This is a genomic window from Nocardia rosealba, from assembly GCF_020216065.1.
In the GTDB taxonomy this organism is placed as follows: Bacteria; Actinomycetota; Actinomycetes; order Mycobacteriales; family Mycobacteriaceae; genus Nocardia; species Nocardia rosealba.
Genome location: NZ_JAIWNA010000002.1, coordinates 1,087,145 through 1,143,091, shown reverse-complemented (window position 1 = coordinate 1,143,091; position 55,947 = coordinate 1,087,145). Strand labels below are relative to the sequence as shown.

57 protein-coding genes (1 of these 57 running past the window's edge) are annotated in these 55,947 nt (G+C 69.0%); 38 read left to right on the top strand and 19 right to left on the bottom strand.

The genetic code is table 11. The features are described from left to right. From LDL21_RS12220 to LDL21_RS12185, 8 genes are all read left to right on the top strand, one after another. On the top strand, positions 1–1,009 hold the 3' portion of the coding sequence (locus LDL21_RS12220; protein WP_225280105.1) for an MCE family protein. Its footprint begins 2 nt before the window's first position; 1,009 of the gene's 1,011 nt are visible here — the last part of the coding sequence; the start codon is cut by the window's left edge — 1 of its three bases falls inside, at position 1; it ends in the stop codon at positions 1,007–1,009. Continuing rightward, complete coding sequence (locus LDL21_RS12215; RefSeq protein WP_225280104.1) at positions 1,006–2,103, top strand: MCE family protein; 1,098 nt, start codon at positions 1,006–1,008, stop codon at positions 2,101–2,103. The genes LDL21_RS12220 and LDL21_RS12215 overlap by 4 nt, the downstream gene beginning before the upstream one ends. Beyond that, positions 2,100–3,206 (top strand): MlaD family protein, encoded by a 1,107-nt coding sequence (locus LDL21_RS12210; protein ID WP_225280103.1) that lies wholly within the window; start codon positions 2,100–2,102, stop codon positions 3,204–3,206. The genes LDL21_RS12215 and LDL21_RS12210 overlap by 4 nt, the downstream gene beginning before the upstream one ends. Then, positions 3,203–4,483, top strand: coding sequence for an MlaD family protein (locus LDL21_RS12205; RefSeq protein ID WP_225280102.1), 1,281 nt, complete (start codon positions 3,203–3,205; stop codon positions 4,481–4,483). Before LDL21_RS12210 ends, LDL21_RS12205 begins: the two co-directional genes overlap by 4 nt. A gap of 45 nt (positions 4,484–4,528) precedes the next feature. Then, positions 4,529–5,143, top strand: a complete 615-nt coding sequence (locus tag LDL21_RS12200) for an Rv1363c family protein (RefSeq protein ID WP_181696133.1) — start codon at positions 4,529–4,531, stop codon at positions 5,141–5,143. A 125-nt stretch (positions 5,144–5,268) separates the two neighbouring features. After that, complete coding sequence (locus LDL21_RS12195) at positions 5,269–6,546, top strand: cytochrome P450 (protein ID WP_225280101.1); 1,278 nt, start codon at positions 5,269–5,271, stop codon at positions 6,544–6,546. Between the two features lie 25 nt (positions 6,547–6,571). Next, on the top strand, positions 6,572–7,408 hold the full coding sequence (locus LDL21_RS12190; protein WP_225280100.1) for a mycofactocin-coupled SDR family oxidoreductase: 837 nt from the start codon (positions 6,572–6,574) through the stop codon (positions 7,406–7,408). Positions 7,409–7,519: 111 nt separating this feature from the next. After that, entirely contained in the window at positions 7,520–7,714 is a 195-nt protein-coding gene (locus LDL21_RS12185) for a ferredoxin (protein ID WP_181696130.1), read from the top strand. Between the two features lie 6 nt (positions 7,715–7,720). Here LDL21_RS12185 and LDL21_RS12180 read toward each other — a convergent pair whose 3' ends face one another. Both LDL21_RS12180 and LDL21_RS12175 read right to left on the bottom strand, forming a co-directional pair. Continuing rightward, complete coding sequence (locus LDL21_RS12180) at positions 7,721–7,945, bottom strand: hypothetical protein (RefSeq protein ID WP_181696129.1); 225 nt, start codon at positions 7,943–7,945, stop codon at positions 7,721–7,723. A gap of 18 nt (positions 7,946–7,963) precedes the next feature. Beyond that, the gene (locus LDL21_RS12175; protein ID WP_225280099.1) at positions 7,964–8,794 is read right to left on the bottom strand and encodes an SDR family oxidoreductase; all 831 of its coding nucleotides are present in this window, start codon (positions 8,792–8,794) and stop codon (positions 7,964–7,966) included. 93 nt (positions 8,795–8,887) lie between these two features. Between LDL21_RS12175 and LDL21_RS12170 the strand changes: the two genes are divergently transcribed. From LDL21_RS12170 to LDL21_RS12155, 4 genes are all read left to right on the top strand, one after another. Next, positions 8,888–10,465 (top strand): methylmalonyl-CoA mutase family protein, encoded by a 1,578-nt coding sequence (locus LDL21_RS12170; RefSeq protein WP_225280098.1) that lies wholly within the window; start codon positions 8,888–8,890, stop codon positions 10,463–10,465. Then, on the top strand, positions 10,465–10,884 hold the full coding sequence (locus LDL21_RS12165; RefSeq protein WP_181696126.1) for a cobalamin B12-binding domain-containing protein: 420 nt from the start codon (positions 10,465–10,467) through the stop codon (positions 10,882–10,884). Before LDL21_RS12170 ends, LDL21_RS12165 begins: the two co-directional genes overlap by 1 nt. After that, a complete protein-coding gene (locus LDL21_RS12160; protein ID WP_225280097.1) occupies positions 10,869–11,825 on the top strand; it encodes an LLM class F420-dependent oxidoreductase in 957 nt (318 codons plus the stop codon). The genes LDL21_RS12165 and LDL21_RS12160 overlap by 16 nt, the downstream gene beginning before the upstream one ends. 98 nt (positions 11,826–11,923) lie before the next feature. Further along, positions 11,924–12,913 (top strand): CaiB/BaiF CoA transferase family protein, encoded by a 990-nt coding sequence (locus LDL21_RS12155; RefSeq protein WP_372462174.1) that lies wholly within the window; start codon positions 11,924–11,926, stop codon positions 12,911–12,913. A 41-nt stretch (positions 12,914–12,954) separates the two neighbouring features. On the opposite strand, the gene LDL21_RS12150 is transcribed toward LDL21_RS12155, so the two are convergent. Beyond that, positions 12,955–13,953, bottom strand: a complete 999-nt coding sequence (locus LDL21_RS12150; RefSeq protein WP_225280095.1) for a ferredoxin--NADP reductase — start codon at positions 13,951–13,953, stop codon at positions 12,955–12,957. 95 nt (positions 13,954–14,048) lie between these two features. Between LDL21_RS12150 and LDL21_RS12145 the strand changes: the two genes are divergently transcribed. The 5 genes from LDL21_RS12145 to meaB are packed head-to-tail and all read left to right on the top strand — an operon-like array spanning position 14,049 to position 19,071. Continuing rightward, on the top strand, positions 14,049–15,452 hold the full coding sequence (locus tag LDL21_RS12145; protein WP_225280094.1) for a class I adenylate-forming enzyme family protein: 1,404 nt from the start codon (positions 14,049–14,051) through the stop codon (positions 15,450–15,452). Then, a complete protein-coding gene (locus LDL21_RS12140) occupies positions 15,430–16,332 on the top strand; it encodes an acyl-CoA dehydrogenase family protein (protein ID WP_225280093.1) in 903 nt (300 codons plus the stop codon). The genes LDL21_RS12145 and LDL21_RS12140 overlap by 23 nt, the downstream gene beginning before the upstream one ends. Further along, a complete protein-coding gene (locus tag LDL21_RS12135; RefSeq protein ID WP_225280092.1) occupies positions 16,319–17,407 on the top strand; it encodes an acyl-CoA dehydrogenase family protein in 1,089 nt (362 codons plus the stop codon). The genes LDL21_RS12140 and LDL21_RS12135 overlap by 14 nt, the downstream gene beginning before the upstream one ends. Positions 17,408–17,409: 2 nt before the next feature. Continuing rightward, entirely contained in the window at positions 17,410–18,177 is a 768-nt protein-coding gene (locus LDL21_RS12130; protein WP_225280091.1) for an enoyl-CoA hydratase/isomerase family protein, read from the top strand. 9 nt (positions 18,178–18,186) lie between these two features. Next, the gene (gene meaB, locus LDL21_RS12125) at positions 18,187–19,071 is read left to right on the top strand and encodes a methylmalonyl Co-A mutase-associated GTPase MeaB (protein ID WP_225280090.1); all 885 of its coding nucleotides are present in this window, start codon (positions 18,187–18,189) and stop codon (positions 19,069–19,071) included. Between the two features lie 10 nt (positions 19,072–19,081). Here the strand turns inward: meaB and LDL21_RS12120 are convergent, their stop codons facing one another. From LDL21_RS12120 to LDL21_RS12080, 9 genes are read right to left on the bottom strand one after another with little or no spacing between them, the layout of a single operon-like run. After that, positions 19,082–19,951 carry an acyl-CoA thioesterase gene (locus LDL21_RS12120; protein WP_225280089.1) on the bottom strand — a complete coding sequence of 290 codons (870 nt, stop codon included), beginning with the start codon at positions 19,949–19,951 and terminating at the stop codon, positions 19,082–19,084. A 36-nt stretch (positions 19,952–19,987) separates the two neighbouring features. Further along, the gene (locus LDL21_RS12115; protein WP_225280088.1) at positions 19,988–20,563 is read right to left on the bottom strand and encodes a TetR/AcrR family transcriptional regulator; all 576 of its coding nucleotides are present in this window, start codon (positions 20,561–20,563) and stop codon (positions 19,988–19,990) included. Continuing rightward, positions 20,560–21,399 carry an acyl-CoA dehydrogenase family protein gene (locus LDL21_RS12110; protein ID WP_225280087.1) on the bottom strand — a complete coding sequence of 280 codons (840 nt, stop codon included), beginning with the start codon at positions 21,397–21,399 and terminating at the stop codon, positions 20,560–20,562. Before LDL21_RS12110 ends, LDL21_RS12115 begins: the two co-directional genes overlap by 4 nt. A gap of 3 nt (positions 21,400–21,402) precedes the next feature. Further along, positions 21,403–22,491, bottom strand: coding sequence for an acyl-CoA dehydrogenase family protein (locus tag LDL21_RS12105; protein ID WP_181696115.1), 1,089 nt, complete (start codon positions 22,489–22,491; stop codon positions 21,403–21,405). Continuing rightward, on the bottom strand, positions 22,488–22,904 hold the full coding sequence (locus tag LDL21_RS12100; protein WP_225280086.1) for a nuclear transport factor 2 family protein: 417 nt from the start codon (positions 22,902–22,904) through the stop codon (positions 22,488–22,490). The genes LDL21_RS12105 and LDL21_RS12100 overlap by 4 nt, the downstream gene beginning before the upstream one ends. Beyond that, on the bottom strand, positions 22,891–24,102 hold the full coding sequence (locus tag LDL21_RS12095; RefSeq protein WP_225280085.1) for a metal-dependent hydrolase family protein: 1,212 nt from the start codon (positions 24,100–24,102) through the stop codon (positions 22,891–22,893). Before LDL21_RS12095 ends, LDL21_RS12100 begins: the two co-directional genes overlap by 14 nt. 2 nt (positions 24,103–24,104) lie before the next feature. Continuing rightward, positions 24,105–24,431: a hypothetical protein gene (locus LDL21_RS12090; RefSeq protein ID WP_225280084.1), complete on the bottom strand. Its 327-nt coding sequence runs from the start codon at positions 24,429–24,431 to the stop codon at positions 24,105–24,107. Continuing rightward, positions 24,412–25,683 carry an aromatic ring-hydroxylating oxygenase subunit alpha gene (locus LDL21_RS12085; RefSeq protein ID WP_225280083.1) on the bottom strand — a complete coding sequence of 424 codons (1,272 nt, stop codon included), beginning with the start codon at positions 25,681–25,683 and terminating at the stop codon, positions 24,412–24,414. The genes LDL21_RS12090 and LDL21_RS12085 overlap by 20 nt, the downstream gene beginning before the upstream one ends. A gap of 4 nt (positions 25,684–25,687) precedes the next feature. Beyond that, complete coding sequence (locus LDL21_RS12080) at positions 25,688–26,221, bottom strand: carboxymuconolactone decarboxylase family protein (RefSeq protein WP_225280082.1); 534 nt, start codon at positions 26,219–26,221, stop codon at positions 25,688–25,690. Between the two features lie 156 nt (positions 26,222–26,377). Here LDL21_RS12080 and LDL21_RS12075 point away from each other — a divergent pair, with 156 nt between their 5' ends. From LDL21_RS12075 to LDL21_RS12045, 7 genes are read left to right on the top strand one after another with little or no spacing between them, the layout of a single operon-like run. Then, positions 26,378–26,692 (top strand): hypothetical protein, encoded by a 315-nt coding sequence (locus tag LDL21_RS12075; protein WP_225280081.1) that lies wholly within the window; start codon positions 26,378–26,380, stop codon positions 26,690–26,692. 11 nt (positions 26,693–26,703) lie between these two features. Continuing rightward, complete coding sequence (locus LDL21_RS12070; RefSeq protein WP_225280080.1) at positions 26,704–27,882, top strand: acyl-CoA dehydrogenase family protein; 1,179 nt, start codon at positions 26,704–26,706, stop codon at positions 27,880–27,882. Further along, the gene (locus LDL21_RS12065) at positions 27,883–28,650 is read left to right on the top strand and encodes an SDR family NAD(P)-dependent oxidoreductase (RefSeq protein WP_225280079.1); all 768 of its coding nucleotides are present in this window, start codon (positions 27,883–27,885) and stop codon (positions 28,648–28,650) included. After that, positions 28,650–29,873, top strand: coding sequence for a CaiB/BaiF CoA transferase family protein (locus LDL21_RS12060; RefSeq protein WP_225280078.1), 1,224 nt, complete (start codon positions 28,650–28,652; stop codon positions 29,871–29,873). Before LDL21_RS12065 ends, LDL21_RS12060 begins: the two co-directional genes overlap by 1 nt. Next, on the top strand, positions 29,870–30,682 hold the full coding sequence (locus LDL21_RS12055) for an enoyl-CoA hydratase/isomerase family protein (RefSeq protein ID WP_225280077.1): 813 nt from the start codon (positions 29,870–29,872) through the stop codon (positions 30,680–30,682). Before LDL21_RS12060 ends, LDL21_RS12055 begins: the two co-directional genes overlap by 4 nt. Positions 30,683–30,700: 18 nt before the next feature. Beyond that, positions 30,701–31,846, top strand: coding sequence for a thiolase family protein (locus LDL21_RS12050; RefSeq protein WP_225280076.1), 1,146 nt, complete (start codon positions 30,701–30,703; stop codon positions 31,844–31,846). A 16-nt stretch (positions 31,847–31,862) separates the two neighbouring features. Beyond that, a complete protein-coding gene (locus LDL21_RS12045; RefSeq protein WP_225280075.1) occupies positions 31,863–33,011 on the top strand; it encodes an acyl-CoA dehydrogenase family protein in 1,149 nt (382 codons plus the stop codon). Here the strand turns inward: LDL21_RS12045 and LDL21_RS12040 are convergent. Further along, on the bottom strand, positions 32,974–33,903 hold the full coding sequence (locus LDL21_RS12040; protein ID WP_225280074.1) for an alpha/beta fold hydrolase: 930 nt from the start codon (positions 33,901–33,903) through the stop codon (positions 32,974–32,976). The two genes, LDL21_RS12045 and LDL21_RS12040, sit on opposite strands and share 38 nt — an antisense overlap. A 101-nt stretch (positions 33,904–34,004) precedes the next feature. Between LDL21_RS12040 and LDL21_RS12035 the strand changes: the two genes are divergently transcribed. Continuing rightward, on the top strand, positions 34,005–35,195 hold the full coding sequence (locus tag LDL21_RS12035) for a Zn-ribbon domain-containing OB-fold protein (protein WP_225280073.1): 1,191 nt from the start codon (positions 34,005–34,007) through the stop codon (positions 35,193–35,195). Then, positions 35,192–36,355: a thiolase C-terminal domain-containing protein gene (locus LDL21_RS12030; RefSeq protein ID WP_225280072.1), complete on the top strand. Its 1,164-nt coding sequence runs from the start codon at positions 35,192–35,194 to the stop codon at positions 36,353–36,355. The genes LDL21_RS12035 and LDL21_RS12030 overlap by 4 nt, the downstream gene beginning before the upstream one ends. Here the strand turns inward: LDL21_RS12030 and LDL21_RS12025 are convergent. The 4 genes from LDL21_RS12025 to LDL21_RS12010 form a co-directional block, all read right to left on the bottom strand. After that, positions 36,352–37,752 carry an amidohydrolase family protein gene (locus LDL21_RS12025; protein WP_225280071.1) on the bottom strand — a complete coding sequence of 467 codons (1,401 nt, stop codon included), beginning with the start codon at positions 37,750–37,752 and terminating at the stop codon, positions 36,352–36,354. The genes LDL21_RS12030 and LDL21_RS12025 overlap by 4 nt on opposite strands. After that, entirely contained in the window at positions 37,749–39,293 is a 1,545-nt protein-coding gene (locus LDL21_RS12020) for a CoA transferase (protein WP_225280070.1), read from the bottom strand. The genes LDL21_RS12025 and LDL21_RS12020 overlap by 4 nt, the downstream gene beginning before the upstream one ends. A 155-nt stretch (positions 39,294–39,448) precedes the next feature. Beyond that, on the bottom strand, positions 39,449–40,510 hold the full coding sequence (locus LDL21_RS12015; RefSeq protein WP_225280069.1) for an enoyl-CoA hydratase/isomerase family protein: 1,062 nt from the start codon (positions 40,508–40,510) through the stop codon (positions 39,449–39,451). After that, the gene (locus tag LDL21_RS12010) at positions 40,510–42,063 is read right to left on the bottom strand and encodes an AMP-binding protein (protein ID WP_225280068.1); all 1,554 of its coding nucleotides are present in this window, start codon (positions 42,061–42,063) and stop codon (positions 40,510–40,512) included. Before LDL21_RS12010 ends, LDL21_RS12015 begins: the two co-directional genes overlap by 1 nt. Positions 42,064–42,152: 89 nt before the next feature. Here LDL21_RS12010 and LDL21_RS12005 point away from each other — a divergent pair, with 89 nt between their 5' ends. Continuing rightward, on the top strand, positions 42,153–42,872 hold the full coding sequence (locus LDL21_RS12005; RefSeq protein WP_181696096.1) for an enoyl-CoA hydratase/isomerase family protein: 720 nt from the start codon (positions 42,153–42,155) through the stop codon (positions 42,870–42,872). A gap of 24 nt (positions 42,873–42,896) precedes the next feature. Here LDL21_RS12005 and LDL21_RS12000 read toward each other — a convergent pair whose 3' ends face one another. Then, positions 42,897–43,661, bottom strand: coding sequence for an SDR family NAD(P)-dependent oxidoreductase (locus LDL21_RS12000; protein WP_225280344.1), 765 nt, complete (start codon positions 43,659–43,661; stop codon positions 42,897–42,899). Between the two features lie 53 nt (positions 43,662–43,714). On the opposite strand from LDL21_RS12000, the gene LDL21_RS11995 reads away from it, so the two are divergent. Continuing rightward, positions 43,715–45,148 (top strand): class I adenylate-forming enzyme family protein, encoded by a 1,434-nt coding sequence (locus tag LDL21_RS11995; RefSeq protein WP_225280067.1) that lies wholly within the window; start codon positions 43,715–43,717, stop codon positions 45,146–45,148. Continuing rightward, positions 45,141–46,286, top strand: coding sequence for a thiolase family protein (locus tag LDL21_RS11990; protein WP_225280066.1), 1,146 nt, complete (start codon positions 45,141–45,143; stop codon positions 46,284–46,286). The genes LDL21_RS11995 and LDL21_RS11990 overlap by 8 nt, the downstream gene beginning before the upstream one ends. 33 nt (positions 46,287–46,319) lie before the next feature. On the opposite strand, the gene LDL21_RS11985 is transcribed toward LDL21_RS11990, so the two are convergent. Beyond that, the gene (locus LDL21_RS11985) at positions 46,320–46,973 is read right to left on the bottom strand and encodes a TetR/AcrR family transcriptional regulator (RefSeq protein ID WP_225280065.1); all 654 of its coding nucleotides are present in this window, start codon (positions 46,971–46,973) and stop codon (positions 46,320–46,322) included. A gap of 175 nt (positions 46,974–47,148) precedes the next feature. Between LDL21_RS11985 and LDL21_RS11980 the strand changes: the two genes are divergently transcribed. From LDL21_RS11980 to LDL21_RS11940, 9 genes are read left to right on the top strand one after another with little or no spacing between them, the layout of a single operon-like run. After that, positions 47,149–48,147, top strand: coding sequence for an acyl-CoA dehydrogenase family protein (locus tag LDL21_RS11980; RefSeq protein WP_225280343.1), 999 nt, complete (start codon positions 47,149–47,151; stop codon positions 48,145–48,147). Next, complete coding sequence (locus tag LDL21_RS11975; protein ID WP_225280064.1) at positions 48,131–49,309, top strand: acyl-CoA dehydrogenase family protein; 1,179 nt, start codon at positions 48,131–48,133, stop codon at positions 49,307–49,309. Before LDL21_RS11980 ends, LDL21_RS11975 begins: the two co-directional genes overlap by 17 nt. A 10-nt stretch (positions 49,310–49,319) precedes the next feature. Beyond that, positions 49,320–50,102 (top strand): enoyl-CoA hydratase, encoded by a 783-nt coding sequence (locus LDL21_RS11970; protein WP_225280063.1) that lies wholly within the window; start codon positions 49,320–49,322, stop codon positions 50,100–50,102. Beyond that, entirely contained in the window at positions 50,102–50,602 is a 501-nt protein-coding gene (locus tag LDL21_RS11965) for an MTB12 C-terminal domain-containing protein (protein WP_225280062.1), read from the top strand. The genes LDL21_RS11970 and LDL21_RS11965 overlap by 1 nt, the downstream gene beginning before the upstream one ends. Positions 50,603–50,640: 38 nt before the next feature. Then, entirely contained in the window at positions 50,641–51,987 is a 1,347-nt protein-coding gene (locus LDL21_RS11960; protein WP_225280342.1) for an ABC transporter substrate-binding protein, read from the top strand. Further along, positions 51,988–54,108: a branched-chain amino acid ABC transporter permease gene (locus tag LDL21_RS11955; RefSeq protein ID WP_225280061.1), complete on the top strand. Its 2,121-nt coding sequence runs from the start codon at positions 51,988–51,990 to the stop codon at positions 54,106–54,108. Beyond that, positions 54,086–54,799, top strand: coding sequence for an ABC transporter ATP-binding protein (locus LDL21_RS11950; RefSeq protein ID WP_225280060.1), 714 nt, complete (start codon positions 54,086–54,088; stop codon positions 54,797–54,799). Before LDL21_RS11955 ends, LDL21_RS11950 begins: the two co-directional genes overlap by 23 nt. Beyond that, positions 54,796–55,503 carry an ABC transporter ATP-binding protein gene (locus LDL21_RS11945; protein ID WP_181696087.1) on the top strand — a complete coding sequence of 236 codons (708 nt, stop codon included), beginning with the start codon at positions 54,796–54,798 and terminating at the stop codon, positions 55,501–55,503. Before LDL21_RS11950 ends, LDL21_RS11945 begins: the two co-directional genes overlap by 4 nt. Next, positions 55,500–55,871: a ubiquitin family protein gene (locus LDL21_RS11940; protein ID WP_225280059.1), complete on the top strand. Its 372-nt coding sequence runs from the start codon at positions 55,500–55,502 to the stop codon at positions 55,869–55,871. The genes LDL21_RS11945 and LDL21_RS11940 overlap by 4 nt, the downstream gene beginning before the upstream one ends. The last annotated feature ends 76 nt before the right edge of the window (positions 55,872–55,947 follow it).

Sequence of the window (55,947 nt, the reverse complement as noted above, 5' to 3'; positions counted from 1 at the left end):
GACATCGAAGCATTTGTCCAAGAGCATGCTCGGGCTGCTGGCACTGGGCCTGCTGCTGGCCGTGGTCGCCGGGGCGGTGGGGTTCAACTCCCTGCATGTCGGGCAGCAGCGCTACGAGGTGGAATTCACGCAGGCCGCCGGTTTGCGCGTGGGTGACGGGGTCACCATCGCCGGAGTGCCGGTGGGCACCGTCGACCGGCAGCGGTTGGCAGGCGACCGGGTACTGGTGACCTTGAGCGTCGACCGGTCGGCCCAGCTCGGAGCCGAGACCCGCGCCGCCATCAAGCTCACCACGCTGCTCGGCGCCCGCTATGTGGAACTCAGCCCAGCAGGTGACGGCGAGGTCGCCGATCACCGGATCACGCTGTCCCACACCTCTGTTCCCTATGATCTGCAGGAGGCGCTCGACAATGCGACGACGACCTTCGAGCAGATCGATGCCGGCCGGATCGCCACGTCCCTGGACGCGCTGGCCAACCAACTCGACGGTGTGCCGACGGTCCTGCCCGGCCTGCTGGACAATCTGCGCTCGCTCGCCGCGATCCTCGGCGGTCGCCGCGACGAGCTCGGCAGCCTGCTCACCGGCGTGCGGCAGCTGACCACCGTGGTCGCCGAGCAACAGGGCGACCTGGCGGCGATCACGACACAAGGCCGCGACCTGGTCACCGAGATCCTCGCCCGGCGCGGCGCCCTCCAGACCCTGATGGACGCCACGCGGCGCCTGGCAGACGAGGTCAGAATTCTGGTGGTCGAGGACCGGCCTCGGATCGAGGAGCTGCTGCGCGGTTTCGACGGGCTGCTCGGCAGTCTTGCCCGGCACGACGACCTGCTGCGCAACATCCTGCACATCCTGCCCGTCCCCATCCGGAACTTCGCGAACGCCTCGGGCACCGCCAACGAGGTCGATTTCACTGCCCCCGCCGGGCCGCTGATCGACTCGTGGATGTGCGCCCTGAGCGGTCGCGCCGATCAGCTCGCGATGTCGCCCTACTTCCAGGACTGTCGATGAACGCACTCACCACCGTGGTCCGGTTCGCCCTGGTTCTCGCTCTCGGCGGGCTCGCCGGGTGCGCGGTCGATCCGGCGGACGAAGCGATCATCGTCACCGCCCACTTCGACAATGCCGCGGGTCTGTACGTCGGCAACGCGGTCGCCGTGCTCGGGATGCCGGTGGGTGAAGTCATCTCGGTGACCCCGCGCGGTTCCCACGTCGAGGTGGGTTTGCGCGTCGAGGGGGACGTGCCCATCCCCGCGGACGCGACCGCCGTGACCGTGTCGACCTCGGTGCTCACCGATCGGCACGTCGAGTTCACACCGGTGTACCGGGGTGGCGAAACCCTCGCCGACGGAGCACGACTCGGCCTGGAACGCACCCGAACACCAGTCGAATTCGACCGCCTGCTCGGTGCCGCCGACGGCATGGCCGCCGAGCTGTCCGGGGAAACACCCACCGACGGCCCGATCGCGCGGCTGCTCGCGGTGTCCGCCGAGATCGCGTCGGGTAGCGGCCCGCAACTGCGGACCACGCTGAACGAACTGTCCACCGCCCTTCGGCTCGGCGCGGACGGGGGATCGGAGACCAGGGCGGCGATCGCCGCGGTGGTCGACGAACTGTCGGTGCTGATGCGTTCCGCGGCCGACAACGACCGCGCGATCCGCAAATTCGGCGGGGCGACCGCGCAATTGGGCGACGTGCTGGCCGAGCTCGACATCGGCGCGGGCGACACGGGCGCGCAGATCGTGGAGATCATGCGGCAGAGCACCGAACTGCTCGAGCACAACAGCGCGAGCCTGCGCTCCACCGTGCAGCACGCGGACACGGTGACCCGTGCGCTCGCCGACTACCGCACCGAGGTCGCGGAGTTCCTGGACGTGACCCCGCTACTGCTCAACAACGCCTACAACGCCATCGACGTCGACTACCGGGGCGTACGCGTGCACGCGCTGCTGGACAAGGTGTTCTTCGACGGCCAGCTGGTGAAGGAGGTCTGCAATATTCTCGGCCTGCGCCAACTCGGTTGCAGCACTGGAACATTGCAGGACTTCGGCCCCGACTTCGGGATCACCGACATGCTCGAGGCGATGTCGAGGTTGCCGCGATGACCAGACGATGTCGCACAACCGCCGTCCTGGTGACGGGGTTCGTCCTGAGTTCGGCGACCGGCTGCTCGACCGGCCTCGGTGACCTGCCGCTGCCCGCACCCGGTGTCGGCGGGGCGAGTTACGAGATCCACGCCGGGTTCGCCAACGCCCTGAATCTGCCCGAGCGGGCCAAGGTGCGGGTACTCGGTGCCGACGTCGGTGAGGTCGCCGAGATGTCGGTGCGCGACTACACCGCCGTGGTCACCATGCGGATCCAGGACGGGGTCGTCCTACCGGTGGGCACCCGCGCCGAACTGCGCACCGCCACACCGCTCGGCGACGTCTTCGTGGCCCTCACGCCGCCGGAGACCGCCGCGCCCGGCGGGCCGCTGATGCGCGACGGTGACACCATTCCACTCGCCACCACCCAGGCCGCCGCCACCATCGAGGAACTGCTGACCACCGCGTCGTTGCTGGTCAACGGTGGTGTCATCCGCAACCTCACCGATATCGTCAACGGGCTCGGTCGCGCGGTGGGTGATCGCGGCGCGAATCTCGCCGCGCTGCTGGACAGGTCGACGAGGGTCGTGCAGGCGCTGGCCGCGCGATCGGCCGATATTCGCACCGCCCTGGTCGAAGTCGAGGCGCTGACCCGGCAGTTGCGCGAGCAGCGTCGTCCGCTCGGTGAACTGGTCGAGCTGGCAGGCCCGGCGCTGTCGGTGGTCACCGGCGGCTCCCAGCAGGCGCTCACGCTGATCCGGCAGATCGACGCGATCAGCAGAGAACTGGCCGAATTCCCCGCGATCGATGGCACCGCGGCGGTCGGCATGGTCGCCGACATCAACCGGATCTCCGCAGGCCTCGGCGCCGCCGCGACCGAGCCGAACGCGAGCCTGGCGGCGATGAACGCCATCCTCGGCCCGATCATCAATGTCACCAACGGCACCTCGGCCCACGTGAACGCCGATCTGCAGGACATCACGATCGGCTCGCTGCCCGACCCGGCACACCCGGGTGATCCGGGGAGCCGCGTGCCCGACGCGAGCGACTGGCAGAGTTTCGTCGGAACCCTCACCTACACCCTGCTCAGGTTGCAGCAGCGAGTGACGGGACCGGCCCGATGAGCGGGCGCCTGGCCGAATCTGTCGACGCACCTGCCCGGATGGTCCTCGCCTCGGTGCGGTGGGGGCACCGGCACCGATCCTTCCTGTCCGGAACCGCGCTGCTGGCGACACTCGTGCTCGGGACCGCCTATCTCGTCTTCGGTTCGCTCGGCGTCGATCCCACGGCAGCCACGATGACGGTCCGGGTGCACCTGGCCCAGTCCGGCGGCCTCTTACCCGGACAGCACGTGACGCTACGTGGGGTGCCGATCGGACGGGTCGAGTCGGTCGAATTCACCCCGACCGGTCTGCTCGCGACCGCGACCATCGACGCGGATATCGCCGTCCCCGCCGACGGTGCGGTGCGCGTCGCGAGCCTGTCGCCGGCGGGGGAGCAATACCTGGACTTCCGCCCGGCCGGGGACGGCGGGCCCGCTCTGCGCGACGGCGCCGAGATCGGCGTCGACCGCACCTCGACGCCGGTGCCGCTGTGGCAGACACTCACCCAGCTCGATTCCGCGCTCGCCCAGGTTGATCCGGCACAGCTGGGCGCGATCGTCGCCGAACTCGGTGTGAGCGACGCGGGCCCGCGCAAACTGGCCGACATCATCGACGGCGGCGTCTTCCTGATCTCCACGCTCGACTCGGTCCTGCCGCAAACGGTGAGCCTGATCCGTGACGGCCGAACCGTCCTCACCACCGCCGCCGACGGCGCCCCCGCCCTGCGCGAATTCGCCTCGGACACAAAGGAACTGATGGCCGGTGTGGAAGCGAAGACCGGCGGATTCGTCGATTTGCTCGGCGTCGCGCCCGGAACGCTGCGCGCGTTGGACGCGGTGATGGCACAGAATTCGCACGCTGTCACCGGTCTGCTCGGCAATCTCGGTGCGGTGTCGGCGATGGCGAACTCCCGGGTGCCCGCGCTGAGCGAATTCTTCTTTCCGACCGAACGGCCCGGCTCCACCCTGGGCAACCTGACCGCGGCGTTCCACGACGGTGGCCTGTGGGGGCTGGTCAACCTCTACCCGAGGTACTCCTGCGACTACGACCTCCCGCGGCACCCGCCCTCGCAGCCGGACTTTCCGGAACCGTACCTCTACACCTACTGCCCGAACGACGACCCGTCGGTGCTCATCCGTGGCGCCCGCAACGCACCACGGCCGCCCGGCGAAGCGATTCCCGGTGCGCCACCGCCGGGACGAGCGGCCGACACGCAGGCGATTCCCACGCCACTGGGGCCATGGACCATCCCGCTCACATACGGCGGTCCGGAGCTGCCTACACCGGTTCCACGGTGATCCGGCCGCCCGCGCGACAAGCAACCATCCACGTTAGGAATCACCATGAACGACACCGACACACGGGAACCTGTCACCGAGGAGCCTGCGGTCGCCGAGGAGGCTGCGACCACGCCGGACGAGAGCCCCGAGGTGAGTGAGCCGGATGACGTGCGGGCCGCCCGGCGCATCCGATGGGCCGGAACCGCACGCAAGCTCGCGGTTCCGGCGGTCGTGGTGCTCGCGGTGCTGGCGACCGCGGTGGCCGGCTTCCTCGGCTGGAAGCTCGAGGAGAAATCCGATATCGATGCCGCCGGTGAGGCGGGCCTCGCGGCCGCGCGCGCCTACGCCGTCACCCTCACCAGCGTGGACTCCAACCACCTCGACCGTGATTTCGCCGCCGTACTCGACGGGTCGACCGGCGAATTCAAGGACATGTACACCAGGTCGAGCGGCCAGTTGCGTCAGCTGCTGCTGGACAACAAGGCGACCGGCACCGGCACGGTGCTCGACGCGGCGGTAAAGACTAAGACCGAGACCAAGGTCGAAGTGCTGCTGTTCATCGATCAGACCGTCACCAACGCCGCGGTCACCGATCCGCGCGTCGACCACAGCCGGGTCCAGATGACGATGGAACTGGTCGACGGCCGCTGGCTGGCGAGCCGGGTCTACCTCCCCTAATTCTCCTCCCAAGCAGTGGCGCGGGTCCGTTGCCGCCCAGTGGGAATGAGGTTCTCAAATATGAATATGGTTGTTACCATCGAAGTGCGCGCTTTTCGCGGCTTCTCGATCGTCAGGAGCTCTCCATGACCGATTTCGACACTGTGAACTATTTCACCGACCCCGAGCTGATTCCCGATCCGCATCCGTATTTCGATCATTTGCGGTCTAAGTGCCCGGTCACCCAGGAGCCGCACTACGGTGTCTACGCCGTGACCGGATACGAGGAATCCGCTGAGGTGCTGAAGGATTCGGCGATCTTCTCCTCGGCCGTCGCGGTGGGTGGGCCTTTCCCGCCGCTGCCGTTCACGCCGGTCGGCGACGACATCAGCGACCTCATCGAACAGCACCGGTCGGAATTGCCGATGTTCGAGCACATGGTGACGATGGACCCGCCGCAACACACTTTCGCGCGGTCGGTATTGAATCGTCTGCTCACTCCGGCCCGTTTGAAAGAGAACGAGGAATTCATGTGGCGGCTGGCCGACCGCCAGCTCGACGAATTCGCCGCCGAGGGTCGCTGTGAATTTCTTTCCCAATACGCCAAGCCGTTCGCGCTGCTGGTCGTCGCGGACATGCTCGGCGTTCCCGAGGAGGACCACGAGCAATTCCGGGTGGTCCTCGGTGCCGAACGGCCGGGTGCCCGGCCCGGCGCCATCGACAACGAAGCGCTGTCGAGCAACCCGTTGGCGTGGCTGGACGAGAAGTTCAGTTCCTATATCTCCGACCGCCGTACGGAACCGCGCGACGACGTGCTGACCTCCTTGGCGCTGGCGAAATACCCGGACGGCACCACCCCGGAGGTCATCGACGTCGTGCGCTCGGCGACCTTCCTGTTCGCGGCGGGTCAGGAAACCACCGCCAAGGTGCTCGGCGCCGCGATCCGCGTGCTCGGCGATCAACCGGAGGTGCAGGAGCGGTTGCGTGCCGACCGTAGCCTGATCCCGAACTTCATCGAGGAGACCCTGCGGATGGACGCGCCGGTCAAGAGCGGGTTCCGGCTCGCGCGGCGCGCGACGACCGTGGGTGACGTGCCGATCCCCGCCGGCGGGCTGGTGATGTTCTGCCCGGGCGCGGCCAACCGCGACCCCCGCCGATTCGAGGACCCGCACGAATTCCGCCTGGACCGCGACAACTTCCGCGAGCACATCGCCTTCGGTCGCGGCGTGCACACCTGCCCCGGGGGCCCGCTCGCCCGGGTGGAAGGCCGGGTCTCGATCGAACGAATCCTCGACCGCCTGCTCGATCTCCAGATCGACGCCGAGCACCACGGTCCGGTGGGTGCGCGCGAGTACGCCTACGAACCCACCTTCCTGCTGCGCGGGCTCAGCGAACTGCACATCACTTTCACTCCCCACTCCTGACCACGAGAGAACCGAGGTAACAAACATGACCGGACGGGTCGAAGGCAAAGTCGCGTTCATCACCGGAGCGGCGCGCGGTCAAGGCCGCAGTCACGCGGTGCGCTTGGCGCAGGAAGGCGCGGACATCATCGCGATCGATGTCTGCAAACAACTCGACAACGTGCCGTTCGCGATGTCGACCCCGGAGGACCTGGCGACCACCGCCGACCTGGTCCGGGCCGAGGGCAGGCGGGTGGTCACCGCCGAGGTGGACGTGCGCGACTACGACGGCGTGAAGGCCGCCCTCGACGCAGGCGTCGAGGAACTCGGACGGCTCGACATCGTGGTCGCCAACGCGGGCATCGGCAACGAGGGCGGTGCGCTGGCCGATCTGCGCGAGGACCTGTGGGACGACATGATCGACGTCAACCTCGGTGGTGTCTGGAAGTCGGTGAAAGCCGCTGTGCCGCACCTGGTTGCGGGTGAACGTGGTGGCTCGATCATTTTGACCAGTTCGGTGGGCGGGCTCAAGGCCTACCCGAACATCGGGCACTATGTGGCCGCCAAGCACGGCGTGGTCGGGCTCATGCGGACCTTCGCCGTGGAACTGGCACAGCACTCGATCCGCGTGAACTCGGTGCATCCCACGCACGTGAACACACCGATGGTGATGAACGAGGGCACCTACAAGCTGTTCCGCCCCGACCTGGAGAGCCCGGGGCCCGACGACCTCGTGCCGATCGCCAGGATGTTCCACACCCTGCCGGTGGCCTGGATCGAGCCCGAGGACGTGAGCAACGCGGTGCTGTACCTGGCCTCCGACGAGGCCCGCTACGTCACCGGTGTGCCCTTGCCGATCGACGCGGGCGGCATGCTGAAGTAGCCACCCCGCCGCGCCGGCCACGAGAACCCACCGTCGTGGTCGGCGCGGCGCCGTCTACGCACCGGTGGGCGCACGGCACGGGCCGGCGAATCATGAACGCGGAGAATGGGAATGAAGGTGTCGGTCGACGGGACCAAATGTGAGGGTCACGCACTGTGCGCGGGAATCGCGCCGACGGTGTTCGAGGTGAACGCCGACGACCTGGCGGTGGTGATCGAGGAGAGTCCGCAGGAGGCAGTGCTGTCGGAGGTCCGCTCGGCGGCCTCGGCCTGCCCGACGATGGCGATCGTCCTCGACGAGGACTGAACCGGATCAGGCGGCAGGGTCGTCCGCGGCCGTGCCGCCTGTCATGGTGGTTCGCGCCGCGGGCCCGTACCAACCGCACGGCAGTTCACAGGTGGCGACCACGAGCCGTTCGACCTTGCCGTCGAGCGACTTGCGCACCGTTTCCGCGGCTCCCGCCGGATATCCGCAGCGGGGGCACTTCCCGTAGTAGTCCAGGATCGGGCGGATCGTGATGTGAACGGTTGCGGGCACGGTTCTCCTCCTGCCGCGTCAGTCGAGAAAAAGGTCGAGCGTCGGGGCGTCGCCGCCGCCGTACCGGGAAAGGTCGTCGACGCCTGCGGCGGTGAGTACCTCGGCGTCGATGTAGCAGTGGCCGCTGGTGTCGCGCGCCGGGCGCGACAGGATCTCGATCGCCGCGTCGGCCATGATCTCCGGGCTGCGCGCGGAGCCGATCAGCTGTTCGCCGTCGGCCATGTTTGCGACGGCGGAGGTGGCGATATAGGTCTGCGGCCACAGGCAGTTCACCGCGATCCCCGCCTCCGCGAACTCGGCCGCCCACCCGAGCGACAGCAAGGTCATGCCGTACTTCGACAAGGTGTAGGCCGGGTGGGCGCCGAGCCAGCGCGGATTCATGTTCACCGGTGGCGACACGGTGAGCACATGAGGGTTGGCCGACGAACGCAGGTGCGGCAAGCAGGCTTTGGTCAGCAGGAAGGTCCCGCGCAGATTGATCTGGGCCATCAGGTCGAACTTCTTGGCCGTCAGCGCCTCGGTCGGCTCGACCGCGATCGCGCTGGCGTTGTTCACGCAGATATCGATCCCGCCGAATCGTTCCACCGCCGTCTCCACCGCGCGCTGGACATCGGCCTCGTCGCGGACGTCACCGACCACCGCCACGGCCTTGCCGCCGGCGGCTTCGATCGCGGCGACGGCGGTGTGCACGGTGCCGGGCAACCGGGGATGCGGTTGTGCCGTCTTCGCCAGCACCGCAACGTTTGCGCCCAGCCTGCCCGCAGCGAGGGCGATGGCGAGCCCGATGCCTCGGGAGCCGCCGGAGACGACCAGCGTTCGGTCGGTGAGAGGGGCGCGCTCGGTAGACATCGATCTCCTCTGGGTGGTGAGTCCGCTGGTCAACGCGGCGTTCCCCTCTGATGGTATTGGCATTCTCATTTTTTGCAAGTACCGTATTCATCGATGAACGATCCCATCCAGACCTCGTCCGGCATCCCGCTCTCGCCGGTCTACGGACCGGCGGACCTGGCTGCCGAACCGCCCGCACCGGGCGGCTTCCCTTTCACGCGCGGCAATTTCGCCACCGGCTACCGGGGGCGACTGTGGACGTTTCGCCAGTACTCCGGGTTCGGGACGGCGGAGGAGTCCAATCGCCGGTACCGCTATCTGCTCGACCAGGGCGGTACCGGGCTGTCGGTCGCGCTCGATCTACCGACCCAATGTGGTTACGACTCCGACGATCCGGAGGTGACCGAGGAAGTCGGGCGGGTCGGCGTCGCCGTCGACACTCTGGCCGACGTCGAAGTCCTCTTCGACGGCATCCCGCTCGACAAGATCAGCACCAGCTTCACGATCAACGGCACCGCCGCGATCCTGCTGGCCTTCTATGTCGCGGCGGCCGAGAAGAAGGGTGTGCCGCGTGAGAAGCTCACCGGCACCATCCAGAACGACATCCTCAAGGAATACGCCTCGCGCGGCACCTGGATCTGGCCACCGGAACCGTCGCTGCGGCTGATCGCCGACACCATCGAGTTCTGTGCGGCCGAGGTCCCTCGATTCAACGCGATCTCGGTGGCGGGCGCGCACTTTCGCGACGCGGGCGCCAATGCCGTGCAGGAGATGGCGTTCACCCTCGCCGACGGCGTCACCTACTGCGACACCGTGGTGCAGCGCGGCCGGATGACGATCGACCAGTTCGCACCCCAGATCTCGTTCTTCTTCTACACCCACGGCGACTTCTTCGAGGAGATCGCCAAATATCGTGCGGGGCGCAGACGTTGGGCCACGCTGGTGCGCGAGCGCTACGGTGCGAGTTCGGACAAGGCGTCGATGTTCCGCTTCGGCTGTGTGGCAGGCGGTGCGTCGCTGTACGCGCCGCAGGCGCAGAACAATCTGGTGCGGGTCGCCTACGAGGCGATGGCGTCGGTGCTCGGTGGCGTCCAGTCGATGTTCACCGCGGCCTGGGACGAGCCGTTCGCGCTGCCGAGCGAGGAATCGGCCACGCTCGCATTGCGCACCCAGCAGATCCTGGCCTACGAAACCGGGGTCACCAAGGTCGCCGATCCACTCGGCGGTTCCTATTTCGTCGAGGCGCTGACCGACGCGACCGAAGCCCGCATCGTGGCGATCATGGACGACCTCGAGCGCCACGGCGGCATGGTCCGCGCCATCGAGGACGGCTATCTGCAGGGCCTGATCGCCGACGAAGCCTACCGGATCCACCAGGACATCGAGGCGGGCACCCGGCCGGTGGTCGGGGTGAACCGCTTCGTCTCCGACGAGCCCGCCCCCGAGATCGCGACCTACGAACTGGACGCCGAGGGCCGCGATCTGCAACTGAAGCGGCTGGCCCGGGTGAAGACCGAGCGCGATCCGGCGGCGGTCCGGGCCGCGCTCACCGCCTTGTCCACGGCCGCCGAGGGAAACGAGAATCTGATGCACTACCTGATCGACTGCGCAACCGCGTATTGCACGGTGGGGGAGATGACCGGCGCCTTGAAGCGGGTCTGGGGCGAGTTCCAGCAGCCGGTGGTGTTCTGATGAGCGCGCGCGTGCTGATCGCCAAACCCGGTCTCGACGGGCACGATCGCGGCGCGAAGATCGTCGCCCGGGCCCTGCGTGACGCCGGTTTCGAAGTGGTCTACACCGGCATCCGGCAGCGGATCGAGGACATCGTGTCCATCGCGCTGCAGGAGGACGTCAGCGTGGTGGGCCTGAGCATTCTGTCCGGCGCGCACATCGCACTGACCACGCGCACCGTCGAGGCCTTGCGTGCGGCCGAGGCGAGCGATATCGCGGTGATCGTCGGCGGGACCATCCCGGGCGCCGATGTGCCCCGGTTGCTCGAAGCGGGTGCCGCCGCGGTGTTTCCGACCGGCACGTCGCTGGAGACACTGGTCGCCGAGATGCGGGCCCTCACCGACGTGATGACAGGGAGCAGCTCATGCGAATCGGAGTGATGATCGGGCCGGAGAAGGGCGACGCCGCCCGCAAGCTCACCCGGATGCTGGACGACATCGCCTGGGCCGAGGCCGCCGGGCTCGACACCGCCTGGATTCCTCAGGTGCCCAACGATTTCGACGCGCTCGTCACCGTGGCCCTGATGGGGCAGGTGACCACCCGGATCGAATTGGGCACCGCCGTGGTGCCGTTGCAGGCCCAGCACCCGATCGCCCTTGCGCGCCAAGCACTCTCGGTACAGGCGGCGGCGGGCGGGCGGTTGGCGCTCGGCGTCGGCCCCTCCCATCATTGGATCGTGGCCGACATGCTCGGACTGCCCTACGAGCGGCCCGCCGCCTACACCTCGGACTATCTCGACGTCCTCACCTCGGCACTGCGCGGGCCCGGCCCGGTGGACGTGGAGAACGCGACGTTCACCGTGCACAACCCGCTCGATCTGGGTCCGGTGGCGCCGCTGCCGGTACTGGTCGCCGCCCTGGGGCCGGTAATGTTGCGGATCGCGGGGGAACGTGCCGACGGCACGGTCCTCTGGATGGCCGACGAGCGAGCGGTGGGCGACCATGTGGTCCCCCGGATCACGAAGGCGGCCGAAACAGCGGGCAGGCCGCGGCCGCGCGTGGTCGCCGGCCTGCCGATCTGCCTGTGCCGACCCGACGAGGTTCAGGAGGCCAAGGCGCGGGCCAACCGCATCCTCGGCGAGGCCGAGGTGTCACCCAACTATCAGCGGCTGCTCGAGGCGGGCGACGCACGCGATATCGGCGACATCTGCGTGGCCGGTGACGAACAGGCCGTCGCCGCGGGCATCCGGCGCTACGCCGACGCGGGCGCCACCGACATCTCGGTGCGGCTGCTTCCGATCGGCGGCACCCGCGACGAACTGGTCGCGTCCAAACGCCGCACGAGGGAGATGATCGCCGCACTCGCTCAGGACCTGCGGTGATCGGCCTGCGCGGCGAGGCGGGTGGCACCCGCGACCGGCCCGACGCGGCGCGAACCGACGGCCCGCTGGCCGGTATCCGGATCCTCGAGGTGGGAACCATGCTGGCCGGGCCGTACGCCACCATGCTGCTGGCCGATCTCGGCGCGCAGGTCACCAAACTCGAACCACCTGGCGGCGACATCTCCCGGCAGGTCGGCGACAGCTATTTCGCCAGCCTCAACCGGGGCAAACGCAGTATCTGCCTCGATCTGACCACGCCGCAGGGGCAGGACCAGCTCGGTGAGTTGGTGACCGATGCCCATGCGCTGCTGGTGAATCTGAAGCCCTCGGCGATCCACCGGCTCGGCCTGACCTACGCCGCGCTGCGGCGGTGGAACCCGAAGATCGTGTGCGTGGCGATCACCGGTTTCGGGCTGTCGGTCGGTGACGACCCCGCCTTCGACTACGTGATCCAGGCGGCGACCGGAATCGCCGCGCTGACCGGGGATCCGGCCGGGCCGCCGACCCTGCCCGGCTATTCCTCGGCCGACAATTCCACCGGACTGGCCGCGGCCCTCGGCCTGCTCGCCCAGATCGTGTCCGGCCTCGGTGGTCAGGTGGAGGTGTCGCTGCGCGATGTGATGCTCTCGCAGCTGAACTACCACGCCTCGGCCTTCCTGAACGACGGGGTGACCCCACACCGCCGCCCCTTCGGTGCGCACACCTATTACGTTCCCGCCCAGATCTTTCCGACTGCCGAGGGGTATCTCGCGCTGTTCATCACCCACGACGGGTTCTGGCGGAGCTTCGCGGGGGCGGCGAAGGTCGCGGGCTTCGCCACTATGGCCGAGCGGGCAGCGCGGCGCGACGAGGTACTGGCGGCCGTCACCCACGCACTCGCCGCCGACTCCGCGCGCGGCTGGGAAGCGCGCCTGCGCCCGCTCGGCGTGCCTGCCGCCGCGGTGCGAACCCTGCCCGAGGCGCTGGCGGCCACACCGGAAGTCCTCGTCGACGCCGGTGAGCATCGCCTGGTCGGCAGTCCGATCCGGATCGCCGGTCACACACCGCGCTACGGACCGCCGCCGCGCCTGGGCGAACACAACATCTGAGCCGACCCCGGCCCCGGGAGGAGGTCCCGAGGCCGTCGCGCTCACTCGTAGCGCACGGTCGTCTCGTCGCTGTCCGGAACGGCCTGGCAGGTCAGGACATAGCCGTCGGCCACCTCGTCGTCGGTGAGCGCGTCGTTCACCCGCATCGTCGCCGAACCACGGGTGAGCACGGCCATGCAGGTGGCGCAGTTGCCCGCTTCGCAGGAGAACGGCGGCGTCAAGCCCGCGCGCCGCGCGCTCTCGAGCAGCGTCTCGCCCGCATTGCGCGGCACGGTCGTGGTCGTGCGGCCGAGCACAATCGTGACGGTGCCCACGGCGGCGGTGGGTGCGGGTGCGGCGACGGGCACCGGCTCGGTCGTGCCGAACCGCTCGCTGTAGACCTGGCCGGGCCCGGGCAGCGCGTCCTCGACCATCGCCATGAACGGTTCCGGACCGCACAGATAGCTGTCGGCGGCTACGTCGGGACCGACGAAGGCACGCACGGCGGCCGGATCCAGCAGTCCGCGTTCGGCATCCAGATGCCGGGTCACTTCGAGCCGGCCGGGATAGCGCGCCACCAGATCGTCGAGAGCCGAATCGAAGATCGCCGACGCCCGGTCCCGGTCGGCGCACAGCAGTCGCACCCGGCGATCGGTGGTGGCCAGGGCGCTCTTGGTAAGGGACAGGATGGGCGTGATGCCGCTGCCGCCGCAGAACCCGAGCAGCGCGACGGAACTGGCTCGCAGGCAGAAACGCCCTGCGGGCCTGCTGATCTCGACCTCGTCGCCCTCACCGACCCGGTCGATCAGCCAGTTCGACACCGCGCCGCCGGGTACCCGTTTGACCGTTGTCATGAGCTCGGCGTCGGTCTCGGGCGCGCTCGACATGGAGTAGGACCGGAACAGCTCGGTGCCGTCGACCCGCACCCGGAAGGTACAGAACTGCCCGGCCAGATAGGGCATCGGACCCGAGTGCGGTGCCAGGACGAAAGTGCGGGCATCCGCTGTCTCCTTGATGATCCGGGTCACCGTCGCCCGTTGGAACAGGGGAGTTCTCGCCATGGACCGGCTCCTTCTGGTATGAAGATTCTTATGGAAAGAGAATACTATTCTCTCTCGCGAGATGGGATCTTCTCAATCCCGGCCGTGGAGGCGAGATGAACGACCGGATCGCGCTGAGTTTCGACGATCGGCACTACACCCACGCCGAACTCGACGCGCTGACCGCCGGACTGGCCGAGACGCTGACCGAACGTGGTGTGCGCCAGGGTGATCGAGTCGCGCTGATGTCCTCGAACCGGCCGGAGTTCGTGGTCGCGGTCGGTGCGATCTGGCTGACCGGTGCGGCGGTGGTGCTGCTGAGCCCGGCGTGGAAACGCGACGACGTGCGGCACGCGCTGGCCGTCACCCGACCCGCCCACGCTGTCGGCGATCAGCCGGTGCTGGCCGAGGCGATGCCCATGCTCTCGCTCGACCGGCCCATCGCACCCGGCTCGACGAGCTTTGCACCGCCTGCGCCGGAGTCGGATGCGGTGCTCGTCTTCAGTTCCGGCACAACGGGTTTGCCGAAGGCAGTCCGGCACACGCACGCATCCTTCGACGCGGCGGTGCGGCACTGGCGCACGGCACTCGGATTCGGGGCCGAGGACCGCATCCAGATCGTGACACCGCCTTCGCACATCCTCGGTCTGCTCAATATCGTGCTCGCGCTGCGCACCGGTGCGTGGGTGCGGCTGCATCGCCGTTTCGAGCTGGACCGGATGCTGCGCCACATCGAGGCCGACCGGATCACGGTGGAGATGGCGGTGGCCCCCATCGCGCTCGCGCTGGCCGCCCACCCCGACCTGGAGTCCTACGACCTGTCCTCGCTGCGCTACATCATGTGGGGTGCCACCCCGGTGACGGCGAGTGTCGCGGAGACGGTCACCCGTCGCACCGGCGTGGGCTGGGTGCCCGCCTACGGTGCCAGTGAGCTCCCGGTGATCGCCTGCAACCCGCTCGACGGCGCACGATTGGACAGCGTCGGCCGACCCGTGCCGGGCGTCGAGATCCGGGTGGTCTCGACGATTACCGGAGCCGAGGTCGAACCCGGCGAGATCGGCGAAATCCAGGCCCGCTCACCATCGTTGATGGCCGGGTATCTGCCCGAGGAGTCCACTGCGGCCGCGTACGCCGACGGTTGGTACCGGACCGGCGACGTCGGCTACCTGGACAGCGACGGTTGGCTACGGATCACCGACCGGCTCAAGGAGATGATCAAGGTGCGCGGTTTCCAGGTCGCGCCCGCCGAGGTCGAATCCGTGCTGCACAGTCATCCGGCGGTCCTGGACTGCGCGGTGTTCGGTGAACCCGACGCCGCCGACGGCGAACAGATCGTCGCCGCTGTGCTCGTCGACGGCGCGGTCACCGCCGAGGAACTCGTCGACCTGGTCGGCACCCGCCTCGCCTCGTACAAGCGTCCGCGCCGAGTGGTGTTCGTCCCCGAAATCCCGCGTCTGCCTTCGGGCAAGGTGCTGCGCCGAGAACTGAAGGAGCGTCATGGACGTCCGGCTGACCTCTGAACAGCGGCAGTTGCGCGATGCCGCCGCCGACCTGGCCGCCGACCTCGGCCCCGGCACCGTGCACGACCTCGCCGACGAGGCGCGCGTCGAGCGGCTCGACAAGGCGGTCGCGCGGACCGGATGGCGCGCGCTGCGCTCCGACGGCGCCTCCGGTGTCGAAGTCGCGATCGTGGCCGAAGAATTCGGCCGCGGGCTGGTCGACGTGGCGTTCCTCGGCCCGGTGCTGGTCGACGACATCCGGCCCACGTCAGCCGATGACGCGCTGTGCACGGTCGCCGTCGATGGTCGCGCGGTCGATGCCCGCGGCAGCACCCACGCCCTGGTGCTGCGGGAGGAAACCATCTGGTCGAGCGCGATCGGCCCGGTCGCCACCGATGCCGATCCGACCCGGCCCGAAGCCGAACTGACGGGCGCACCGACCCTGCTCGCCGAGTTGTCCCCGGCCCAGGCCGCGCAATGGCGATCGCTCGCGCTGGTCGCCACCTGCGCGGACCTGGTCGGCGCCGCACGCGGAGCCCACGCGCTCGCCACCGAGTACGCGAAAGTCCGTGTGCAGTACGGCAAGCCGATCGGCTCCCATCAGGCGGTAGCGCATCTGCTGGCCGAGGGTCTGGCGCTGATCGAGGGCTCGGTGAGTGTGCTGCGGCACGCGGCGTGGGCGGTCGACGAGCTGTCTCCCGACGAGGCGGTGCGGGCGGCCGTCATCGCCAAGCTGTACTGCGCCCGCGCGGCGCGCACGGTCTGCGAGACGGCGGTGCAGGTGCACGGCGGGATCGGAAACACCTGGGAGTGCCTGGCGCACTTGTACCTACGGCGGGCGCTCGCCTCCACCGAGCTGTTCGCCACGAGCCTGGAGGAGATCGACAGTGGACTTTCGTGATTCGCCCGAGGAAGCGCGATTCCGCGATCGGCTGCGCGGCTGGCTGGCCGAGGTCGCCGGGCAGTTCCCGACCTCCGGCGACGAATACTGGGCTACCCAGGGGAAATGGCACCGGGCGCTGTATTCGGCCGGGTTCTTCGGGTTGTCCTGGCCCAGCGAATACGGCGGCCATGACCTTCCGCCGGTCTACGACGTGATCCTCGACGAAGAACTGGCGCGGGCCGGTGCGCCACCCCGGCCCAGCCTCGGCTACCTGATCCAGGGGCTCGGCAGGCACGCCGACGCCGAACTGTGCCGTCGATTCCTACCCGGGATGATCGACGGCACCCAGCGCTGGTGCCAGGGGTTCAGCGAACCGGAGGCCGGCTCCGATCTGGCGTCGCTGCGGACCACCGCCACCCGCGAAGGTGATTCGTATGTCCTTCGGGGACACAAGATCTGGACGAGCTACTCCGATGTGGCCGACTGGTGCCTGCTGCTGGCGCGCACCGATTCCGACGTGCCACGGCACAAAGGCATCTCGGCCTTCGTGGTCTCGATGAAGCAGCCCGGCGTGCGGCAGCTGCCGCTGCGGATGATGAGCGGGATCACCACCGAGTTCGGCCAGGTGCAGTTCGACGGCGCCCGCGTGCCCGCCGATCAGATGGTCGGTGCGCCCGGCGACGGCTGGGCGGTGGCGATGACAGTGGTCGGGCACGAGCGCGAGCCGTCGACGCTCGGCTACACCGCCCGCTATGGCAAACTCGTGCGCCGGCTCGCGGCGCGCACCACCGGCGCGCTGCCCGCCGAGCTGGCCTGGGCCGTGGTGCAGACCGAGATGCTGCGCCTGCATGTGCGCCGCAGGCTGTCCGAACAGCTCGACGGTGTCTCGCACGGGCCGGAGGGCTCGCTCGACAAATTGCTCATGACCTGGGTGGAACAGTCCGTCGGCCACGCGGCCCTCGCGGTCGGTGGCACCCGTGACCCCGACCTGCTCGGTGCCTACCTCTACAGCCGCGCGCAGAGCGTGATGGGTGGCACCGAACAGATTCAGAAGAACATCATCGCCTCGCGCATTCTCGGATTGGGAGCCTGACCATGTATGACCTGCCCGTCGAGATCGACGTCCGGGCCGAGGGGCCGCTGCGGATCATCACGCTGAACCGCCCCGACGCCCTCAACGCCGTCAACGACGATCTGCACACCGGTCTGGCCCACCTGTGGCCGCGCCTCGGCGAGGACCGCGACGCCCGCGTCGCGATTCTCACGGGCAGCGGGAAGGCCTTCTCGGCGGGTGGTGACTTCGGTTATCTCGCCGAGCTGAGCCGCGACGCCGAGCTGCGGGCGAAGACGATCGCGCACGGCCGCGACATCGTGCTCGGCATGGTGCGCTGTCGCGTTCCGGTGATCGCGGCGGTCAACGGTCCGGCGGTCGGCCTCGGTTGCAGCCTGGTCTCGCTCAGCGACATCGTCTATATCGCCGAGACGGCGTATCTGGCCGACCCGCACGTCCAGGTCGGGCTGGTCGCGGCCGACGGTGGCCCGCTCACCTGGCCGCTGCACACCAGCCTGCTCTTCGCCAAGGAATTCGCGCTGACGGGTGCGCGTATTCCGGCCGAACGGGCCAAGGAGATGGGGTTGGTCAATCACGTGGTGGCCGACCCGATGGCCGAAGCTCTGGCCTGCGCCGAGCGCATGCTCGCGTTGCCGAGGCAGGCGGTGGAGAGCACCAAGCGCCTGCTGAACCTGCATCTGGAACGCGCGGTGCTCGCCAGTCTCGACTACGCGACCACCGCCGAGGACCTGTCGTTCCAGACCGCCGACTTCCACGCGACCATCGAACGCCTCACGGCCGGAAAGAAATAGCGAAGCCCAATGCCCGAGGACATCGCCGAGCTGATCGAGCTGGCGCGCACCGGTTCGGTGCGCGCGGCAGGGCGGCTGCTGAGCCTGGTGGAGAGCTCACGACGCGCGCAGGTGCTCACCGAACTCGAGCCGGTGCCGGTGCGGGTGATCGGGCTGACCGGGCCACCGGGCGTCGGCAAGTCCACCACCGTCGCGGCGCTGGTCACCGGCTATCGTGCGCGGGGTTTGCGCGTGGCGGTGCTCGCCGTCGATCCCTCCTCGCCCTACAGCGGTGGTGCGCTACTGGGTGATCGCATCCGGATGGCCGCGCATATCGGCGACCCGGGAGTGCTGATCCGCTCGGTGGCCGCGCGCGGGCACCTCGGCGGGCTCGCGGCCGCGGTGCCCGCGGCGATCCGGTTGCTCGGTGCGCTTGGCTACGACGTGATCCTGGTGGAGACCGTCGGGGTCGGGCAGTCCGAGATCGAGATCGCCGCGGTCGCCGACCCGGCGGTGGTGATCCTCAATCCCGGTGCGGGAGACGCGATTCAGGCCGCCAAGGCGGGCCTGCTCGAGGTCGCCGACATCCTGGTTGTGAACAAGGCCGACCGCGACGGGGCTGAGCAAACCGCCCGGGAACTCCATTTGGAGACCGGACTGCCCATCCTGCAGCTGATCGCCGCGCGCGGCACCGGGATCGAGGCGTTGTTCGACGCGATCGACGCCCATCACCGCGCCGATTCCGCCGCGCGGGGTGCCGCACGGGCGCGCGCGCAGATTCTGTCCCTCGCGCAGTCGCGGCTGCGGGCCCATCCGGGTCTGGACGAACTCGCCACCGCCGTCGCGACGGGTCGTGACGATGCCTACAGTGCGGCCGAGCTGTTGCTGGCCGCCGCCGTAGACCAGGATCGGTGACCGGTCGTCCTCACACGGACTGTGCCGCACTCTCCGGCGAAAACTGTTGTGCGGCAGCACTGTCGAAACGCAGGAGCGCTTCCTGTGCGAACGACGCCACGAGTTCGCCTGCCGCGGTGAGCACGTCGCCACGACCGAAACAGCGACCCCGGGCCAGCAGCGGGCTGTGCTGACGCAGCAGCAGCCAGTCGTCGGTGCGGAACGGACGGTGGAACCACAGGGTGTGAGCGGTGACGGCGGAGGTGAACACCGTGCCGTTGCCGCGCTGATTCACGCCCTCGAACGGGCGAAGGGCGGTGCCGATCAGGGTCAGGTCGGTGGCGTAGGCGGTGAGCGCGGCGGCGAGTTCGACGCCGACTTCCGGTGTGCGCATCCAGAATTCGTACTCGGGTGGTTCCGCTGTGGTGGCGTCGAGGTCGGCGACGGCGCGGGTCTCCCACGGCAGCAGGTCGAAGCGTACCCGGTGCTCGGGGCCGGGCAGGGCGGCGATGCCGTCGACCCGCTGGTGCTGCGGACCATCCTCCTCGATGTGCATGGACACCGAGGCGCCGGCGACGAGCCGCCCGGATTGCGTGGCGGTGATCGCCAGGCTCGCGAACGAGCGGCCTTCGTGCAGACGGGCCACCTCGTACCGGAGCGGCTCGTCGTAACGGCCCTCCTTGGCGAACAGGGTGTGGATCGATTTCACCGTCTTGTCCGGGCAGGCGAGCTCCGCCGCGCGGACGAATTGCCCCAGGATCTGCCCGCCGAACAGTCTGCGATAGGTGAGGGGCAGATGGACCCCGTCGAAAAGGCCAGGCGGGAGATCCATTGTGCCGGTGTCGGATTCCGGAGGGCGCAGGTCCAGGCATTCGAGCAGGGGGTTCCAGAGATCGTCCATACATTCAGTGTAATTGATATTCTCTCCCGGAGAGAACTACATTCTCGCCGCAGTGCTGACACCGGATGTGCAGAATTCCCAGACTTCCTCGGGCGTGAGCGAGGACTCGTCGGCGCCGTCGGCCTGCGCGGTGAACATGACGGTCTGCATCGTGATCGCCGCGATCCGGCGGGGATTCAGGCCGGGCCGCAGTGCGCCCGCCGCGGCGGCGTCGCCGACCAGATCGACGAAGAGGCCGAGCAGCGGGGCGTGCGCGGCTTCGACGTGGGCGGGATGGGTGACGAGCAGCCGCGGCGCGAAATCGGTGAACAGCGGATCCCGCCCGCCCGGATCGTCGCGGCACAACGCGAACAGCAGCCGCACGGCGACCGCGAGCCGCCCGAGCGGATCCGGTTCGGCCGCGACGGCGGCCCGGATCCGGTCGGCCGCCTTGCCGAGGGCGTTCTCCAGCAGGGCGAGCAGCAGCGCGTTCTTGCCGTCGAACTGCAGATAGAAGGTGCGCAGCGACTGGTGTGAACGCTCGACCACCTCCTGCACGGTGAAATCCGTGCTGCCGTTCTCACCGATGATCGCCAGCGCCGCATCCAGAAATCGCTGCACCCGCTCGCTCACAGCCCCACCAGCCGTGGCGCCGTGCCCGCGACCCGGATGGTCGCACCGGCTTCGCGGAGGAGTTCACGGGAACTGCCGAGCAAGCCGTCGAGCACCAGTACCCGCCGGATGTGGCGGTGCAAGGCGTGCTCGGCGGTGAAACCGATACCGCCGAGCGTCTGCTGACAGTGCCGAGCCGTCACCAGCGCGGCCCGGCCCGCCGCGGCCTTGGCCAGCGCCGAACCGAGATCGCCGGTGGCGGCGGTGAGGGTGGCTTCGGCTCCTTCGACGGCGACGAAGGCTTCGGCGAGCCGGTGCCGGACGGCCTGGAACGAGGCGATCGGACGGCCGAATTGGACGCGATCGAGCGCGTGTGTCCGGGCGAGCGTGAGCATCGCCCGGCTCGCACCGGTCAGCCACCAACCCACCGCGACCCGGCCCGCGGCGAGAGGAACCGCACCACCCGTCGACACCTCCCGCAACGGCAGGTCGGGATCGAGGAGTTCGCTGTCGTCCTTCGGAGTGGTCTGCTCCCAGCGCACCCAGCGCCCACCGGCGTAGGGCAGCGCGAGCGGTCCGGTGGCACCGGTCGGCTCACCACCACCTTCGTCGACGGCCGGATCGGCGTGCTGGAGTTGGTAGCTGCCCTGCGCGCGGATCACGTCGTCGAGCAGCGGGGCGTGCGCGCCTGTCTCCCCGAGCAGCCGGAACACCAGCGGTACAGTGGAATCGGCTGCCTCGCTGAGCATCTCGTGCCAGCCGAGGTCGACGAGCGCGGCGTACAGGTCCTCACCTGTCGGACCGGTCATCGCCGCACGCAGGGTGCTGGCGAGCAGATCGAGATCGGCGGCATCCATGAATCACTCCTTGCCCAGGTCGAGTAGTCGCCGGGCAATGATGTTGCGCTGGATCTCGGCGGTGCCGCCGTAGATCGTCGCGGCCCGCGAGTACAGGAACTCCGGGCGCCACGGCGAATCGGTGAGTTCGACGACACCGGGCAACAGTTCGCGGACGGTGTCGAACAGGTGCTGTTCGGCGGTCGCGAGCAGCACCTTGTCCACCGAAGTCTCCGGCCCGAGTACCGCGCCCGCGTCGAGCCGCTCCTGGGTGGCCAGCGAGCGGCAGCGCACGGTGTGCAGCGCCAGATATACGGCGCCGAGTTCGGCATCGTCGGGTTCGCTCGCCTGTGCGAGCAACTGGTCGAGCCGGGTGTAGAGGTAGGCGATCCGATGCCAGAAGCACGTGGAGCGTTCGTGCGGAAGCAGATCCATCGCCACCCGCCACCCGTCGCCCGGCCTGCCGAGCATGCGGTCGGCGGGCACGACCACATCGTCGAAGTACACCTCGGCGAACTCGTCGATGCCGTGCATCGTGCGCAACGGCCGCACGGTGATGCCGGGGGAGTCCATGTCGACGAAGAACGCGGTGATCCCGTCGTGCCCGATTCCGGTGCGGGTCAACAGCACACAGCGTTGCGCATACTGGGCCAGGCTCGTCCACACCTTCTGGCCCGAGATCACCCAGTGCTCACCGCGTCGCTCGGCCTTGGTGCGCAACGAGGCGAGATCGCTGCCCGAGCCCGGTTCGGAGAATCCCTGACACCATTGCTCACGCCCACTGAGCAGGCGTGGCACCATCCGCGCCGCCAACTCCGGTGGGGCGTAGGAGATCATCGTCGGGGCGAGGACCTCGATCATCGAGAAGATCCCCGGCTCGGCCAGATCGCGTGCGGCGACCTCCTCGCCGAGGATCGCCCGCAGCACCGGCCTGCCACCGAGCCCGCCGACCTCGACGGGCCAGCCGTAGCGCATCCAGCCCGCGTCGTAGAGCGCGCGCCGCACTCTCGCCAGTTGCGCGACCTGGTCGTCGAGCGATCGGTGCGCGCCGGGGGAGAGGTCGTTGGTGTCGAGCCAGGCCCGCAGCCCGGCCCGGAAGTCGTCGCGGTTCACGCACTCGGTCGGTGGAAGGCGTGCGGGCGGCCGGAATCGTGGTCCCCGTTGCGGCGGATGAAGGTCATGGCCCTGGTACGCAACCGCCAGCCCGTTTCGGTGCGGACATAGGTGTCGCGGTAGTAGCCGATGCGCATGTCGTGGGTCGACTGCTCGACGAAGCACAGCGGCTGCGTGCCCGAGGCGGTGTCGCCGTCGATCTCGAGGGCCGGAGTCCCGGTGAGGAACAAGCCCTTCGGTGCCGCCGCGACGAGGTCGGGGAACTCGTCGAGCGGATAGGTGTCGCCGAAGGCGCTGTAGGTTCCGTCGGGGGTGAAGACCGAGACCAATCCCTCGATATCGCCCTGGGTGATGGTCACCGCGTAGCGCGCGAGCAACTGTTCGAGCGCGATCACATCGTCACTTGTGGACATGGACTTTTCCACCTTTCATCACGAACCGCACCCGCTGGGTGACGGTGATGTCCTGGAGCGGGTCGCCGGGGACCGCGATGATGTCGGCGAGCTGACCCTCGGCCAGCCGGCCCCGGTCGGTGACATCGATCAGTTCGGCGGCCGTGACGGTCGCGGCGCGCAGCACGGCCAACGGGCTCATGCCACGCTCGACGAGCGCGACCAGCTCGTCTGCGTTGCGGCCGTGCGGGATCGCCGGGGCATCGGTGCCAACGGCGATCTTCACCCCGGCCCGGTAGGCGGCCAGCACCGAGGTGCGGGCGCGCGGGAACATCTGCGCGGCCTTGGCCTGCAGTTCCGGCGGCGCGTTCGAGACATCCATGGCATCGGCCAAGCGCGTGGTCGGCACCAGGTAGGTGCCGCGCCGGGCCATCAGCGCGATGGCGTCGTCGTCGATCAGGAAACCGTGCTCGATGCAGTCGATACCGGCCTCCACGGCGGCGCGCACGGCGTCGGCGCCGTGGGTGTGCGAGGCCACCCGCAGTCCACGCCGGTGCGCCTCGTCCACGATGGCGCGCAGCTCCTCCATCGAATAGTGCTGTGCCCCAGGAGCGCCCGTCATCGACATGACCCCGCCCGAGACGCACACCTTGATCAGCTGAGCACCGTGCTTGATCTGGTACCTGACCGCCTTGCGTACCTCGTCGACACCGTTGGCGATGCCCTCCTCGATGCTGAGATCGAGCACGTGCGGCGCGAACGCGGCGAACATCGTCGGGTCCAGATGCCCGCCGGTCGGGGTGATGGCGTGGCCGGCGGGCACGATCCGTGGGCCGTCGACCCAGCCCGCGTCGATGGCCTTGCCCAGCGCTACGTCGAGCAGATAGCCACCGGTCTTCACGAACAGGCCGAGGTTGCGCACGGTGGTGAAACCCGCGCGCAGCGTGCGGCGGGCATTGCCCACCGCACGCAGCATCCGCAGCGGCGGATCGTCCTGCACGCTCGAGGCCAGCCCGGTCTCGCCGCGCCCGCCCATCAGGAGGTTGACCTCCATATCCATCAGGCCCGGCAGCAGGACGACCGGACCCAGCTCGATGACCTCGCCCTCCGGTTCGCCGCCGATACCGACGATCCGGTCGCCCTCGATCCGCACCACGCCGGGCCGGACGATCTCTCCGGCGTCGATGTCGAGCAGCCCCGCTGCCAGCAGCGTCAGCACGGTCAGACCACCGGCTCCCGGATCAGTTCCACCATGGCCGCGCCGCTGTCGGGTACCCGCGCCTGCTTCCAGACCTCCACGGGGAAGGACACATTCACCAGCGCCTGCATCAGATGCATCAGGGTGCGCGCGTCGGCGGGCAGATCGGCCAGGGGGAATTTGTCGCAGTAGGTGATCGCGTCCTCCAGCCGGGGGAACGCGGTGTCGTAGAAGTCCTGCATCTCGGGCATGCCCGAGGCCAGACGTTTGGCGTAGCGCTCGGGTTCGGTGGGCAGCGCCCACGCGGCGAAGCGTTCCAGATCGGCGAATTCAGCGGGCAGCAGCGGCATCTCGGTACTCCTTGACCTTGTCCTTGGCGACCTTGTGCAGGTGGCGCAGCAAGATCTCCTGATCGTTGAGGGGAAAATCGGACACGACGCGGGTGGCCAGCATCGTCTGGGTGGCTTCGAGGGTGTTCGCGTCCTGCAGCGCGTACTCCTTGAAGGTGACGGCGGCCAGTTCCTGGGCGAGCCGGTCCCTGGCGGTCTTCGGGGGCACGAAGTAGAGGTTCGCCTCGAAGATGTGCCGGTCGACCGCCGTCGGCCAGTAGTGGTAGGTGAGGTACCAGCCCGGCGCCCAGAACAGCAGCGACATATTGGGGAAGATCTCGAATTCGTCCACGCCCCAGGCGCGGTGGCCGCTCGGGTTGATCCCCTCGGGCAGGGTGTCGAGGCCGTCGATATCGGGGCGGTCCCAGGGCCCGAACAGGCCGCTGCGCAGTACCCGCTCGATCGGCTTGACCATCTTCGGGTCCTTCGGCGGGGCCATGCCGCCCCACGAGGAGATCATCGAATGGGGACTCTGCAACTGGTAGTGCAGCGCCTCGTAGCCGACACCGGCCAGCTTGTCGGCCTCGTCCTTCACCGCCTGCTTCATGTGCAGGATCGGTGCGTGGTAGAACTCGGCGAAGGCGTCGATGAACAGCTTCCAGTTGCTGCCGATCTCGGCGCGGTAGCTGTAGACCTCGGTGAACTCGTGGAACGGGTAGCCCTGCACGCCGGTGATCAGGGGGCCGAGATACTCGGTCAGCGGCGGTGCGTCCTCGTCGAGGTTGACGAAGACGAATCCCTCCCAGACTTCGCAGCGCACCGATTTCAGGCCGTAGAGCTGCTTGTCGAGGTCGAAGAACTCCTTCTCCTGCTGGACGAAGTTCACCTCACCGTCGAGGCTGTAGCGCCAGGCGTGGTACTTGCAGGTGAACTGGCGGCAGGTGCCCGAGGTCTCCTCGTTGGGGAAGTCGTCCCACACCAGCTTGTTGCCGCGGTGCCTGCAGATGTTGTGGAACGCGCGAACGACACCGTCGGTGCCCTTGACGATGATGAGCGAGGTGCCAACACAGGCGAGTTCCCTGGTGAAGTAGCTGCCACCACGCGGGAGCCGTTCTACGCGGCCGACATTGAGCCAGCTCTTCTTGAAGATGGCGTTGCGCTCGTCCTCGTAGAAGGCCGGATCGATGGAGTCGGTGTAGTCGACCGGCTCGGTACCGAGTTCGGGGTAGTGCTCCGTCCAGCTACCCGCGGCCGGTTTGGTGAAGTGGGGCAAGGGTTTACCTTTCCGTCTGTTCGACTTCGACGCCGAAGGTGTTGAAGGCCATGGCGACCATGCAGTAGCCGCCGACCGTGAAAACCAGGTCCATGCACTGGCGTTCGTCGAGCCGGGTGCCGAGCGCGGCCCACGTGGCGTCGCTGAGGTTCGAGGTGGCATCGAGTTCGTCGGTGGCGTCTAGGACCACGCGATCGAACTCGTCGGTGCTCGGTCCGCCCTCGACCGCCGCGATGTCGGCGGCCGTCAGCCCGACGGCCTCGGCCGTGGCCACGTGATGGTCCCACTCGTAGGCGCAGCCGCGCCGGTGCGCGACCCGCAGGATCGCCAGCTCGCGAACCCGTGGCGGCAGTGTGGACCGGAACAGCAGGTGCACACCGAGACCGAGGTAGGCCCGGGTCAGATCGGGGTGCCGGACCAGGGTGGCCAGCGCATTTCCGGCGCCGGCCGGGTGTTGCCGGTCGCGCGGGATCATCCCGGCCAAGGCGCCACGGACCTGGTCGTCCCAACGGTCCGCCGGCAGCGGTGGTAGCCGCATTGATTCCGCCTCTCGGGTAGGAGAATTACATTCTCAGATTTGAACTGTAAGGTTTCCACGAGTTGCCGACCGAGTCAACGCCCCATTGATTCTCTCCGAATGAGAAGCTAGCTTTCAACTGACGAGAATGACACTTTCATCGAAGGGAGATCCATCATGACGGCAGCGCCACTGCGTCCCGGGGATCAACTCGCCAGCACCGTCTGCGGCACGCGGGTCGTGGTGATCCGCGTGCCTGCCGACCGGATCCCCGTGCTCGCCTGCGGTGCGAGCCCGATGGTCGCCGCGACCACCGTCACCGCCGCGTCGGCCGTCGGGGGCGGCGCGGCGGTCACCCTGCTCGGCAAGCGCTATGTCGATGCCACCGACAGCGTGGAAGTGCTCTGTACCGCACCGGGTTCGGGCGCGCTGAGCTGTGACGGCGAGCCGATGACGATCAAGGCGGCCAAAGCGCTGCCCGCCTCGGACTGAGGGGAACGGGCATGTCAGGGGGAATGAGCTTCGCGCTCAGCGACGACCAGCAGCTGATCCGCGATTCCGTGGCCGAGCTGATGAAGAAGTTCGACGACACCTATTGGATGCAGCGGGATCAGGCACACGAATTCCCCACCGCGTTCTACGATGCCGTCGCCGCGGGCGGCTGGCTCGGCATCACGATCCCACCCGAGTACGGCGGGCACGGCCTCGGCATCACGGAGGCCTCGCTGCTGCTCGAACAGGTCGCGCGCTCCGGCGGCGGCATGAACGCCGCCAGCGCTATCCACCTGTCGATCTTCGGCATGCACCCGGTGGTCGTGCACGGTTCCGAGGATCTCAAACGTCGTACGCTGCCCCGGATCGCCACCGGCGACCTGCACGTGTGCTTCGGGGTCACCGAACCGGGCGCGGGCCTGGACACCACCCGCATCAGCACCTTCGCCCAGCGCGACGGCGACCACTACGTGGTGAACGGGCGCAAGGTGTGGATCTCGAAAGCCCTCGAGTCCGAACAGATCCTGTTGCTTACCCGCACCACCCGGTACGAGGACGTCGAGAAGAAGACCGACGGGATGACCCTGTTCCTCACCGATCTCGACCGCGCCCACGTGGAGATCCGGCCGATCGCCAAGATGGGCCGCAATGCCGTCACCTCCAACGAGCTGTTCATCGACGACCTGCGCGTTCCGGTCGAGGACCGGGTCGGCGAGGAGGGGATGGGCTTCCGCTACCTGCTCGACGGCCTGAACCCCGAGCGGATGCTCATCGCCGCCGAGGCGCTCGGCATCGGCCGCGTGGCGGTGGACCGCGCGGTGCGGTATGCGAACCAGCGCGAGGTGTTCGGCAGGCCGATCGGGATGAACCAGGCCGTCCAGTTCCCGCTGGCCGATTCGCTGGCCCACCTCGACGCCGCCGAACTGGTGCTGCGCAAGGCCACCTGGCTCTACGACAACGGCAGGCCCTGCGGCCGGGAGTCCAACACGGCCAAATACCTGTGCGCCGAAGCGGGTTTCGCCGCCGCCGACCGGGCCCTGCAGACCCACGGCGGGATGGGTTACGCCGAGGAATACAACGTCGCCCGCTACTTCCGCGAGGCGCGCGTGATGAAGATCGCGCCGATCAGTCAGGAAATGATCCTGAACTACCTGGGATCGCACACGCTTGGAATGCCGAGGAGCTACTGAATGACCACCAAGACAACACGTTTCGACCTCACCGGACGCTCGGCACTCGTGACGGGTGCGGCGGGCGGTATCGGCGCCGCCGTCGCCGGTGCGCTGGCCGAGGCGGGTGCGTCGGTGCTGGTCACCGACCTCGACGGGGCAGGTGCGGCCGCGATCGCGGACAAGATCGTCGCCGCATCCGGCATCGCCCGCAGCGCGGTTCTCGACGTGCGCAACCGGGCCTCGGCGAAGGCGGCGGTGGCCGCCGCCGCGGAGCTGACGGGCGGGACCCTGCACATCCTGGTCAACAACGCGGGGGTCACCGATCCCGCGATGTTCGCCGACACCACCGAGGAATCGGTGCGCCGGCTGCTCGACATTCACCTGCTCGGCACGTTCCGCTGCACCCAGGCCGCGCTGCCGAAGCTCGCGACCGACGGCACCGGTCGCATCATCAATGTCACCTCGTCGGCGGGCATCGTCGGCACCCTTGGGCAGGTGAACTACTCGGCGGCCAAGGCCGGGCTCATCGGCGTGACGAAATCGCTGGCGCGCGAGCTGGCCCGCAAACAGATCCTGGTGAACGCGCTCGCCCCGCTCGCGGCCACACCGATGACCAGCACCCTGCGCACCGACGAGCGTTTCGCACCGCAGATGCTGAACCGGATCCCGTTGCGGCGCTGGGCCGAACCGGACGAGGTGGCGGGCGCGTTCGTCTTCCTCGCCTCCGATGCCGCCTCGTTCGTCACCGGGCAGGTGCTGCCGGTGGACGGCGGCATGGTGATGTGATGGGCGATCACCACACCGCGCGGCCTGCGCCGCTCGCGGGTGTCACGGTGGTGGCGCTCGAGCAGGCGGTGTCGGCGCCGATGTGTACCCGCACCCTCGCCGACCTGGGCGCCCGGGTACTGAAGGTGGAGAATCCGGACGGCGGTGATTTCGCGCGGCACTACGACGACGTGGTCGAGGGCCTGGCCGCGCACTTCGTGTGGGTGAACCGCGGCAAGGAATCGGTGGCGCTGAACCTGAAATCGGCTGCCGGACTGGAAGTCCTGCACCGGCTGCTCGACCACGCCGATGTGCTGGTGTCGAATCTGGCGCCCGGTGCCACCGCTCGGCTCGGCATCACTCCCGCCGAACTGGCCGAACACCACCCCGATCTGATCGCGGTGGAGATCGACGGTTTCGGTGCGGGTGGGCCGCTGTCGGGCAAGCGCGCCTACGACCTGCTGGTCCAGGCCGAGGCCGGGGTGTGCGCGGTGACCGGGCTGACCGGTGCGCCCGCCAAACCGGGTCCGCCGGTGGCCGATGTGAGTGCGGGTCTGTATGCGGCGATCTCGATCCTGGCCACGCTGTACGCCCGTGCACAGGGTGGTCGCCGTGGGTCGGCGGTGAGCGTCAGCCTGTTCGACACGATGGCCGAGGTGATGGGTTACCAGCTGACCTACACCCGGCACTCGGGCATCGAACAGCAACCGCTCGGCATGAGCTCGCCCGCGGTGGCACCCTACGGCGCCTACCCCACCCGCGACAACCAGACGGTGGTGCTTGGCACCACCAATGACGGGGAATGGCACAGGTTCTCGCGTGCGCTGATGAACCGGCCGGACCTGGCCGAGGATGCACGGTTGCGGACCAACCCCGACCGGGTGCGCCACCGCGACCTGCTCGACACAGAGATCCGCGCCTGGTGTGCCGACCATGATCTGGCCGACATCCAGCGCGTGGCCGACGCGGCGGGCATCGGCAACGCCCGCTACAACACCCCCGCCGAGGTGCTCGTCCACCCCCAGCTCACCGACCGGGCCCGCTGGCGCACCGTGGACACTCCGGTGGGCCCGATCCCGTCGCTGCTTCCCCCGCCGATCATCGCCGGTTTCGACCCGCCGATGGGTGCGGTGCCCGCACTGGGTGAGCACACTCTCGCCGTGCTCGCCGAGATCGGTCTCACCGATGACGAGATCGCCCTGCTCGGCGTGTACGGGCTCATCGGTACGGGCGGTCACCAGTGACGACGACCGAACAGGTCCTGCGCACCGAGGATCGGAACGGGGTGCGCACGCTGACATTGCACCGCCCCGACCGCAAGAACGCGATCAACGGCGAACTGTGGTCGGCCCTGCGCACGGCGCTCGACGCGGCGGGCAACGACCCGGATGTCCGCGTGCTCGTCCTCACCGGTGCGGGCGGCGCGTTCTGCTCGGGAGCCGATATCTCCGCCCCGGATCCGCGCCACCCGGTGTACCGGATGCGGGTGCTCACCGAGGTCGCGTTGCTGCTGCACGAGCTGCCGATGCCGACTGTCGCCAAGGTGCGTGGGGTGGCGGTCGGGGCAGGCTGGAATCTGGCGCTCGGCTGCGATCTCGTTGTGGCGACACCGGATTCACGGTTCTCGCAGATCTTCACCCGGCGTGGGCTCTCGCCGGACCTCGGTGGTTCCTGGTTGCTGCCGCGACTCGTCGGGTTGCAGCAGGCCAAGCGCCTGGCGTTGCTGGCCGAGACCATCGACGCCGCCGAGGCGAAGGCGCTGAACCTGGTCACCTGGATCGCGCCCGAACCGGACATCGACGCCTTCGTGGTGCGGCTGGCCGAACGGCTGGCCGCCGGGGCGCCGGTGGCCCTCGCCCAGACCAAGGCGTTGCTGAACGAGGGCGCCGACCGCACCCTGCGCGACGCCCTCGCGAACGAGGCGCGGGTACAGGGCATCAATCTCGCGACCGCCGACGCACCGGAGGCGTTCGCCGCCTTCGCGGCGGGCCGGGAACCGAACTTCACCGGTCGCTGGGCAGTCGAGCGGCGACCGGATCGCCACCATCAGTAGATCGAACGGAGAGCGCCCATGCGCGAGGTAGTAGTGGTCGAAGCGGTCCGTACACCGTGGGGAAAACGGCGCGGCGGGCTGGCGGGAACCCATCCGGCGGATCTGTCGGCGCTGGTGCTCACGGCGCTGATCGAGCGCACCGGTATCGATCCGGTCGTGATCGACGACGTGATCTGGGGCTGTGTTTCGCAGGTGGGCGACCAATCGAGCAATATCGGCCGCTATGCGGTGCTGGCCGCCGGCTGGCCCGAGAGCATTCCCGGTACCACCGTGAACCGGGCCTGCGGCTCGAGTCAGCAGGCGGTGGAGTTCGCGGTGCAGGCGGTGATGTCGGGACAGCAGGACGTTGTCGTCGCCGGCGGTGTGGAGGTGATGAGCCGGGTGCCGCTGGGTGCCGCGAAGGCCGGTGGCGCGCCGTACGGACCGAAAGCCCTTGCGCGCTATGACGATTTCTCCTTCAACCAGGGCATTTCCGCCGAGCTGATCGCCGAGAAGTGGAACCTCTCCCGGGCGCGGCTCGACGAATTCGCCTCGCTGTCGCACGAGCGTGCGGCCGCCGCCCAGGACAGTGGCGCCTTCGACGGCCAGCTCGTGCCGGTGGTCACGGACGGCGGCACCGTCGCCGCCGACGAAGGTGTGCGCCGGGGGACGAGCCCGACCACCCTGGCCGCGCTGAAGCCCGCGTTCCGCCCGGACGGGGTGATCCACGCGGGCAACTCCTCCCAGATCTCCGACGGCGCCGCCGCCGTCCTGGTGACCACGCCGCAGCGCGCCCGCGAACTCGGCCTCACCCCGCTGGTGCGCTACCGCGCGGGCGCGGTGACCGGCGCCGACCCGGTGCTCATGCTCACCGGCCCGATTCCGGCGACCGAGAAGGTGCTGCGCAAAGCCGGTCTCGCCCTGTCCGACATCGGGGTGTTCGAGGTGAACGAGGCGTTCGCGTCGGTGCCGCTGGCCTGGCTCGCCGAAACCGGCGCCGACCCCGGGCTGGTCAATCCGCTCGGCGGGGCGATCGCCCTCGGTCATCCACTCGGCGGTTCCGGCGCGGGACTGCTGGTGCGCATGATCCATCACATGCGCGACAACGACATTCGCTACGGCCTGCAGACGATGTGCGAGGGCGGTGGCACCGCCAACGCCACCGTCGTCGAATCCGCGGCCTGACCACAAGGAGACATCGGTGCGCCGGGAAATCTATACCGAGGACCACGAAGCCTTCCGTGGGCTGGCCGCGGAGTTCATCGAGAAGGAGGTCGTTGCGCACTACGCCGACTGGGAGAAGGCCGGGCAGATGCCCCGCTCGGTCTTCGAAAAGCTCGGGGCAGCAGGCATTCTCGGCGTCGCTATCCCACCGGAATACGGGGGCGCCGGGTTGCGCGACTACCGCTACAACGCGGTGTTGCAGGAGGAGGCGGCGCGCGCACTCGTCACATTGAGCACGGTGCGCACCCAGCTCGACGTCATCCTGCCGTACTTCCTGTCCTATGCCGACGACCAGCAGCGCGAACGCTGGTTCCCCGGTCTGGCGAACGGGACGCTGCTGACGGCCATCGCCATGACCGAACCCGGCACCGGCTCGGATCTGGCGGGGATGAGCACTCGCGCGGTCCGCGACGGGGACGACTACGTGCTCAACGGCGCGAAGACTTTCATCACCGGTGGGTTGCTGGCCGACCTGGTGATCGTGGTGGCCAGGACCTCGACCGACGCACTCGATCGGCGCGCCGGCCTGACCCTGCTCGTCGTCGAGGACGGCATGCCCGGCTTCGAGCGGGGCCGGGTGCTGGACAAGATGGGCTGCAAGGTGCAGGACACCGTCGAGCTGTCCTTCGACGATGTCCGGGTGCCGGTCGCGAACCGGCTCGGCGCCGAGGGCGCGGCCTTCGGCTATCTCGGCAGCAACCTGTCGCAGGAACGGATGACCGTGGCCGTCGGCTCGGTGGCCCAGGCGCGCGCCGCGATCGGCACCACCGTCGAGTATGTCAAGCAGCGCAAGGCATTCGGCATCTCGGTCGCGTCGTTCCAGAACACGAAGTTCGAGCTCGCGGCGATGTCGGCCGAACTCGAGGCCGCCCAGACCATGGTCGATCGCGCCGTGCTCGATCTGGTGGCGGGGGAACTGTCCGGGGCCGATGCCGCGCGGGTGAAACTGTTCACCACCGAGATGCAGGGCCGGGTGGTCGACCGCTGCCTGCAGCTGTTCGGCGGATACGGGTACATGACCGAATATCCGATCGCACGGCTGTACACCGACGCCCGGGTGGCCCGCATCTACGCGGGGACCAGCGAGGTCATGAAGGTGATCGTCGCCAAATCGCTCGGTCTCTGACGAGGACGCACTCCTCGACGAACGACATCACCTTCAGGTGATAGGCCGTCGCGGAGTGCCCCATGCTGATGTTGTGCCCGCTGTCGGCCTGTTCGTTGAGCACCACGCGCGGTGCCCCGGCGAACAGGGCGAGCATCTCCGCCAGCGCGAGTCGGTCGGTGCGCCAGACTCTTTCGTGGGCGGCCACGGTCAGCTGCACGGGCACCGCGATCCGGGCGGCCAGTCGTGGGAAGTCGTGGGTGGTCCAGGTCGGCATCATGGTGGCCTCGTACATCGGGCCGCGTGCCGCGATCGCCGCGCCGCCGAAGATCTCCGGGGGATACAGGGCGCTCGGTTCCCAGAGCAGTTCGCGCAGCCGGGCACCCCGATCCTGCCCGGCCACCGACAGCACGCGGACGGCGTCGGCGTGGTGCTCACGGCCGGTGCCCGACAGCTCGACACCGAGCAGGTCGGCGCCGCGAACGTCGGCGGCCATCCGCACCGCCAGCTCGCACCCGGCCGAATGCGCGAGGACGAAGACCCCGGCACCGAGCGGCCGCGCGCCCAGTAACCGCTCGACGACGCCGTAGGCGAGTTCGACGCGCCGCTCGGCGGCCGAGATCTCGGTGGCGAACGGCGCGGAGCTGCCGTAGCCGGGCCGGTCAAGGGCGAGCACGGTGAACCCGAGAGCGGGCGCGGTGCGCAGCAGCGACAGTCGCGGGTGGCCGGGGCAATCGAAGTACGCCGAGGTCGTCGCACCGCCGTGCAGGGCGACGATGACGGCGCGCGGGTCGCTCGCCTCGGCCAGCAGCGCCGACATCGGGATGCCGTCGACCTCCACGACATGGGTGCTGACGGGCGCTTCGTCGCCAGGCCCGAGCAGACCTGTTCGCGTGCCGATGGATTCGGTCAAGGCAGTCTCCGTTCGTATGTCAAGAACGCTACTATTTCCAGACTGGCCATTCATTCTCTATAGTGAGAATCACATTATCGTCGCTATGTCTGGAGAGCGGAATGCCGTATATCGCTTCGGTCGGCACCTATCTGCCGTGCTGGGGGACCGCCGAACAGCGCATACCCGGCGACGACGAGGACGCGGTCACCCTCGCCGTCGAAGCGGGCCGCGCCGCGTTGGCCGCCGGGTCCGCCGTGGAACACGTGGTGCTGGTGAGCCGGGACCTGCCCCTGCTCGAGGGCGGGCACGCCGCCGTTCTGCTGGCCGGGCTCGGGCTCGACCCCGAACTCGAGGTGGCCGAGCGGCTCGGCGGCGCACCGGCGGCGCTGGACGCGCTCGGCTCGGCCCGCCCGCGCACCCTGGTCATCGGGGTCGATCTCGAACCCGCGGGCGCGGCCGCCGCGATCACCGCCGAGCGCGGAGTGCCGGTCAGGACCGCCGCCCGGATCGCACGCAGCCTGCCGGTGCGCACTCGCACCGCCACCGGTGTCGTGCACGACTACGGTGACCCCCGGTTGCTGCGCGATCGGGGACTGCTCGGTTCGCTGGCGGCCGCCTGGCTCGACACCCCGATCGCCGTGGCCGGGATCGATCACGAACAGGCCGCCGACCTGTGCCTCGGTACGCCGCCGGTGCTCCCGACCCTGGGAGCCGGTTCGGGGTTGTTCGCGCTGACGGCCGTGATCGAGGCCGCACAAGCCGGCCCGCTGGTCGGAGTGGAACAGGGCAGTCTGTCCGCGCTGACCGTCGGGGCCGGCACCGCGCAGGTCCACCGTCGCGAATCGTCACCTCGGGGGAAACCGTTGGGCGCCTTGGTTTCCGGTGCCGATATCCCGATCTCGCTGGCCGCCTACGAGCGGGCATTCGAGGCGAAGGTGCGCTGGGTGGCCGGTCGGCACGAGGGGTCGAGTGAGCTGGACTTCCCGCCCAGGTATCGCGTCGACGAGGACGGCACCCTGCACACCGGCTACACCTTGGTGCCGTTGCCACGCACGGCGGTGGTGTACACGGCGGTGACCGTGCATGTTCCGGTGCCGGGGCTGACGACACCGTATTCGCTGGTCATCGTCGAACTCGACGGGGTGGGTGTCCGTGCGCTGGTGAAAGTCACCGGCGCCGAACCGGGTTCGGTCGCGATCGGTGCCCGGGGTCGCATGGTGTTGCGCCGGGTGGCCGTGCGGTCGGGAGTGCCGGACTACGGCTACGCCTTCGAACCCGAGAGCCCGCTGGAACAGGAGGCCGCAGCATGAGAAGAGTCGCGATCGTCGGTGCCGGGATGACGCCGTTCGCCGAGCATTTCGCCCTGGGTATCAAGGATCTGGTGCCGATGGCGTTCGCCGAGTGCGCGAGCACCGTCGACAAGGGGTTGCGCAGGTCCGATATCCAGGCCGCGTGGTTCGGTGAACTCGGCACCACCGACGGATTCCCCTCCGGCATCCTCGCCGACACCCTCGGGCTGCCCGAGATTCCGGTGACCAGGGTCGAAAACGCCTGTGCCACCGGGCACGACGCAGTGCGCAACGCCCTGTTCGGCATCGCCTCCGGTGCGTTCGACGTGGCCCTGGTGGTCGGCGCGGACAAGCTGCGTGAATCGGCGTCCAAGGACATGCTGTGGGAGTGGGAGGCGATGACCCGCGATATGGCCTGGGACTATCCGCTCGGGCTGGTCGCACCGGCGGGCTTCGCCCTGCACGTCTCGCGCTATCTGCACGAATCCCCGGCGACCCGGGAACACATGGCGATGGTGGCCGTGAAGAATCACCGGCACGGTGTGCGGAACCTCAAGGCGCGGTTGCGTTTCGAGATCAGCATCGAGGACGTGCTCGCGGCACCGACCGTGGTGACCCCGTTCGGGCTCTACGACTGTGCGCCGCAGAGCGACGGCGCCGCCGCGCTGGTGCTGGCCGCAGAGGACGTCGTCGACCGCTACACCGATCACCCGGTGTGGATTCGCGGTGTCGGTCTCGGCATGGATTCGGTGATGCACCAGCACAAACGGGACATGACGACCTTCCCATCGACGGTGCGCGCCGCCAAGCAGGCGTTCGCCATGGCGGGCCTGACGCCCCGTGATGTCGATGTCGCGGAGGTCCACGACTTCTTCACCGGCATCGAGCTGATGAGCTACGAGGACCTCGGTTTCGCCGAGCGGTTCGAGGCGTACAAGCTGCTGGAGTCGGAGGTGACCAGTGTGGGTGGTGCCCTGCCGGTGAATCCGAGCGGCGGTCTGAAGGCGAAGGGGCACCCGCCGGGCGCGACGGGGGTCGCCCAGTGTGTGGAACTGTTCGAGCAGTTGCGTGGTACCGCTGCCAATCAGGTCGACCGGGCGCGAATCGGCTTGGCGCACACCGTTGGCGGGCCCACGGCGGTGTCGGCGGTGACGATCCTGTCCTCGGGTGACGGTCGCTAGTGGACGACGCGGCCATCGACGACGGTGGCCGCGATCGGCGGGTCGGCGAGCACCGATGGGACGTCCTCCGGCGGTACAGCCAGGAGGGTGAGGTCGGCGACCGCGCCGGGTGTGATCGTGCGCGGTGCGGTCGGACGGTCGGGGTGGCCGGTGAACAGACGCACTGCCAGCTCGAGCGAAAGATGTTCGGGCACACCGTGAGATGCCGGACGGTTGACAGCGGCATCGATCACGCGCCACGGATCGGCGCTGCCGAAAGGTGCGTCCGTCCCGGCGGCCACGCACACATTCGCCCGCACGAGGGAACCGAGGCGCCACAGGTCCGGCCGGTCGGTAGCCGGGACCTCGCGCGCGTATTGCTCGGCACGTTCGACGAGGAAATGCGGTTGGGTCACCACCGGCACCCGCCGGGTGCGTAACCAGTCGATCGTCTCGCTCGGCACGATCGCACCGTGCTCGATGCGGTCCCCGGGCCGGATGCCCGCGATGTCGAGTGCGGTCATCGTGAGGATCAACTGGACCCGGGTCACACAGTGCACCGCTACGGGCCTGCCCGCGGTGTGGGTCTGGCGGATCCGGTCGACGAACCGGTCGAGGTCGGGCAGAGTGGTGTCGTCGAGCAGGATCTTGGTGGGGCCCAGGGAGAATCGCTCGCCACCTGGCGCCTCGACATCCGGTGGCGCCATGCAGTGCACGCGCTGAACGATGCGACCGTCGTCGACGGCTCGGGCCAGATCGTCGACCGCGGCCTGGTCGAGTGCCGGGGTCGCGTCGGTGAGACCGGTGACTCCGCGTGCGGCCGCCCGTGCGCTGACCGCCGCCAGATCGAGCCGCGCGGATCCCGGCTCGCCGGCTTGCGCGGTGAGGCGCGCACCGAGCCAGCCGTCCATTCGAAAGAGACGTCCGGTGGCGTGGCCGTCGGCGGCGCGCTCGATACCCGGGTGCGGGTCGTCATCGAGGCCCAGCTCGGCGCAGGCACGCGAATTGAGCATCCAGAGCGCGCCGGAACGGTGCTGTATACGGACCGGGTGCTCCCCGGTCACCAGATCCAACGCGTGCCGATCCAGTTGCCCGGCAACGGATTCGTGGTAGCCGATGCCACGAACCCACGCACCGGGACGCAGGTCGGCTCCGGCTCGCCGGAGCCGGGACGTGAGGTCGGCGGCGGTGCGGACCTGCGGCGGTCCGAGTGTCAGTGAATCGGCGGTTGCAGCCAGCGATCGCAGATGGAGGTGGTGATCGTGCAGCCCCGGCAGCAGCCACCCACCCGCCGCGTCGATCTCTTCTTCCCCCGGAATGCGCCGCAGGCCCGTCCCGCACTCGACGATCGTTGTGCCGTGCCAGCGGACATCCGTGTGTTCCGCGCCGAATACGCGGGCCCGCCGGATGAGTGTCATGCCGAGGCCATTCCGGAGTGCGGGTTTGACCCGGTGTCGTCGATGCTGTGCGGGTCGGTGCTCAGGGCGCTGGTGCTGTGCCGGTTGGTGCTCGCCGCGTTGGTGCTGTGTGGGTTGGTGCCCGGAGCGTTGGTGCTGTGTGCGTGGGCATTCGCGTCGTCGATGTCGCGTGGGTTGGTGCGAGCGGCATTTGTGCCTTGCGTGTCGGCCGGGCAGGGGGTGCACCATGGAGACCGTGGTTCCGGTTCGCGAACAGGGTGATGACCCTGTGCCAGTGGGCATTCCACTACCCAGGTGCTGTCGTGGTAGCGCACCGTATGGGGTCCGTGCGTTAACGGGGGTGCGGTCGCGAAAGCCGCTGCGGTGTCACGCATCGACAGATCGATCAGCACCCCGCCACCGGACCGTCGCGCGCTCGCTACCGCCAGGGCCGCGCAGACACCCGACAGCGGGTCGGCGATCGCATCGGCGCAGAACACCGGATCGCCATGGTGGCGGCCCACGAGACCGCCTGCTACGGCGGCGTCGTCACCGAAGGCCACCCGCAGGGGCTCCGAGCGGCCGTAACCGGTGAGGCTCAACCAGATCTGCCCGTCCCGGTGCGTGCGGTCTTCGGGTGCGAGACCGAGCTGAGCCAGCGCCCGGGGCCGGGAAGCCTCGAGCACGACATCCGCCGAATCGAGCAGGCGGGCCAGGGCGGTGCGGCCCGCCGACGTGCGGAAGTCGACAGTGCGGAACTCCTGCCCGGCGTGCAGCCAGACGAAGAAGCCGGGATTGGCGCGGGCACCGTCGGGCCGGTGTGGGCTCTCCACCTTGATCACGTGTGCACCTGCCGCCCCGAGTATCCGGCCGCACAGCGGCCCGGCCCACATCGAGGTCAGATCGACCACCACCAGTCCGCGCAGCGATCTGTCCGTCACCGGCGCGGCAATGCGAGAAACCTTCCAGGGCAAGGGAGTTCGACGCAGACGTGCATCTCGATCGGGGAGGGCCGCCGCCGGTATGCCGAGCAGCCGCGCGCGCTCGGCGAGCACCCGCGACCCGAACCCTGCCGCCGCAGCCTCGATCGCCACCCACGCATCCCCCTCGAACACCCTGCCCAGCAGCGCGGGAACCGCCTCGATATCGTCGCGCCGACCGAGCGTCAGCGCGCACCATCCATCCGCCATCCGCACCAGCCTGCTCGCACCCCCGGCCGATCGGCGACCGGCCCGCCGCAGACCCCCTTCCTCGGCCCGCGCAGTCAGCACGGCCCCTGGCTCGAGATCCACTCGCGAACCGATTTCCCCAGTGACCCACGACAATGCGCGCAGCGCGGCGCCGAGCAAGGTGAACGCGGGCGCGGGAGACAGATCCGGCGCAGCCTCCGGATGGCCGGTCAAGGCCATCGCACCCGAACTCGCCCAACCCAGCGCCGGACATTCGACAGCACCTGGAAATTCGGCGGGCACCGAGTCGGTGAGTGTGCGCAACCAAGCGTTGACGACCTCGTCTGGAGTGGGTGCTCCGGTGACGCTGCGGCGCAGCGAATGTCGTGACATCTCACCGCCACCCTTCGCAGATCGACCCTGCCCGGCCCAGCATCCAGCACGCGCCGCAGGGCCGGGTTCCCCGGACCAGGGCCCTGTTGCCATTCGAGGACCGCGTCCGAAGTGACGGCTGCGGTTCGGCTGTGCGACAACGTTGGTGTGGCATCTCAGCCCCGCTCATCGACGATCCGGTCGACCAGTCCCCACCGCAGCGCTGTCCGCGCGTCCAGCCGCTGCTCGCTCAGCATCAGCCAGGCCGCACGCCAGCGGCCGATGCGACGCGGCACACCGACCGTGCCACCCGCGCCGGGAACGAGTCCCATCCGCACCTCGGGGAAGCGGAAATATGTTCGCGCGGTGGCGGTTACGGTACCGGCAAACGCGGCGAGTTCGGCACCGGCGCCGATGCAGGCGCCGTGCGTGTGGACGACGAGGCGGTCGGCGAGGCGGTCCAATACCCGCCACGGTGCGCGCTCGAGGCGCACCAGGTAGGCCGCGACCGGATCGGTCGACATCCCGAATTCGGCCAGGTCGCCACCGCTGCAGAACACCGGTCCCGCGCCGCTGAGCTCGATCGAGGTGATCGTGGGATCGGCGGCCGCGACCTGTGCGGCGGCGAGCAGTTCCTCTCGCAGCCGCACGCTCAGGGCATTGCGGCGGCGCGGATGGTCGAGGACGATCGCCAGGTGCTCTCCGGTTCGGTGCAGCCGGACCAGAGGATCCTGGGTGTCGACCGCCTGGGGGAGTGGCCCGCGCTCGCCGAGCCACCGGGCGAACTCGGTGCCGCCCAGCAGCATCGAGTACACGGCGGCCTCGGCGGCCAGCGCGGGCATTGTCGGCTGTGCCGCGTTGCGGTGAAGCAGCTGCCCCAGACACAGGGCAGCCTGCGGTGACCGAGCCACGGCGGTCCGCAGAATCTCCAGGCAGTCATCGATATCCGGCACGGTGACAAGAGGTTTCAGGTATGCGGGTGCCGGCAGCTCCGACAAGGTCATGGTGGTCGCGGTGAGCGCGGGTTCGAGGCGTTCGGTCGATGGCCGACGCAGCACACCCACCACCAGGGCCACCGAATCCCGGATCCGGCTCGCCGTCAGCTCGACCCGCTCGGCCGGTGCGTCACACAGGTCGTCGAGTTCGAGGACGACGAGCGGTCGGGCCGGCACACCCGACTCGGTGAGCGCGGTCCCGTCGTCGAGCAGCGGATCGCCGTACCGGGCCGTGGCGGACATCACCGCACCGTCGGGGTGATCGAACGCTGCGCGACGGCGCGGCGAACCTCGAACTTGCGCACTTTGCCACTGGCCGTGCGCGGAAAATCCGTGACCTCGTGCAACTCCTCGGGCCATTTCTGAGTGGCGATCGCGGCCCGCGCGAAATGCGCCCTGACCTCATCGAGAGTCGGCAATCGATGACCCGCGCGCAACCGGAGCACCGCCGCCGCGCGTTCGCCCAACCGGTCGTCGGGCGCGGCGACCACTACCGCCTCGGCCACCCCCGGCATCGTCAGCAGCACCTCCTCCACCTCGAGGGCGCTGATGTTCTCGCCACCCCGGATGATGATGTCGGCCTTGCGATCGGTGATCGTGAGATAGCCGTCGGCGTCGAGGGTGCCGATATCGCCGGTGTGGTACCAGCCCTCGCCATCGAAGGCGGCCGCGGTGAGGGCGTCGTCGGTGTAGCCGAGACACAGCTCGGGCCCTCGGCTGAGGATCTCCCCGTCGGCCGCCAGCCGGATCTCCACACCCGGCAGCGGATTCCCGTCGGTGAACAGGCGTTTGTCCACCGGCGCGGTGACCCGCGATCCTGTGATCGAGGGATGCTCGGTACTGCCATAGGACCGGAACACCGTGATACCGAGATCATCGAGACGCCGGGTGACCGCGGCGGGGACCGACGACCCGCCGAGCCCGGCATACCGCATCCTCGGCAGATACTCGGGGGTGAAGTCCGGGTGATCGAGCAGGCTGGTGACGAAATACGTGGCACCACCGCCGACGGAGAGACCATGCTCGCGCATCAGGCCGAGCACCCGACCCGGATCCCAGACATCGGTCAGATGGATCGGGGTGCCCGCGAGCACCGGGATCAGGAAGGCATTGATCATCCCGATGAAATGTCCCACCGGGGCCGCGGTGAGCTGGGTATCGCGGTCCGATGGGTACAGACCGGCGAGCTGGCGGGTCTCGTGCCCGAGTGTTTCATGGCTGTGCACAACACCTTTCGGTGCGCTCGTGGTGCCCGAGGTGAACGCGATCAGGGCCGGGCCCGCCGGGTCGACGGGCAGCGAGCCAGTCAGCGGATCCGCGTCGAACAGCGCCTGGAAGTCGCGCCCGACCACCCCGACGATCGGCACATCGGCACACAGGTCCGGCTGGAACTCCATCCGCCCGAACCGGTCCGCGGTGACGAACACACTCGGCCGCGTGGACTCGAGAATGTAGGCGAGTTCCTTGCGGCCGTAGAAGTGCACGATCGGCACCACCACCGCCCCGAGGAACGCCGACGCCCAGAACGTCGTCGCGGCCTCGACCCAGTTCGGCAGCTGGAACGCCACCACATCGCCGGGGCCGACACCGCGGGCGCGCAATCCCGCTGCCAGGCGGCGGGCCCGCTGCTCGACCGCACCTACCGTGCCCGCCCACGGCCGCTGCGCCGAGTGCACCCGGAACTCGGTCTCGGACGCGGAAGCCAGCCCCCGGCTCAGCAGCTCTCCGATCGTCTCGCCGGTCCACCAGCCGTCGGCCCGGTACTGCTCGATCAGATCGGCGGGAATAGTGCGCACGTGAGACTCCGATGCCCGAACCGAGAAAACGTCTCGGTGATGTTATTCTCTCGCAGCAAGAATGACAATCTCAGACGGGAGAATGCCGAATGGTCGAGCTGGAGCTGGAGCAGGGCGTCGCGGTCGTCACGATCGACCGACCACAGGCACGCAACGCGATCGCGCCGATCACCATGGACCAGCTCGACGAGGCGCTCGACGCCGCCGACGAGGCGCGTGTGCTGGTGATCCGGGGCGCCGGTGACAAAGCATTCGTCTCCGGTGGGGACCTCAAGGAACTCAGCGCGCTGCGCACCGAAGAGCAGGCCGCCGCGATGGCCTGGCGGATGCGAACCATCTGCGACCGGCTCGCCGCGTTTCCCGGACCGGTGATCGCGGCCCTGAACGGGCACGCGTTCGGTGGTGGCGCCGAAGTGGCCGTGGCCGCCGACATCCGGGTCGCGGCGGCCGACATCAAGATCGGCTTCAACCAGTCCGCGCTGGCGATCATGCCCGCCTGGGGCGGCGCCGAACGGCTCGCCGCCCTGGTCGGCAAGGGCCGGGCGATCATGCTGGCCGGCGCGGGGACGATTCTCGGCGCGGCCGAGGCCGAGCGGCTCGGGCTGATCGACCAGGTCTGGGAGCGGCCGGATTTCGAGAACGGCTGGCGCGCGCTGGCCCGTGCGCTCGCCACCCCGCAGGCCGGGGAGATCAAGCGGGTGGTCGGCGGTGTCACGCCCGAGGAGGCGGTCGGCGCCTTCGCGCGACTGTGGGTCGCGGACGAGCACTGGGCCGCCGCCGACGCGGTGCTCACCCGCCGTCCCGCCTGACCGGCGATCGGTCTGGGGCACAGGTTATTTCGGCGGGAACCGCAAGGCGCCGTCGAGCCGGATCACCTCGCCGTTGAGGTAGTCGTTGTCGATGATCGCCTGCACCAGTTGCGCGTACTCGGCCGAACGGCCCATCCGCTTGGGGTGCGGAACCTGTGTGCTCCAGTGCGCCTCCAGTCGGTCGGCGGCCGCGCCGTAGGCGGGGGTGTTGAAAGTGCCGGGTGCGATGGTGACGACCCGGATGCCGAGTGGGGCCAGATCCCGGGCGGCGACCAACGTCATCCCGACCACGCCACCCTTGGCGGCGGCATAGGGGAGCTGACCGACCTGCCCCTCGTAGGCGGCGATCGAGGCGGTGTTGACGATGACGCCGCGGCCGCCTTCGGTGAGCGGTTCCGCCTCGGCGATGGCCGCGGCCGAGAGCCGCAGGACGTTGAACACCGAGGTCAGATAGAACTCGATCGTGGTGCGAAAGCCCTCCAGCGGCAACGGCTTACCGTCCTTGCCGACGAGCCGACCTCCGCTGGCGGGCCCACCGTGGGCATCCACCGAGATGCGCAACGGACCGAGCGCCTGCGCCTGCTCGATCGCGGCACCGACCGACTCCTCGCTGGTGGCATCGGTGTGCACGTAGCGGATCCCGAGTTCGTGCTCGAGTTCCTTGCCCTTGTCGTCGGCGACATCGGCCACGACGACCTTCGCGCCCGCGGCGTGGAGGCGGCGCGCTGTCGCCGCGCCGAGCCCGCCGGTGCCGCCGACCACGAGTGCGGAGCTACCGCTGATCTGCATGATGATGCCCTCTCTTGAAATCAAGACTCTCTTATTGAGAGAATAATGTTCTCATGAACATTGGCATGATTCTAGACATGGCGGCTTCGGCCGGAAATCGATCGGTGATCACGGTCGGCGACCGCTCGCTGACGGCGGCGGGCCTGCTCGACTACGCCCGGCGCGCGGCACCACGCTTCGGGGAGTACTCCGCGGTGCTGTATCTGGGCACCAGTCACCTCGCCTATCCGGTCGCGTTGTTCGGCGCCGTCCTGGCCGGTGTGCCGTTCGTGCCGCTGAACTACCGGCTCGGTGACGAGCAGACGGCAGCGCTGCTTCGCAGGCACCCCGGAGCGTTGGTTTTAGAACCCGGCGATCTCGACGCCCTCGTCACTCCGGCGCCGACTGCCGCCGCGCCGGAGCTGCCCACACCGTGGGACGGCGACGCGGTCGCGGTGATCATCTACACCAGCGGCACGACCTCCGAACCCAAGGCCGCGCTGCTGCGGCACCGGCACCTGATGGCCTACCTGCTCAACACCGTCGAATTCGGTTCCGCCGCAGCGACCGACGCGGCCCTGGTCTCGGTGCCCCCGTACCACATCGCGGGCCTGACGAACCTGCTCTCCAACCTCTACGCCGGGCGCCGGGTGGTCTACCTGCCCGCCTTCGACGCCGCCGACTGGTTGGCCACCGTGCGCCGCGAACAGATCACCCAGGCCATGCTCGTGCCGACCATGCTGGCCCGCATCGTGGCGCACGTCGACGGCCCCGATGCCGCCACCCCGTCGCTGGCGACCCTGTCCTACGGCGGTTCCCGGACACCGCGCCCGGTGATCGAGCGCGCGTTGCGGGTCTTCCCGTCGACCGGCTTCGTCAATGCCTACGGGCTCACCGAGACCGCGTCCTCGGTGGCGGTTCTCGGCCCGGACGACCACCGCGCGGCGGCAAGCTCCCAGGACCCGGCGGTGCGGGCCCGGCTCGGGTCTGTCGGCCGCGCGCTGCCCGGCATCGAATTCGAGATACGCACCGCGACAGGCGAACCCGTGCCGACCGGTGACACCGGGTTGGTGTACGTCCGTGGTGACCAGATCTCGGGGGAGTACGGCGGGCACACCGCGCTCGATGCCGAGGGCTGGTTCCCCACCCGCGATCTTGGGCGCCTCGACGACGAGGGCTATCTGTACATCGAGGGCCGCGCCGACGACACCATCATCCGGGGTGGGGAGAACATCGCACCCGCCGAGATCGAGGACGTGCTGCTCGCCTGCCCCGGGATCACCGAGGCGGCGGTGATCGGCGTTCCGGACCCCGAGTGGGGGCAGCGACTCGTCGCCGTGGTCGTCGGGACCGGCGACGAAGACGACCTCAAGGAGTGGGTGCGCTCGCGTCTGCGCTCGTCGAAGACGCCCGACGCCATCGTCTTCCGCGCCGAACTGCCCAAGACCGAGACCGGAAAACTACTGCGACGCAACCTCGTCGCCGAAATGGAGAACACCGATGCCTGAAGCAGTCATAGTCTCCGCCGTGCGGACCCCCATCGGCACCGCGCGCAAGGGGACGCTGCGCGACACGGACGCGTTCGTCCTGGCCGATCACGTGGTCTCCGCCGTGGCGCAGGACTGGGAGCCCGGCCACATCGACGACGTGGTGCTGGGGGAGGGGCGCTACGGCGGCGGTGTGCTCGCCAGGCACGCGGCCGTCACCGCCGGGCTGACCACGGTCCCCGGGCTGGCCACCAACCGGCACTGCGCCGCCGGGATGGCGGCGGTGCAGACCGCGGCCGCGAACATTCGTGCGGGGATGGACCGGCTCGTCATCGCGGGCGGGGTGAACTCCGACTCCACCGCGCCCCGGCAGCGGTTCCGCGTCGGCGAGGACGAGTGGCTCGAGCCCTGGACCTCGCCCTCCCATCCCGACCGTCCCGACGCGCCCAACCAGGACATGTCGATCACGGTCGGGTGGAACACGGCGGTGGAGACCGGGCTCACCCGCGCCGAGATGGACGCCTGGGCGCTGCGCTCGCACCGGCGGGCGATCGAGGCGATCGACACCGGTCGCTTCGTCGACGAGATCGTGCCGCTCGAGACCCCACACGGCCTGTTCGAGGTCGACGAGCATCCCCGCCGCGACACCAGTGCCGAGAAACTGGCCGGGCTGAAGGTGCTGCACCCCGAGATCGAGGGCTTCAGCATCACCGCGGGCAATGCGGCGGGCGCCAACGACGGTGCCGCGGCCATGATGATCGCGAGTGACCGATTCGGCTGGCCGGTGCTCGGTGTCATCCGGTCGTGGGCTTCGGTCGGTATCGATCCGGCGTTGATGGGACTCGCGCCGATCGAGGCGATCACCAAAGCTGTTGCCCGGGCGGGTATCTCGCTCGGCGATGTCGCGCTGTTCGAGATCAACGAGGCGTTCGCCTCGGTACCGCTGGCGGCGATCAAGACGCTCGGCCTCGATCCCGAACTCGTCAACGTGAACGGGAGCGGCTGCTCGCTCGGGCATCCGGTCGCGGCGACCGGTGCCCGGCTGATCGTCACGTTGGTGCACGAATTGCGCAGGCGCGGTGGCGGCTTCGGTGTCGCCGCCCTGTGTGCCGGCGGTGGTATGGGATCGGCGACCGTCGTCGAGGTGCCCGCGCCGTGACCTGTCCCGGGTGACCGAGCGGTCACCCGGGGTTCACGCCACCGCGAACCCGTACGCGCAGAAGTTCCAGATCTCGCCCGCGGTGATCGGGTGCGTGCCGTCCTCGTCGGAGCCGCCCGCGGACTGCGCGGTGAACATCACCGTCTGCATCACCACGGCGGCCATCCGGCGCGGTTCGAGGTCGGCGCGCATCTCACCGGCCTTCTTGGCCTCTTCCATCAGCTCGGTGAACAGGCTCAGCAGCGGTGCATGGGCCACCTTGACCTGGGCGGGGTGCGAGACCAGCAGTTGCGGTGCGAAGTCGGTGAACAGCGGTCGCTGCGCGGTCGGGTCGGGCCTGCACAATTCGAACAGCAGCTCCACGGCGACCTGCAGCCGCTCGAGCGGCGTCTTCTTGCCCTCGGCGGCCGCGGCCAGCTGATCGGCCGTCCGGTTCAGCGCGTCCTCGAACAGGGCGAGCAGCAGCTCGTGCTTGCCGTCGAACTGCAGGTAGAAACTGCGCAGCGACTGCCGTGAGCGGTCGACGACCTCCTGCACGGTGAAGTCGGTACTGCCCTTCTCGGTGATGATCGCCTGCGCCGCGTCGAGGAACTTCTGCACCCGCTGCTCGGCGCGCAGTTTCGCGCTGCGCAGTGAGCGCTCGACGGCACGCTGCTTCCACGCGGGCTCTTCGCCGACGCTGGTCACGGGCACCTCAGTTCTCGGTCATCTGTGCAGAACATGAGTGCACTGTACCGGAGAACGTCATATTCATCGGCGCCAGGCACGCCGGAGCGAACCGATCCGAGACTATTACTTTCCCATGAGGAGAATGCTATTCTCCTGTTTGTTCATCGCGGTAATCAACGAGGAGGCCGTCGGGATGCTTGTGGAGCTCGACTCCGATCAACGGCTGTGGCAGGAGACCGTGCACGCCGTTCTCGTCAAGGAATGTCCGCCGGCACTGATCCGTGCGATCGCCGACCAGGACGCCGATCCCGCCCCGCTCTGGCAGATCTTCGTCGAGCAGGGCTGGACCGAGCTGACCGAAGCCGCCGACGCGGTGGAACTGGCCATCGTGCTCGAAGCCCTCGGCCGGGCAACCGATCCCACGCCGTATCTGGCGACCATGACCCACTTCGCTCCCCTGGCACCGCGATTCGCGCGGCCGGGCGGAACTGGGTCGGCGGTGTTCGACGGTGTCAGCGCGCGCCGCGACGGCAGCGACTGGTTGCTGAACGGCACCGCCGAACACGTGCTCGACGGTGATCGGGCCGAGCAGCTCGCTGTCGTCACGGGCGCGGGAGTGTTCGTGGTCCCCGCCGCCGACGTGACGGCCCGGCGCACCTCGGTCTTCGACCCGGTACTGCACATCGCCGAAGTGAGCTTCGCCGACGTGCGGGTGCGCGACGACTTCCGCGTGGACACCGACCCCGAACGGGCCCGCCACCTCGCCCTGACGGGGCTGGCGCTGACCATGGTCGGTGCCTGCCAGCGCATTCTGGACATGGTGCTCGAGCACGTGCGCACCCGGCAGCAGTTCGGGGTGGCGCTGGGCACCTTCCAGGCCGTCAAACACAAGGCCGCCGACATGCAGATCGCCATCGAACGGGCGAGGGCGCTGGCCTATTTCGCGGCGCTGACCATCGCCGCCGACGATCCGCGTCGCCGGATCGCGGCCTCGATGGCCAAGGCCGCCGCCGGTGAATGCCAGTCCTCGGTGTTCCGGCACGGCGTCCAGTTGTTCGGCGCCATGGGTTTCACCTGGGAGAACGACCTGCAATTCGCGCTCAAGCGGGCCAAGGCGGGCGAGCTGCTGCTCGGCGGAGCGCACATCCACCGGGCCCTGATCGCCGAGGAATACCATGCAACTGACTTTTGACAGCGACGTCGAATCCTTCCGCGCCGAATTCGTGGCCTTCCTGGCCGAACACGGCCCCGACCCCACGCTTGCCGCGCGCGACCGTGCCCGGTCGAGCGCGGACATTCCCGCGTGGTCGCGGGAATGGCAGCGCCGCCAATTCGACAGCGGCTGGCTGCTTCCCGGCAATCCACCGGAGTTCGGCGGCCGTGACGCGACGTTGCTGCAGCAGTACGTGCACCTGGAGGAGCTGTCCAGGCGGCACATGTATCACAGCTTCAATCCGCAGGGGCTGGGCATCATCGCCGCCTCCCTGCTGTCCTTCGGCACCGAACAGCAGAAGCACCGGTGGGCGGTGCCGATCCTGCGGGCCGAGATCACCGCCGCGCTCGGCATGAGCGAACCGGGGGCCGGCTCCGATCTGGCGGGCCTGCGCACCCGCGCCGTACTCGACGGCGACCACTTCGTCGTCAACGGGCAGAAGGTCTGGACCTCCGGGGCCCACGATGCCGACGTCCTGCTCACCTTCGTCCGAACCGACCCCGAAGCACCCAAACACAAAGGGATCAGTGTGCTGTTGATTCCGACCGACACCCCGGGCGTGACCAGGCGCCCGTTCGCCTCGATCTGCGACCGGCACGACCTGGACTTCAACGAGGTGTTCTTCGAGGACGTCGTCGTGCCCGCCGAGAACCTGGTCGGACCGCTGCACGGCGGCTGGACGGTGGCCAACGGTTCTCTCGGGCACGAGCGAACACTGTTGTGGCTCAGCTTCGCCGACCGGCTGCGGGAACTGATCGAGGACTACCGGCCGAGCACCGTGCTCGAGCGCGACCGCTACGCCACGGCGATCATGGACAACCAGGCCCTGCGCCTGCTCGGTTCCGCCGCGCTGGCCAGAGCGGCCAGGGGCGAGAGCGATGTCGCCGCGCTGTCGGTACTCAAGGTCCTCGGGTCGGAGGCCGTGCAGAGCGCGGCCGAACAGGCACTGCTCGCCGCGGGCGCCGACGGCCTCGTGCACCCGGCGACCACCCGGGCGTTCGATCCGCTGAATCTGGACAACTTCTCGTGCAGCTGGTTCGAGCGATACGTGCGCAGCTTCGCAGGCACCATCGCGGGCGGCACCTCGGAGATCCAGCGCAACATCATCGCCGAGCGTGTGCTCGGCCTCCCCCGGAGTTGAGGAGCTCGCCGTGTACATCCGCTACGAGGTCGCCGACAAGATCGCGACCATCACCCTCGACCGGCCCCAGGCCGCCAACGCGCAGAACGCGGACCTGCTCGACGAACTCGACGCCGCCTGGACCAGAGCCGCCACCGACGACGAGGTCGCGGTGATCGTGCTTCGCGGTGAAGGAAAACACTTCTCGGCCGGTCACGACCTGAAGGATCGCTGGCCCGCGCCCAAGGACATCACGCTGGAATGGATCTACCAGACCGAGAGCCGCCGCTATCTTGAGTACTCCCTGCGCTGGCGCAACGTGCCCAAGCCCTCGATCGCGGCCGTGCAGGGCCGCTGCATCGCCGGGGGACTGCTGCTGTGCTGGCCGTGTGACCTCATCGTCGCCGCCGAGGACGCGCTCTTCTCCGATCCGGTGGTGTTCATGGGCATCGGCGGCGTCGAATACCACGGGCACACCTGGGAACTCGGCGCGCGCAAGGCCAAGGAGATCCTGTTCACCGGCCGCGCGGTGACCGCACGCGAAGCCGAGCAGGTCGGCATGGTGAACAAGGTGGTCGCGCGCGAGGAGCTCGACGCGCAGACCCGCGCACTGGCCACCACCATCGCCGCCATGCCGCCCTTCGGCCTGCGACAGGCCAAACGAGCGGTCAATCAGACTCTCGACGTCCAGGGCTTCTACGCCGCGATCCAGTCCGTCTTCGACGTGCACTCGACCGGCCACGGAAACGCGCTGAGCGTCAACGGCTTCCCCATCCTGATGGCACTGGACGAGATGAAACAGAGGATCGAGTGATGCGAAACATGCTGCGCCGCAAGGCGATGACCTGTTGCGGAGTGGTGGCGCTCGCCGCCGTGGCGGTCGCCGGCTGCGGTGACGACGAAGAGTCGACCGCTGCCCCGAGCACGTCGAGCGTCGTGACCTCCGCGGCTGCGGCGACGGCCGATACCGCGACCGTCCGGGCGGTCTCCGACGCCTACCTGCTGTTCTTCGACGGCACGGTCGCCGCCGAGGAGAAGATCGCCGTGGTCGAGAAGGGCGCCGAGTTCGAACCGGTGCTGCGCGCGCAGGGCGAGAACCCGCAGGCGAAGACCACCTCGGTCACCGTGAGCGCGGTGAAGATCACCGGCGCCGACGCCGCCGACGTCACCTATTCGCTGCTGATGAACGGCACCCCGGTGCTGCCCGATCAGACGGGTCAGGCAGTGCGCGAGGGCGGGAAATGGAAGGTGGCCGCGGCCACCTACTGCGCCCTGATGGCGATCCAGGGCGGAACCTCGCCCGCGTGCCGATAAGGACGACAGCAGTGAGATCGCAGCGAATTCTCGTCGCCATGATGGCGACCGCGTTGCTCGTGGCCGGTTGCGGTGGCCGCACCGGCAGCGGCGCCGAAGAGGGTGCGGCGCCGAGCGCTCCGGTGACCGCCGATTTCGGCGACCTGACCGGGGTGTGTGGGCCCGGCACCCCGACGAGCTCGCCCACCCAGGGGGTGACCGCGAAGGAGATCGAGGTCGGTGTCTTCACCGACATGGGCTTCACCAAGAACCCGGAACTCGTCGACGCCGCGAAGGTGTTCACCTCCTGGTGTAACGACAACGGTGGAATCAACGGCCGCACACTGAAATACAGCGTGCGCGACGCGAAGCTGCTCGAGGTCCGCCAGCGGATGCTGGAAGCCTGCCGCGAGGACTTCGCCCTGGTCGCCGGCTCCGCCGCACTCGACGGTCTCGGGGTGAAGGACCGGCTCTCGTGCACACTGCCGGAGTTCCCGGCCCAGGTGAGTCAGGTGGAGAACACCGGTTCGGACCTGCAGGTGGGGTCCGGGGCGTCGTCGGCGCGCCCGTACGACTCCTATACCGGCATGCGGCAGTGGTTGTTCAAGGAGGCCTATCCGGCCTCGGCGGGTGCCGTCGGCATCATCGTCGCCGACTCACCGGTGGTGAAGTCCATGGCCGACCGGTATCAGGAATCGCTGCCCGCCGAGGGTGCGACGGTGATCTACAACGACCTGTATCCGGCTGCGGGCGTGTCGGATTGGACGCCGTACGCGCAGTCGATCAAGGCCAAGGGGGTGAAGGGGCTGATCTTCCTCGGTGACTTCCGCAGCCTCGCCAAGCTCGAGGACGTGCTCACCAGCATGGACTACAAGCTCGACTGGGTCGACGCCACGAGCAACGCCTACAACCCGGCGTTCCTCGAACTCGCGGCCACCGCGTTGACCGCGCAGAACAACTTCACCGATCTGTCGGGCACGGCGCCGCTGGAATCGGCGGGCAGTGTCCCGGCGGTGCAGCGGGCCAAGGATCTGTTCGCCCGCTACGCCCCGGACGGCAAGCTGACCTTCCTCGGCCTGCGGGCGCTGACCCAGTGGTTGCTGTTCGCCAAGTCCGCCTCCGCCTGCGGCGACAACCTGACGCGCACCTGCCTGCTCGAGGCCGCGCGCAAGGAAACAGCCTGGACGGCAGGCGGTTTGCAGGCGCCCGCGGATATGTCGACCCAGACCGTGGCACCCAGGTGTTTCAACATCATGAAAGCGACTCCACAGGGCTGGGTCGCGGCCGACTTCGCACCGGATACCGGTCCGTACCGCTGTGACATGAAAGCCTATGTGTACACCAAGGATTACGGCCGCCCGCTGACCCTGGCGGACGTCGGCAAGAGCATGAGCGACGTCGAGTAGATGGAGCAGTTCATCGCGTTCGGCGTCGTGGGGCTCAGCACCGCCGCGATCTACGCCGTCATCGGCAGCGGCCTGGTGCTGACCTTCACCACGACCGGTGTGTTCAACTTCGCCCACGGCGCGGCGGGCATGATGTCGGCGTTCGTCTACTGGCAGCTCACGGTGGGCTGGGGCCTGCCCGCCGCGCTCGCCGTGGTGGTGGTGCTCGGGGTGTTCGCGCCGCTGTTCGGGCTGGCGTTCGCCCAGGCGCTCGCGCCCGCCCAGGGTCTCGGCGACGCCGAGAAATTGGTGATGACGGTGGCGTTGCTCAGCGGGCTGATGCTGGTGGCGCGCTGGATCTGGAACCCGGATGTGGCACGCACACTGCCCCGGTTCTTCGCCGAGCAGCGGCCGCTGCACGTGGGCGCGGTGACCGTCACCTGGCATCAGGCACTGACAATGGTGGTGGCCGTAGCGGTCGCGGTGGGCTTGCGAATCCTGTTGTATCGCACCAGGACCGGGGCCGAGATGCGGGCAACCGTCGACGACCGGGCCCTGGTCGGTCTCACCGGCGCCGACCCCCGCCGCGCGAACCGGGTGGCCTGGATCCTCGGCATCGAACTCGCCGCGGTGGGCGGCATTCTCATCGCGCCGATGGTCGCGCTCGACGCCGCGCAACTGTCGCTGCTGATCGTGAGTGCCTACAGCGCGGCCATCTTCGGCAGGCTGCGCAGTCTCCCGATGACGTTTCTCGGCGCGATCGTGGTCGGCTGCCTGGAGAGCTACCTGACCGGATACCTGCCGCAGAACGCCTACCTGCCGGGGCTGCGGTTGGCCGCGCCCGCGCTGTTGCTGCTCGTCGCGCTCCTGCTGTTCCCTCACGGACGGTTGCGCGGGCGCGATCGGCGACTGAGCCCGGTGCACCTGCCGACCGTGCGTGGCTCGGCCCTGTTCGCCGGGGTGGTCGTGCTCGTCGGTGTCCTGCTCGCGACCCTGCTCAGCGAGTCGGACCTGATCACCTACGGCTCGATCTTCGCTTTCGGTGTGATCGGATTGTCGTTCGTCCCACTCGCCGGGTACGCGGGCCAGATCTCGCTGTGCCAGTTGAGTATCGCCGGTATCGGTGCCGTCGCCTACGCGCACCTGGGCGCCGAGGGGCAATGGTGGGCGTTGCCCGCCGCGATGGTGATCGCCGGAACGGTCGGCGCGTTGATCGCGCTGCCCGCGCTGCGGTTGTCCGGTGTATATCTGGCACTCGGTACGGCGGCGTTCGCGGTGGTACTCGATCGGTGGATCTTCACCCTGCCCTCGTTCTCCGTGCTCGGCGTCGAGATCGCGCTGTTCGACCAGGGGTCGGTGAATCTCGTGGGTCCGGCCCTGTTCGGCACCCAGCTCACCAGCACCGCCCAGATCACCGTCTTCGCGGCGATCGCGCTGGCGGTGTGCGGGTTCGCGGTCGCGATGCTGCGCCGTGCACCGTTCGGACGTCGGCTGATCGCCATGCGCGACAGCGAGGCGGCCTACGCCACGCTCGGCGGCAACCTGCTGGCCGGCAAGATGCTCGTGTTCTCGCTGTCGGCCGCGATCGCCGGACTCGGCGGTGCGCTCTACGGCATGCAGTTGCGCTCGGTGTCCGCCGAGCAATTCGGCTTCGTCGCCGGACTGCCGATCTTCCTGATCGTCGTGATCGCCGGCCTCGGTGCCGTCGGCAGCGGATTGTTCACCGGTGCGGCGTATGCCGGTCCACTGCACGCGATTCCGGTGCTGTTTCCCGCGCTCACCAACCTCGTTCATGTCCTGCCCGCCCTGGGCGGCATCGCGTTCAGCGGTGGTTTCCTCGGCGAGGGCGCGCTGGCGCACCTGCGTGCCGAGTGGGCGGCGGTGCTGCGGGATCGGCTCGTGCGTGGCGTGCTGTTCGGTGGTCTCGCGTTGCTGTGGCTCTCGCGCCTGGCCGAGGTGATCAACGGCTATGTGTTCACCGCCGGTGCGCTGACGGCCGCCGTCGTGCTCCCGCGCTGGGCGGGCAGGCGAGCGCGTGAACCCCGGGCCGCGCAGGTGCCCCTCGAATGGCTCGGCCTGCAACGGCCCTGGAGTACGGCAGACAAGGAGATGCTCGATCGTGGGATCGCTACTCGAAGTTGAGGCGGTGACGGTGAGCTTCGGTGGTCACCGTGCCCTCGACCAGGCGGGCCTGAGCGCCGAGGCGGGCCGGGTGACCGGCCTGATCGGCCCGAACGGGGCGGGCAAGAGCACGCTGTTCGACGTGATCTGCGGATTGCGCCGACCGGTATCGGGCCGGGTCACCATGAACGGGCGGGAGGTGACCCGGCTCGGTCCCGCCCGGCGCGCACGCCACGGGCTGGCCCGGACCTTCCAGCGACTGGAACTGTTCGGCCGCTTGAGTGTTCGCGACAATCTGCTGGTCGCGGCGGAACTCGGCAGGCGCCACGGCGACGCGCACGCCGTCGTGGACGACATCATCGGTCGCCTCGGCCTGGATCAGGTCGCCGACACCACCGCCGACGAATTACCCACCGGCACCGGCCGATTGGTCGAAGTGGGCCGGGCGATGGCCACCCGGCCCAGCGTGCTGCTGCTGGACGAACCCGCGGCGGGCCTGGATCCCACCGAGACCGAGAAATTCGCCGAACTGGTCCGCACGCTCGCGGCCGACGGCGTGGCGGTGCTGCTCGTCGAACACGACATGGGCCTGGTCATGTCGGTGTGCGATCAGCTGTTCGTACTCGATCTCGGCACGATCATCAGCTCCGGTCCACCCGAGGTGGTCCGCCGCGACGAGGCCGTGCTGGCCGCCTATCTGGGAGAAGGATGAGTTCCACACTCGAATTACACGGTGTCCGTGCGGGTTACGACGCGATCACCGTGCTGCACGGCGTCGATCTGCGCGTCGCCGCCGGGGAAGTGGCCGCCCTGCTCGGGCCCAACGGGGCGGGCAAGACGACAACCCTGCGGGTAGCGGCCGGGGTGCGCCCGGTGACCGCCGGGCGGCTCGTGCTCGGCGGCCGCGACGTCACCGGAGTCGACGCGCGAGAGCTCGCCCGGGTGGGTGTCTGCCTGATCCCCGAGGGCCGAGGCGTGTTCCCGAACCTGTCGGTGAGCGACAACCTGCTGATGATGACCTTCACCGGCAAAACCCATGCCGAGATCCAGGAGGTCGCGTTCAGCCGGTTCCCGACCCTGGCCCGGCGCGCCGACCAGATCGCGGGCACGATGTCGGGCGGCGAGCAGCAGATGCTTGCGCTCGCACGAGGATTGGCCACCGACCCGGCGGTGCTGTTGCTCGACGAACTGTCGATGGGATTGGCCCCGCTGGTGGTCGAGCGGCTCTATGAGCAGGTCGCCGAGATCGCGCGGCAGGGGGTGGCGGTGCTGGTCGTCGAGCAGTTCGCCGCCGCTGTCCTCGAGATCGCCGACCACGCGGCCGTGCTGGTGCGTGGCCGCATCGAGTACCAGGGGCCCGCCGACCGTGAGCTCCGCCGCGAACTGCCGACCCTCTACCTAGGAAGTCACCGATGACCGAAACACGTGCCGACCGCTTCGCCGCCGACCTCGCCGCACTGAAGATCCCCGATCCGGCAGCCGGCCGGGGAAGCCTGTGGTTGCGCCTCGGCGCCAGCCTGATGATTGCCGGGCCCGGTGTCGCGGTGCTGTCCTATTTCCTGGCGCACAACACCTCCGATCCGCTCGCCCAGCGCGACGCTCTGGCCCTCGCCCTGACCGGGGTGGCGCTCAGTGTTGTCGGGGCCGCGCTGTTCGTGCGCTATTCGCTGACCGGCGTGCTGCGGTTCTGGATGGCCCGCCAGTCCTACGACCTGGACCAGTTGGCGCAGCGCCTGACCGAGTCTCGCGTGCCGCTCGACGACGCCGCGCCGGTGGCCCGATGAGTCGGGGGCGGGCCGCCCCCCCCCGCGGGCCGCGCCCCCGGGCGTACACCCCGGGGGGGGGCCCCGGGGGACAGAT

Bases quoted from the DNA above. Each gene is read 5' to 3' on its own strand.
- LDL21_RS12120 (WP_225280089.1), bottom strand. From the start codon at position 19,951: ATGGACGATCTCTGGAACCCCCTGCTCGAATGCCTGGACCTGCGCCCT.
- LDL21_RS12020 (WP_225280070.1), bottom strand. From the start codon at position 39,293: ATGTCACGACATTCGCTGCGCCGCAGCGTCACCGGAGCACCCACTCCA.
- LDL21_RS12110 (WP_225280087.1), bottom strand. From the start codon at position 21,399: ATGGATGCCGCCGATCTCGATCTGCTCGCCAGCACCCTGCGTGCGGCG.
- LDL21_RS12185 (WP_181696130.1), top strand. From the start codon at position 7,520: ATGAAGGTGTCGGTCGACGGGACCAAATGTGAGGGTCACGCACTGTGC.
- LDL21_RS11960 (WP_225280342.1), top strand. From the start codon at position 50,641: ATGATGGCGACCGCGTTGCTCGTGGCCGGTTGCGGTGGCCGCACCGGC.
- LDL21_RS12075 (WP_225280081.1), top strand. From the start codon at position 26,378: ATGACGGCAGCGCCACTGCGTCCCGGGGATCAACTCGCCAGCACCGTC.
- LDL21_RS12170 (WP_225280098.1), top strand. From the start codon at position 8,888: ATGAACGATCCCATCCAGACCTCGTCCGGCATCCCGCTCTCGCCGGTC.
- LDL21_RS11945 (WP_181696087.1), top strand. From the start codon at position 54,796: ATGAGTTCCACACTCGAATTACACGGTGTCCGTGCGGGTTACGACGCG.
- LDL21_RS12100 (WP_225280086.1), bottom strand. From the start codon at position 22,904: ATGTCCACAAGTGACGATGTGATCGCGCTCGAACAGTTGCTCGCGCGC.
- LDL21_RS12175 (WP_225280099.1), bottom strand. From the start codon at position 8,794: ATGTCTACCGAGCGCGCCCCTCTCACCGACCGAACGCTGGTCGTCTCC.
- LDL21_RS12000 (WP_225280344.1), bottom strand. From the start codon at position 43,661: ATGCAGATCAGCGGTAGCTCCGCACTCGTGGTCGGCGGCACCGGCGGG.
- LDL21_RS12060 (WP_225280078.1), top strand. From the start codon at position 28,650: ATGGGCGATCACCACACCGCGCGGCCTGCGCCGCTCGCGGGTGTCACG.
- LDL21_RS11965 (WP_225280062.1), top strand. From the start codon at position 50,102: ATGCGAAACATGCTGCGCCGCAAGGCGATGACCTGTTGCGGAGTGGTG.
- LDL21_RS12005 (WP_181696096.1), top strand. From the start codon at position 42,153: ATGGTCGAGCTGGAGCTGGAGCAGGGCGTCGCGGTCGTCACGATCGAC.
- LDL21_RS12090 (WP_225280084.1), bottom strand. From the start codon at position 24,431: ATGCCGCTGCTGCCCGCTGAATTCGCCGATCTGGAACGCTTCGCCGCG.
- LDL21_RS12065 (WP_225280079.1), top strand. From the start codon at position 27,883: ATGACCACCAAGACAACACGTTTCGACCTCACCGGACGCTCGGCACTC.
- LDL21_RS11975 (WP_225280064.1), top strand. From the start codon at position 48,131: ATGCAACTGACTTTTGACAGCGACGTCGAATCCTTCCGCGCCGAATTC.
- LDL21_RS12165 (WP_181696126.1), top strand. From the start codon at position 10,465: ATGAGCGCGCGCGTGCTGATCGCCAAACCCGGTCTCGACGGGCACGAT.
- LDL21_RS12025 (WP_225280071.1), bottom strand. From the start codon at position 37,752: ATGACACTCATCCGGCGGGCCCGCGTATTCGGCGCGGAACACACGGAT.
- LDL21_RS12195 (WP_225280101.1), top strand. From the start codon at position 5,269: ATGACCGATTTCGACACTGTGAACTATTTCACCGACCCCGAGCTGATT.
- LDL21_RS12145 (WP_225280094.1), top strand. From the start codon at position 14,049: ATGAACGACCGGATCGCGCTGAGTTTCGACGATCGGCACTACACCCAC.
- meaB (WP_225280090.1), top strand. From the start codon at position 18,187: ATGCCCGAGGACATCGCCGAGCTGATCGAGCTGGCGCGCACCGGTTCG.
- LDL21_RS12215 (WP_225280104.1), top strand. From the start codon at position 1,006: ATGAACGCACTCACCACCGTGGTCCGGTTCGCCCTGGTTCTCGCTCTC.
- LDL21_RS12150 (WP_225280095.1), bottom strand. From the start codon at position 13,953: ATGGCGAGAACTCCCCTGTTCCAACGGGCGACGGTGACCCGGATCATC.
- LDL21_RS11990 (WP_225280066.1), top strand. From the start codon at position 45,141: ATGCCTGAAGCAGTCATAGTCTCCGCCGTGCGGACCCCCATCGGCACC.
- LDL21_RS12205 (WP_225280102.1), top strand. From the start codon at position 3,203: ATGAGCGGGCGCCTGGCCGAATCTGTCGACGCACCTGCCCGGATGGTC.
- LDL21_RS11980 (WP_225280343.1), top strand. From the start codon at position 47,149: ATGCTTGTGGAGCTCGACTCCGATCAACGGCTGTGGCAGGAGACCGTG.
- LDL21_RS11955 (WP_225280061.1), top strand. From the start codon at position 51,988: ATGGAGCAGTTCATCGCGTTCGGCGTCGTGGGGCTCAGCACCGCCGCG.
- LDL21_RS12190 (WP_225280100.1), top strand. From the start codon at position 6,572: ATGACCGGACGGGTCGAAGGCAAAGTCGCGTTCATCACCGGAGCGGCG.
- LDL21_RS11940 (WP_225280059.1), top strand. From the start codon at position 55,500: ATGACCGAAACACGTGCCGACCGCTTCGCCGCCGACCTCGCCGCACTG.
- LDL21_RS12200 (WP_181696133.1), top strand. From the start codon at position 4,529: ATGAACGACACCGACACACGGGAACCTGTCACCGAGGAGCCTGCGGTC.
- LDL21_RS12080 (WP_225280082.1), bottom strand. From the start codon at position 26,221: ATGCGGCTACCACCGCTGCCGGCGGACCGTTGGGACGACCAGGTCCGT.
- LDL21_RS12130 (WP_225280091.1), top strand. From the start codon at position 17,410: ATGTATGACCTGCCCGTCGAGATCGACGTCCGGGCCGAGGGGCCGCTG.
- LDL21_RS12030 (WP_225280072.1), top strand. From the start codon at position 35,192: ATGAGAAGAGTCGCGATCGTCGGTGCCGGGATGACGCCGTTCGCCGAG.
- LDL21_RS12035 (WP_225280073.1), top strand. From the start codon at position 34,005: ATGCCGTATATCGCTTCGGTCGGCACCTATCTGCCGTGCTGGGGGACC.
- LDL21_RS12140 (WP_225280093.1), top strand. From the start codon at position 15,430: ATGGACGTCCGGCTGACCTCTGAACAGCGGCAGTTGCGCGATGCCGCC.
- LDL21_RS12160 (WP_225280097.1), top strand. From the start codon at position 10,869: ATGCGAATCGGAGTGATGATCGGGCCGGAGAAGGGCGACGCCGCCCGC.
- LDL21_RS12050 (WP_225280076.1), top strand. From the start codon at position 30,701: ATGCGCGAGGTAGTAGTGGTCGAAGCGGTCCGTACACCGTGGGGAAAA.
- LDL21_RS12210 (WP_225280103.1), top strand. From the start codon at position 2,100: ATGACCAGACGATGTCGCACAACCGCCGTCCTGGTGACGGGGTTCGTC.
- LDL21_RS12015 (WP_225280069.1), bottom strand. From the start codon at position 40,510: ATGTCCGCCACGGCCCGGTACGGCGATCCGCTGCTCGACGACGGGACC.
- LDL21_RS11995 (WP_225280067.1), top strand. From the start codon at position 43,715: ATGAACATTGGCATGATTCTAGACATGGCGGCTTCGGCCGGAAATCGA.
- LDL21_RS12070 (WP_225280080.1), top strand. From the start codon at position 26,704: ATGTCAGGGGGAATGAGCTTCGCGCTCAGCGACGACCAGCAGCTGATC.
- LDL21_RS12155 (WP_372462174.1), top strand. From the start codon at position 11,924: ATGCTGGCCGGGCCGTACGCCACCATGCTGCTGGCCGATCTCGGCGCG.